The sequence below is a fragment of the Eggerthella timonensis genome, from assembly GCF_900184265.1.
GTDB classification, from domain to species: domain Bacteria; phylum Actinomycetota; class Coriobacteriia; order Coriobacteriales; family Eggerthellaceae; genus Eggerthella; species Eggerthella timonensis.
Genome location: NZ_FXXA01000002.1, coordinates 3,048,867 through 3,106,537, shown reverse-complemented (window position 1 = coordinate 3,106,537; position 57,671 = coordinate 3,048,867). Strand labels below are relative to the sequence as shown.

44 protein-coding genes, 3 tRNA genes, 3 rRNA genes and 1 riboswitch (2 of these 51 cut by a window edge) are annotated in these 57,671 nt (G+C 63.5%); of the genes, 37 read left to right on the top strand and 13 right to left on the bottom strand.

Annotated elements, in window-relative coordinates:
* The 14 genes from C1A15_RS13055 to thiD form a co-directional block, all read left to right on the top strand.
* Positions 1-392 carry the 3' portion of a thiamine diphosphokinase gene (locus C1A15_RS13055; RefSeq protein ID WP_101722971.1) on the top strand. Its footprint begins 274 nt before the window's first position, so only the last 392 of its 666 coding nucleotides appear in the window; its start codon lies beyond the left edge, outside the window; the stop codon is at positions 390-392.
* 281 nt (positions 393-673) lie between these two features.
* Positions 674-1,396, top strand: coding sequence for a precorrin-2 dehydrogenase/sirohydrochlorin ferrochelatase family protein (locus C1A15_RS13050; RefSeq protein ID WP_101722970.1), 723 nt, complete (start codon positions 674-676; stop codon positions 1,394-1,396).
* Positions 1,393-2,814: a glutamyl-tRNA reductase gene (hemA, locus tag C1A15_RS13045; protein WP_101722969.1), complete on the top strand. Its 1,422-nt coding sequence runs from the start codon at positions 1,393-1,395 to the stop codon at positions 2,812-2,814. Before C1A15_RS13050 ends, hemA begins: the two co-directional genes overlap by 4 nt.
* Entirely contained in the window at positions 2,802-3,785 is a 984-nt protein-coding gene (gene hemC, locus C1A15_RS13040) for a hydroxymethylbilane synthase (RefSeq protein WP_101722968.1), read from the top strand. The genes hemA and hemC overlap by 13 nt, the downstream gene beginning before the upstream one ends.
* On the top strand, positions 3,782-5,362 hold the full coding sequence (gene cobA / locus C1A15_RS13035; RefSeq protein WP_101722967.1) for a uroporphyrinogen-III C-methyltransferase: 1,581 nt from the start codon (positions 3,782-3,784) through the stop codon (positions 5,360-5,362). The genes hemC and cobA overlap by 4 nt, the downstream gene beginning before the upstream one ends.
* A 10-nt stretch (positions 5,363-5,372) precedes the next feature.
* Positions 5,373-6,572, top strand: a complete 1,200-nt coding sequence (gene ahbC / locus C1A15_RS13030) for a 12,18-didecarboxysiroheme deacetylase (protein ID WP_101722966.1) — start codon at positions 5,373-5,375, stop codon at positions 6,570-6,572.
* A gap of 24 nt (positions 6,573-6,596) precedes the next feature.
* Complete coding sequence (gene hemB / locus C1A15_RS13025) at positions 6,597-7,589, top strand: porphobilinogen synthase (RefSeq protein WP_101722965.1); 993 nt, start codon at positions 6,597-6,599, stop codon at positions 7,587-7,589.
* Complete coding sequence (gene ahbB / locus C1A15_RS13020; RefSeq protein ID WP_101722964.1) at positions 7,579-8,661, top strand: siroheme decarboxylase subunit beta; 1,083 nt, start codon at positions 7,579-7,581, stop codon at positions 8,659-8,661. The genes hemB and ahbB overlap by 11 nt, the downstream gene beginning before the upstream one ends.
* Positions 8,658-9,974 carry a glutamate-1-semialdehyde 2,1-aminomutase gene (hemL, locus tag C1A15_RS13015; RefSeq protein ID WP_425430949.1) on the top strand — a complete coding sequence of 439 codons (1,317 nt, stop codon included), beginning with the start codon at positions 8,658-8,660 and terminating at the stop codon, positions 9,972-9,974. The genes ahbB and hemL overlap by 4 nt, the downstream gene beginning before the upstream one ends.
* A 46-nt stretch (positions 9,975-10,020) precedes the next feature.
* Positions 10,021-10,096 (top strand) — tRNA-Glu (locus tag C1A15_RS13010).
* Positions 10,097-10,206: 110 nt separating this feature from the next.
* Positions 10,207-10,333: riboswitch (TPP riboswitch) on the top strand.
* Positions 10,322-11,620: a phosphomethylpyrimidine synthase ThiC gene (gene thiC / locus C1A15_RS13005; protein ID WP_101722963.1), complete on the top strand. Its 1,299-nt coding sequence runs from the start codon at positions 10,322-10,324 to the stop codon at positions 11,618-11,620. (Overlaps the previous riboswitch by 12 nt.)
* A gap of 3 nt (positions 11,621-11,623) precedes the next feature.
* Complete coding sequence (gene thiM, locus C1A15_RS13000; protein WP_101722962.1) at positions 11,624-12,460, top strand: hydroxyethylthiazole kinase; 837 nt, start codon at positions 11,624-11,626, stop codon at positions 12,458-12,460.
* A 24-nt stretch (positions 12,461-12,484) separates the two neighbouring features.
* Positions 12,485-13,135, top strand: coding sequence for a thiamine phosphate synthase (gene thiE / locus C1A15_RS12995; protein ID WP_101722961.1), 651 nt, complete (start codon positions 12,485-12,487; stop codon positions 13,133-13,135).
* Positions 13,136-13,166: 31 nt separating this feature from the next.
* The gene (thiD, locus tag C1A15_RS12990; protein WP_101722960.1) at positions 13,167-13,949 is read left to right on the top strand and encodes a bifunctional hydroxymethylpyrimidine kinase/phosphomethylpyrimidine kinase; all 783 of its coding nucleotides are present in this window, start codon (positions 13,167-13,169) and stop codon (positions 13,947-13,949) included.
* Between the two features lie 94 nt (positions 13,950-14,043).
* Here thiD and C1A15_RS12985 read toward each other — a convergent pair whose 3' ends face one another.
* From C1A15_RS12985 to C1A15_RS12960, 6 genes are all read right to left on the bottom strand, one after another.
* On the bottom strand, positions 14,044-15,684 hold the full coding sequence (locus tag C1A15_RS12985) for an amidohydrolase (protein ID WP_101723796.1): 1,641 nt from the start codon (positions 15,682-15,684) through the stop codon (positions 14,044-14,046).
* 28 nt (positions 15,685-15,712) lie between these two features.
* Positions 15,713-16,765, bottom strand: coding sequence for an MBL fold metallo-hydrolase (locus tag C1A15_RS12980; RefSeq protein WP_101722959.1), 1,053 nt, complete (start codon positions 16,763-16,765; stop codon positions 15,713-15,715).
* Between the two features lie 131 nt (positions 16,766-16,896).
* Positions 16,897-16,973 (bottom strand) — tRNA-Glu (locus C1A15_RS12975).
* Positions 16,974-17,004: 31 nt separating this feature from the next.
* Positions 17,005-17,078: transfer RNA gene (locus C1A15_RS12970), tRNA-Gln, on the bottom strand.
* 165 nt (positions 17,079-17,243) lie between these two features.
* On the bottom strand, positions 17,244-17,993 hold the full coding sequence (locus C1A15_RS12965; protein ID WP_101722958.1) for a CDGSH iron-sulfur domain-containing protein: 750 nt from the start codon (positions 17,991-17,993) through the stop codon (positions 17,244-17,246).
* Between the two features lie 112 nt (positions 17,994-18,105).
* Entirely contained in the window at positions 18,106-19,503 is a 1,398-nt protein-coding gene (locus C1A15_RS12960) for a CCA tRNA nucleotidyltransferase (RefSeq protein ID WP_101722957.1), read from the bottom strand.
* A gap of 546 nt (positions 19,504-20,049) precedes the next feature.
* Between C1A15_RS12960 and C1A15_RS12955 the strand changes: the two genes are divergently transcribed.
* From C1A15_RS12955 to rrf, 3 genes are all read left to right on the top strand, one after another.
* Positions 20,050-21,558: ribosomal RNA gene (locus C1A15_RS12955) — 16S ribosomal RNA — on the top strand.
* Positions 21,559-21,863: 305 nt separating this feature from the next.
* Positions 21,864-24,833 (top strand): 23S ribosomal RNA (locus C1A15_RS12950).
* 121 nt (positions 24,834-24,954) lie between these two features.
* Positions 24,955-25,069: ribosomal RNA gene (gene rrf / locus C1A15_RS12945) — 5S ribosomal RNA — on the top strand.
* The 16S, 23S and 5S rRNA genes sit together here, the layout of an rRNA operon.
* Positions 25,070-25,217: 148 nt before the next feature.
* Here rrf and C1A15_RS17285 read toward each other — a convergent pair.
* Positions 25,218-25,457, bottom strand: coding sequence for a helix-turn-helix domain-containing protein (locus C1A15_RS17285; RefSeq protein ID WP_245865028.1), 240 nt, complete (start codon positions 25,455-25,457; stop codon positions 25,218-25,220).
* 306 nt (positions 25,458-25,763) lie between these two features.
* Between C1A15_RS17285 and C1A15_RS12935 the strand changes: the two genes are divergently transcribed.
* Positions 25,764-28,067: an NlpC/P60 family protein gene (locus C1A15_RS12935; RefSeq protein WP_101722956.1), complete on the top strand. Its 2,304-nt coding sequence runs from the start codon at positions 25,764-25,766 to the stop codon at positions 28,065-28,067.
* Between the two features lie 62 nt (positions 28,068-28,129).
* On the opposite strand, the gene C1A15_RS12930 is transcribed toward C1A15_RS12935, so the two are convergent.
* Genes C1A15_RS12930 through C1A15_RS12920 form a run of 3 tightly spaced genes read right to left on the bottom strand, consistent with a single transcriptional unit; the run spans position 28,130 to position 30,470 of the window.
* Positions 28,130-29,344, bottom strand: a complete 1,215-nt coding sequence (locus C1A15_RS12930) for a glycosyltransferase family 4 protein (protein ID WP_101722955.1) — start codon at positions 29,342-29,344, stop codon at positions 28,130-28,132.
* A complete protein-coding gene (locus C1A15_RS12925) occupies positions 29,313-29,720 on the bottom strand; it encodes a DUF2304 domain-containing protein (RefSeq protein ID WP_101722954.1) in 408 nt (135 codons plus the stop codon). The genes C1A15_RS12930 and C1A15_RS12925 overlap by 32 nt, the downstream gene beginning before the upstream one ends.
* A 15-nt stretch (positions 29,721-29,735) precedes the next feature.
* The gene (locus tag C1A15_RS12920) at positions 29,736-30,470 is read right to left on the bottom strand and encodes a glycosyltransferase family 2 protein (protein WP_101722953.1); all 735 of its coding nucleotides are present in this window, start codon (positions 30,468-30,470) and stop codon (positions 29,736-29,738) included.
* Positions 30,471-30,752: 282 nt separating this feature from the next.
* Here C1A15_RS12920 and C1A15_RS12915 point away from each other — a divergent pair, with 282 nt between their 5' ends.
* The 8 genes from C1A15_RS12915 (at position 30,753) to C1A15_RS12880 (ending at position 42,614) form a co-directional block, all read left to right on the top strand.
* Entirely contained in the window at positions 30,753-32,360 is a 1,608-nt protein-coding gene (locus C1A15_RS12915) for a DUF6020 family protein (RefSeq protein ID WP_101723795.1), read from the top strand.
* A gap of 277 nt (positions 32,361-32,637) precedes the next feature.
* The gene (locus C1A15_RS12910; RefSeq protein WP_245865027.1) at positions 32,638-34,170 is read left to right on the top strand and encodes a DUF2142 domain-containing protein; all 1,533 of its coding nucleotides are present in this window, start codon (positions 32,638-32,640) and stop codon (positions 34,168-34,170) included.
* A 221-nt stretch (positions 34,171-34,391) separates the two neighbouring features.
* On the top strand, positions 34,392-36,656 hold the full coding sequence (locus tag C1A15_RS12905) for a glycosyltransferase family 2 protein (RefSeq protein ID WP_180953099.1): 2,265 nt from the start codon (positions 34,392-34,394) through the stop codon (positions 36,654-36,656).
* Between the two features lie 126 nt (positions 36,657-36,782).
* On the top strand, positions 36,783-37,685 hold the full coding sequence (rfbA, locus tag C1A15_RS12900) for a glucose-1-phosphate thymidylyltransferase RfbA (protein ID WP_101722950.1): 903 nt from the start codon (positions 36,783-36,785) through the stop codon (positions 37,683-37,685).
* A gap of 2 nt (positions 37,686-37,687) precedes the next feature.
* A complete protein-coding gene (gene rfbD, locus C1A15_RS12895) occupies positions 37,688-38,590 on the top strand; it encodes a dTDP-4-dehydrorhamnose reductase (protein ID WP_101722949.1) in 903 nt (300 codons plus the stop codon).
* 4 nt (positions 38,591-38,594) lie between these two features.
* Complete coding sequence (rfbB, locus tag C1A15_RS12890; protein WP_101722948.1) at positions 38,595-39,614, top strand: dTDP-glucose 4,6-dehydratase; 1,020 nt, start codon at positions 38,595-38,597, stop codon at positions 39,612-39,614.
* 9 nt (positions 39,615-39,623) lie between these two features.
* Positions 39,624-40,196 (top strand): dTDP-4-dehydrorhamnose 3,5-epimerase, encoded by a 573-nt coding sequence (rfbC, locus tag C1A15_RS12885; RefSeq protein WP_101722947.1) that lies wholly within the window; start codon positions 39,624-39,626, stop codon positions 40,194-40,196.
* Positions 40,197-40,202: 6 nt separating this feature from the next.
* Positions 40,203-42,614 (top strand): glycosyltransferase family 2 protein, encoded by a 2,412-nt coding sequence (locus C1A15_RS12880; protein ID WP_101722946.1) that lies wholly within the window; start codon positions 40,203-40,205, stop codon positions 42,612-42,614.
* On the opposite strand, the gene C1A15_RS12875 is transcribed toward C1A15_RS12880, so the two are convergent.
* From C1A15_RS12875 to C1A15_RS12865, 3 genes are read right to left on the bottom strand one after another with little or no spacing between them, the layout of a single operon-like run.
* On the bottom strand, positions 42,611-43,735 hold the full coding sequence (locus tag C1A15_RS12875; RefSeq protein WP_101722945.1) for a glycosyltransferase: 1,125 nt from the start codon (positions 43,733-43,735) through the stop codon (positions 42,611-42,613). The two genes, C1A15_RS12880 and C1A15_RS12875, sit on opposite strands and share 4 nt — an antisense overlap.
* Positions 43,732-45,579 carry an ABC transporter ATP-binding protein gene (locus C1A15_RS12870; RefSeq protein ID WP_101722944.1) on the bottom strand — a complete coding sequence of 616 codons (1,848 nt, stop codon included), beginning with the start codon at positions 45,577-45,579 and terminating at the stop codon, positions 43,732-43,734. The genes C1A15_RS12875 and C1A15_RS12870 overlap by 4 nt, the downstream gene beginning before the upstream one ends.
* Positions 45,580-45,594: 15 nt before the next feature.
* A complete protein-coding gene (locus C1A15_RS12865) occupies positions 45,595-46,371 on the bottom strand; it encodes an ABC transporter permease (RefSeq protein ID WP_101722943.1) in 777 nt (258 codons plus the stop codon).
* A 134-nt stretch (positions 46,372-46,505) separates the two neighbouring features.
* On the opposite strand from C1A15_RS12865, the gene C1A15_RS12860 reads away from it, so the two are divergent.
* The 11 genes from C1A15_RS12860 to C1A15_RS12810 all read left to right on the top strand — a co-directional run.
* Complete coding sequence (locus C1A15_RS12860) at positions 46,506-48,638, top strand: DUF6541 family protein (protein WP_245865026.1); 2,133 nt, start codon at positions 46,506-46,508, stop codon at positions 48,636-48,638.
* A gap of 37 nt (positions 48,639-48,675) precedes the next feature.
* The gene (locus tag C1A15_RS12855; protein ID WP_101722942.1) at positions 48,676-49,656 is read left to right on the top strand and encodes a glycosyltransferase; all 981 of its coding nucleotides are present in this window, start codon (positions 48,676-48,678) and stop codon (positions 49,654-49,656) included.
* A 9-nt stretch (positions 49,657-49,665) separates the two neighbouring features.
* Positions 49,666-50,775: a glycosyltransferase family 2 protein gene (locus C1A15_RS12850; RefSeq protein WP_101722941.1), complete on the top strand. Its 1,110-nt coding sequence runs from the start codon at positions 49,666-49,668 to the stop codon at positions 50,773-50,775.
* 96 nt (positions 50,776-50,871) lie between these two features.
* The gene (locus C1A15_RS12845; RefSeq protein ID WP_101722940.1) at positions 50,872-51,993 is read left to right on the top strand and encodes a glycosyltransferase family 4 protein; all 1,122 of its coding nucleotides are present in this window, start codon (positions 50,872-50,874) and stop codon (positions 51,991-51,993) included.
* Positions 51,994-52,005: 12 nt separating this feature from the next.
* Positions 52,006-52,995: an LCP family protein gene (locus tag C1A15_RS12840; RefSeq protein WP_101722939.1), complete on the top strand. Its 990-nt coding sequence runs from the start codon at positions 52,006-52,008 to the stop codon at positions 52,993-52,995.
* A gap of 78 nt (positions 52,996-53,073) precedes the next feature.
* Positions 53,074-53,895 (top strand): ABC transporter permease, encoded by an 822-nt coding sequence (locus tag C1A15_RS12835; RefSeq protein WP_245865025.1) that lies wholly within the window; start codon positions 53,074-53,076, stop codon positions 53,893-53,895.
* Positions 53,885-54,682 (top strand): ABC transporter ATP-binding protein, encoded by a 798-nt coding sequence (locus C1A15_RS12830; RefSeq protein WP_101722938.1) that lies wholly within the window; start codon positions 53,885-53,887, stop codon positions 54,680-54,682. The genes C1A15_RS12835 and C1A15_RS12830 overlap by 11 nt, the downstream gene beginning before the upstream one ends.
* 1 nt (position 54,683) lies before the next feature.
* The gene (locus C1A15_RS12825) at positions 54,684-55,412 is read left to right on the top strand and encodes an IspD/TarI family cytidylyltransferase (RefSeq protein WP_101722937.1); all 729 of its coding nucleotides are present in this window, start codon (positions 54,684-54,686) and stop codon (positions 55,410-55,412) included.
* Between the two features lie 3 nt (positions 55,413-55,415).
* The gene (locus tag C1A15_RS12820) at positions 55,416-56,438 is read left to right on the top strand and encodes an alcohol dehydrogenase catalytic domain-containing protein (RefSeq protein WP_101722936.1); all 1,023 of its coding nucleotides are present in this window, start codon (positions 55,416-55,418) and stop codon (positions 56,436-56,438) included.
* Positions 56,439-56,445: 7 nt separating this feature from the next.
* Positions 56,446-57,621: a CDP-glycerol glycerophosphotransferase family protein gene (locus C1A15_RS12815; protein ID WP_180953098.1), complete on the top strand. Its 1,176-nt coding sequence runs from the start codon at positions 56,446-56,448 to the stop codon at positions 57,619-57,621.
* A 4-nt stretch (positions 57,622-57,625) separates the two neighbouring features.
* On the top strand, positions 57,626-57,671 hold the start of the coding sequence (locus C1A15_RS12810) for a CDP-glycerol glycerophosphotransferase family protein (protein ID WP_180953097.1). It continues 1,127 nt past the right edge of the window; only the first 46 of its 1,173 coding nucleotides appear in the window; it begins with the start codon at positions 57,626-57,628; the stop codon falls past the right edge of the window.

Here is a 57,671-nt window from a genome sequence, read left to right as displayed (position 1 = left end):
AGCTCGTCGTGTACGGCGCGCTGGGGGGGAGGCTCGACCACACGCTGGCGAACCTGCAGTTGTTCGCGCGGTTCTCGGAGCGGGACGCGTACGTGACGGCCGTCGCCGACACCTACGCCGTGCGCCTGCTCACGGGCCCCGACGTGTTCGAGCTGCCGCCGCTGTCCGAGGGCACCGTATCGGTGTTCTCGGCCAACGACACGGCGCGCGGCGTCATCGAGCGCGGCTTGGCGTACTCGCTCGACGACGAGCCGCTGTCGAACCGCACCTCGCGCGGCCTGTCGAACGAGCTGACCGGCGAGGAGGCCACGGTGGCCGTCGAGGAGGGTACGCTGTACGTGTTCTATCCGCTCGCGCACGCCGCCGAACCTGCGGGGACCGAGCAAAGCTAAGCATTTCGATAGGGGATTTTCCCTAGCATCATCGGATTATCCAAAAACGCCGTTGACGGCGACGCTACGTCATACCATATCCTCAGAGACGGTCGGGATGAGACCGACCGCAGACGAGAGGCGCTCGCGCGAAGACGCGAGACGATACAACGAATCCGACATAGTTCAAAACGCGGTCCGCACGGGCCGAAGGACCGGCATGCCCGGCTTGGATACCCGTGTGCCCGCATGCCCCGCGAGGCTGTTCGGGGACGGACGAGCTGCGATGCAAAGGAGGTCGTATGACGGATGCGGTGCACGAGGCGGTTGTCGATCGGCGGGAAGGGGGCGCGCCCTACTACCCGGTGTTCCTCGACGTGCGCGGGCGCGCGGCGCTCGTCGTGGGAGGGGGGAGCGTTGCCGAGCGCAAGGTGTCCGGGCTCGTGCGATCCGGCGCGCGCGTGCTGGTCGTGGCGCTGGCGGCGACCGAGCGCTTGGAGGCGTGGGCGCGCGAGGGATGCATCGCTCTCGAGCGGCGCGCGTTTCGCCCGAGCGATCTGGAAGGCGCGTTCATCGTGTACGCCGCTACCGACGACGCGGCGGTGAACGAGGCCGTCTACGCCGAAGCCGAAGCGCGCGGCGTGCTGGCGAACGTCGTGGACGATCCCGCGCACTGCAGCTTCATCGTGCCGTCGGTGGTGCGTCGCGGCTCGTTGCAGGTGGCCGTGTCCACTGGCGGAGCCGCGCCGGCGCTCGCGAAACGGCTGAGGCGCGAGCTGGAAGAGCGCTATCCCGAGGACTGGGAGGCGTACGTGGAGCTGCTCGCCGAGGTGCGTGCGCTCGTGCGCTCGCGCGTCTCGGGCGGCGAGGCCGACCGCGCTCGCGTGCTCGAGGCGGCCTGCGATCTGGATTTGCTCGAGCGCCGGCGCGCGGGCGAGCGCCTCGACGCCGAAGCCGTCTACGCCGAGGCCGTAGCGGTGGCCGCTGCCCGCGCCGAGGGCGCCGAAGGGGGCGATCCCCGATGACGCTTCTGGCCGTGGGCGTGAGCCACAAGACCGCTTCCGTCGAGCTGCGCGGCAAGCTGGCCGTTCCTGCCGAACGCCTGGGCGCCGAGCTGGCCGCGCTGCTCGCGGACGACGCGGTGTCCGAAGCCGTGATGCTCTCCACGTGCAACCGCACCGAGGTGTACGCATCCGCCGTCACCGCGCCCGATGGCGTGCGCGCCGTCGTCGAGAGGCTCCGCGCGCTGCCGGGCATGGGTCCGGACGATGCGGAGCCGCTCGGCCGGGCGCTCGTCGTAAAGCAGGGGCCGGGCGCGGTGGAGCACCTCTTCCGCGTCGTATCCTCGCTCGACTCGCTCGTGTTGGGAGAAGCCCAGATCATCGGACAGGTGCGCCGCGCGTTCGCGGCTGCCGAGGAGGCCGGCGCGGTGGGAGAGGTCGTGCGTCGGCTGTTCCGCTGCGCGCTCGAGACGGGCAAGCTCGTGCGCGACCGCACGGCCATCGGCGAGCGCTCCGTGTCGGTGTCCACCGCGGCGGTGCAGCTGGCCGAGCGTGCGCTGGGAACGCTCGAAGGGCGGGGCGCCCTCGTGGTGGGCGCCGGCGAGATGGGGCTGCTCGCGCTGTCGTACCTCGCCGAGCGCGGGGTGGGCCGCGTCGTGGTGGCGAACCGCACGTTCGCGCGCGCCGAGGATGCCGCGGCGCGCGTGGGAGGGATTCCGGCGACGCTCGACGAGCTGGAGGATCGCCTCGCCGAAGCCGACATCGTGGTGGCGTGCGCGGGTGGCGACGAGGTGCTGGTCACGCGCGACGCGCTCGCCCGGGCCGTGGGAAAGCGCGACGACGACGCGCCTCCCCTCGTGGTGGTGGACGTGGGGATGCCGCGCACAGTAGAACCCGCTTGCGCCGAGATCGCGGGGGCGGCGTGTTTCGACCTCGATGACCTCGACGCGGCCATGGCCGACAACGCGCGCTCGCGCGCGGCCGAGTCGGTGCGGGCCGAAGCGCTCGTGGCCGAGCAGGCCGACGCGTTCCTCTCGTGGCTCCAGGAGCGCGAGGTGGCCCCCACGGTGAAGCAGATGCACGGCAAGGCCCGCAGCGTGTGCGAGGCCGAGGCCGCCCGCGCGGCGAAGGCGCTCGCGGCGCTTCACGGCGGCGCGCCGTCTGAGGAGGAGCGGGCCGTGCTCGACGCGCTGGCGAACGCCGTGGCGAAGAAGCTGCTGCACGGACCGACGGCGCGGCTGCGCAAGCAGGCGGGCGACCCGGACGCGTACCGCTACACCGAGGCCGCGCGCTACCTGTTCGGCCTCGACGCCTACCCGCAGGGGTTCTCGTGCCGCAGTGACGAGGGGCGCGCGTGCCGCCTCGCCGCCGGAACCGCGTGCGCTCGCGCACGCGGCGGCGCCTGCCCCCACAACCGAGAGGAGCGCTCGTGCGTTGCCTGAAGATTGGGACCCGCGGAAGCAAGCTGGCGCTGTGGCAGGCGCATCATGTGGCCGACGGCCTGCGCGCCGCCCTTCCTGGAACCGAGGTGGACGTCGAGGTGATCAAGACGAAGGGCGACAAGATCCTCGACGTCGCGCTGTCCAAGATCGGCGACAAGGGCCTGTTCACGAAGGAGCTCGAACAAGCGTTGTTCGACGGTCGCGTGGACGTGTGCGTGCATTCGATGAAGGACGTGCCCACGGCGCTGCCGGACGGCCTCATGCTGGCGGGCTGCCTGCCGCGCGCCGACGCGCGCGACGTGCTCGTGGCCCCGCCCAGCACGACGTTCGCGAACCTGCCGGCCGGCGCGCGCGTGGGCACCGGCGCGCTGCGGCGCCTCTCCCAGCTGCGCGCGGTGCGCGACGACCTCGACTACGTCGAGGTGCGCGGCAACCTGGACACGCGCATCGCGAAGGTGCACGACGGCGCGCTCGACGCCATCGTGCTGGCCGCCGCCGGCATCGAGCGCATGGGCTGGGGCGGCCAGGTGGCCGAGGCGTTCCCGACGGACGTCGTCGTGCCGGCCGTGGGGCAGGGGGCCATCGGGCTCGAGATCCGCGCAGACGACGAGCGCACGGCGCAGGCCTGCGCGCTCGTGCGCGATGCGGCAACCGATGCGTGCGTGGCGGCCGAGCGCCACGTCATGCGCGCGCTCGACGGCGGCTGCCAGGTTCCCATCGGCGCGTACGCGCGCTTCGAGGAGGGCATGCTCGCGCTCGACGCGTTCGTGGGCAAGCTCGACGGGTCGCTCGTGCTGCGAAGCCGCCAGGAGGCGCCGCTCACGCGCCCGAAAAGCCTCGAAGCCGTGGAGGCCGCTGTGCGCGAAGCCTGCGCGCTCGCCCAGCGTGCCGTGGAGGATCTGGAGGCTCGCGGAGCGCGCGCCGTGCTCGACGAGGTGCGCGCCACGGGCGACGAGAGGAGGCTCGTATGAGGGCGGCCGACGCGAGAACCGACGTGGAGGTGCTGCTCGTGGGCGCGGGCCCGGGCGACCCGAGCCTGCTGACGCTGGCGGGGGCTGCGGCGCTTGGGCGCGCCGACGTGGTGGTGTACGACTACCTGGCGAACCCGGCGCTGCTGGCGCACGCTCCCGCGGGCGCCGAGCGGGTGTACGTGGGCAAGAAGGGCTTTTCCGAGCACGTGACGCAAGACCAGATCAACCGCTTGCTCGTGCGCAAGGCGCGCGAGCTCGGGGAGCGGGGCGGCGGGGTGCTCGTGCGCCTCAAGGGAGGCGACCCGTTCGTGTTCGGCCGCGGCGGCGAGGAGGCGCTCGCGCTCGGCGAGGCCGGCATCCGCTGCTCGGTCGTGCCCGGCGTGACGAGCGGTATCGCGGCGCCGGCCTATGCGGGCGTGCCGGTCACGCACCGCGGCCTGGCCTCGTCGGTGGCGTTCGTCACCGGCAACGAGGATCCGGCGAAGGACGAGTCGGCCATCGATTGGGAGGGCATCGCGCACGGCGCGGACACGCTGTGCTTCTACATGGGCGTGCGGAACCTGCCCGTCATCGCGCGGCGCCTCATGGAGGCGGGCAGGCCGGCCGACACCCCGGTCGCGCTCGTGCGGTGGGGCACGACGCCCGAGCAGGAGGTGCTCGCCGGCACGCTGGAGACCGTCGCCGCGCGCGCGGCCGCAGTCGGCTTCAAAGCACCCGCCATCATCGTCGTGGGCGCGGTGGCGGCGCTGCGCGATCGGCTGGCCTGGTTCGAGCCCGGGCCGCTTGCGGGATCGACCGTCGCCGTCACGCGCACGCGCGCGCAAGCAAGCGCGTTGTCCGCTCGGCTGCGCGCGCTCGGCGCCTCGGTGGTCGAGCTGCCCACCATCGACATCGTTCCGCCGCCCTCCTACGACGAGGCGGACGCGTGCATCGCGCGATTGGCAGGCTATCGCTTCATCGTCTTCACGAGCGCGAACGGCGTGGAGGCGTTCTTCCGGCGCCTTGCGCTCGCGGGGTTGGACAGCCGCGCGCTCGCCTGCGCGCGCATCGCGGCCATCGGACCGGCCACGACGGAGGAGCTGGCGGCGCACGGCGTTGCGGCCGACTTCGTGCCGGGCGAGTACCGCGCCGAGGCGGTTGCCGACGTCCTCATAGAGGCCGGGTTGGCGCGAGGCGATTGGGTGCTCGTGCCCCGCGCCCTCGAGGCGCGCGAGGCGCTCCCTCGGATGCTGCGGGCACGCGGCGCCCGGGTGGACGTCGCGCCCGTGTACCGCACGGTGCCGCCGCCGCGCGCCTCCGTCGAGCCCGCTTTGTCGCGCATGGCCGCCGGGGAGGTGGACGCCGTGACGTTCACCTCGTCGTCCACGGTGCGCAACTTCGTCGGGCTCGCGCGCGGCCTCGGCCCGGACGGCAAGGCGCTGCTCGAGAACCTGGACTTCTACTCCATCGGGCCCATCACCACCGCCACCGCCCGCGACGAGGGGCTGAGCGTCGCGGCCGAGGCCGAGGAGTATACGATCGTTGGATTGGTGCACGCCATCGTGGAACATCGCGCGACGCGCGCGAAGAGAAAGTGAAGGGACGCACATGATAGGGATTTCCAAGCTGTACTGCGGGGCCGTGGAGCCCGCCGACGTGCTGCGCTACAACCGCGACTCCGCCCGGCTGCCGAGCGAGCTTCTGCAGTTCTCGAAGGACAAGAAGCCCGTCGTCGTGTGGAACTGCACGCAGACGTGCAACCTGCGCTGCGTGCACTGCTATGCGGCGTCGGAGTGCAAGGGCTACGAGGGCGAGATGGACACGGCCGAGGCGAAGGCCATGATCGACGACCTGTCCGCGTTCGGCGCGCCGGTGCTGCTGTTCTCGGGCGGCGAGCCGTGCATGCGCCCCGACGTCGTGGAGCTCATGCAGTACGCGAAGAACCGCGGGATGCGCGTGGTGCTGTCGACGAACGGCACGCTCATCACGCCCGAGCTGGCCGCGCGCTTCGCCGAGGTGGGGCTGTCGTACGTGGGCGTGTCGCTCGACGGCGCGCAGAAGACCCACGACGAGTTCCGCGGCCTGCCCGGCAGCTTCGAGCGCGCCATCGAGGGCATCCGCAACGCGAACGCGGCGGGCATCAAGGTGGGCCTGCGCATGACCGTCAACAGGCGCAACTGGCGCGAGATAGCCGACGTGTTCGACATCATGGAGGCCGAGGGGGTGAAGCGCGCCTGCTTCTACCATCTCGTGTACACGGGCCGCGGCAGCGCGCTCATGGACGAGGACCTCGACCACGCCGAGACGCGCGCGGCGGTGCGGCTCATCATGGACCGCACGCGCGACTGGTTCGACCGCGGCGGCGCGCCCGAGATCCTCACGGTGGACAACCACGCCGACGGGCCCTTCGTCTACCTCGAGCTCTTGCGCGAGGACCCCGCGCGCGCCGAGGAGGTGCTGCAGCTCCTGCAGTGGAACCGCGGCAACTCCACCGGCGCGGGCATCGGGTGCGTGAGCTGGGACGGCGAGGTGTACGCCGACCAGTTCTGGCGCCACTTCCCGCTGGGCAACGTGCGCGAGCGGCCGTTCTCCGAGATCTGGACCGACACGAGCCGCGCCACCGAGCAGAGCGAGCTCATGTTCCGCCTGAAGGACAAGCGCCCGTTCGTGAAGGGGCGCTGCAAGCAGTGCCGCTGGCTCGACGTCTGCAACGGGAACTTCCGCGTGCGCAGCGAGGCGGCGACGGGCGACTTGTGGGGCCCCGATCCCGCATGCTATCTGACCGACGAGGAGATCGGCGTCGCGTAACCGCGCCGGAGAGGAGCTTCTACCATGGGATTTCCCGCCTACCGGCCGCGCCGCATGCGCGCGAACCCGACGGTGCGCGCGTTCGTGCGCGAGACCTCCGTCGAGCCGAGCGATTTCATCTACCCGCTGTTCGTGAAGCCGGGCACGGGCGTGCGCGACGAGGTGCCGTCCATGCCGGGCGTGTTCCAGCTGTCGGTCGACCAGCTGGCGGGCGAGGTGGACGAGCTGCGCCGCTGCCGCGTGGCCTCGGTCATGCTGTTCGGCCTGCCCGCGCACAAGGACGAGCGGGGCAGCGAGGCCTACGACGACGGCGGCATCGTGCAGGAGGCCGTGCGCGCGATCAAGCGCTGCGCGCCCGACTTCCACGTGATCACCGACGTGTGCCTGTGCGAGTACGCGAGCCACGGCCACTGCGGCGTGCTCGACGAGCGGGGCGACGTGGACAACGACGCGACGCTCGAGCTGCTGGCCGCCGAGGCCGTGAGCCACGCCCGCGCCGGCGCCGACATGGTGGCGCCCTCCGACATGATGGACGGGCGCGTGGCGGCCCTGCGCGCCGCGCTCGACGAGGCGGGCTTCTCGCGCGTGCCCATCATGGCGTACGCGGCGAAGTACGCGTCGGGCTACTACGGCCCGTTCCGCGACGCGGCCGACTCGGCCCCGGCGTTCGGCGACCGCTCGGCCTACCAGATGGATCCGGCGAACAGCGACGAGGCGCTGCGCGAGGTGCGGCTCGACATCGAAGAGGGCGCCGACCTCGTCATCGTGAAGCCGGCGCTGTCGTATCTCGACGTCGTGGGGCGCGTGAAGGACGCGTTCGCGTTCCCCACCGTGGCCTACAACGTGTCGGGCGAGTACGCGATGGTGAAGGCCGCCGCCGCGCAGGGATGGATCGACGAGCGGCGCGTGGTGCTGGAGACGCTGCTGTCCATGAAGCGCGCGGGCGCCGACGCCATCGTCACGTACCACGCGAAGGACGCGGCGCGCTGGATCATCGGAGGGCATCATGGCCGCTGAGGCGACGGCCGCCGCGGACCTGGACTCGCCGCTGGCGCGCGCGGTGCTCACGCGCGTGCAGCAGGAGCTTTCCGTGTGCGAGCGCCCCTACGTCGCGCTCGGCGCAGCGTGCGGCGCGACGGAGGGCGAGGCGTTCGCCGCGGTGGAGGCCGCGCGCGCGGCGGGCATCGTCCGGCGCATCGGCGCGAGCTTCGAGTCGTCGCGCATCGGCTACGCGTCGACGCTCGCGGCCCTCGCCGTCGCGCCCGACGACCTCGACCGGGTAGCCGCGCTCGTGGGCGCGCATCCGGGCATCACGCACAACTACGAGCGCGACGACCGGTACAACCTGTGGTTCACGCTCATCGCGCGCGGCAAGGTGGCGCGCGACGCCGAGCTCGCGCGCATCGTGGCCGAGACCGGATGCGACGACCTGCTCGTACTGCCGGCGGTGCGCCTGTTCAAGATCAAGGTGGCGTTCGATGTGCGGGACGACGCCGAGGCTGCCGCGGATTCCGTCGCCGCAGCCCCCGCGCCCGCGCTCGCCCGCGCGCCCCTCGAGCCGGCGCGCGTCGTGGCGGAGCCGCTCGACGAGGCCGACCGGGCGCTCGTGCGCGCGCTGCAAGACGACCTCGGCGGCACGTTGCGCCCCTTCGCGCTGGCCGCCGAGAGGGCCGGCGGGCACGCGGGGCGCGCGTTGAGGGAGGCGTGGGCCGTCGAGCGCACGCGCCAGCTGCTCGAGGCGGGCGCCATCCGCCGCTTCGGCGCGATGGTGCGCCACCGCCGCATGGGGTTCTCGAGCAACGCGATGGGGGTGTGGGACGTGCCCGACGAGCTGGCGCTCGAGGCCGGAGCGATCCTGTCCGCGCCGGCGGAGGTGAGCCACTGCTACGAACGGCCGCGCCGCGCCACCTGGCCGTACAACCTCTACACCATGATCCACGGCCGCGACCGCGCAAGCTGCGAGCGGGTGGCGGCGCGGCTGCACGCCGACCTGGCCGACGCGGGCATCGAGGTTGAGCCGCCGCGTCTGCTGCTGTCGGCCCGCGAGTTCAAGAAGACGTCCATGCGCTACTTCGAGGAGGACCTATGATGACTGCAACCCGTCGCCGCGACCGCTCGGCCGCGCTGTTCGCCGCCGCGTGCGAGCGCATCCCCGGGGGCGTGAACTCGCCCGTGCGCGCGTTCGCGAACGTGGGCATAACCCCGGCGTTCTACGAGCGCGCCCTCGGCAGCCATGTCGTCGACGTGGACGGTAACGAGTACGTCGACTTCATCGGCTCGTGGGGGCCGATGATCCTCGGCCACCGCCCGCCGGAAGTGCTCGACGCCGTGCGCGACCAGCTCGAGCGCGGGCTGTCGTTCGGCGCGCCGTGCGAGGCCGAGGTGCGCCTGGCGAGCAAGGTGTGCGAGCTCGTCCCCTGCGCCGAGATGGCGCGCATGGTGTCGTCGGGGACCGAGGCCACCATGAGCGCGGTGCGCCTCGCGCGCGGGTTCACGGGACGGCCGCTCGTCGTCAAGTTCGACGGCTGCTACCACGGGCACTCCGACGCGCTGCTGGCGAACGCGGGCAGCGGCGTGGCCACGCTCGGCATCCCCGGCACGCCGGGGGTCACCGAGGGGGCCGCGCGCGACACGCTCGTCGTGCCGTACAACGACCTCGACGCCGTCGAGCGCGTCTTGAACGCGCATGAGGGCGAGGTCGCCTGCGTCATCGTGGAGCCCATCGCGGGCAACATGGGCGTCGTGCCGCCCGAGCCGGGATTCCTCGAAGGGCTGCGCCGCCTGTGCGACGACGTGGGGTCGCTGCTCATATTCGACGAGGTGATCAGCGGGTTCCGTGCCGCGCTCGGCGGCGCGCAGGAGCGCTACGGCGTGCTGCCCGACCTGTGCACGCTCGGCAAGGTCATCGGCGGCGGGTTCCCCGTCGGCTGCTTCGCCGGCCGCGCCGACGTGATGCGCGCGCTCGCGCCGTGCGGCCCGGTGTACCAGGCGGGCACGCTTTCCGGCAACCCCGTGGCCATGGAGGCGGGCCTCGCGACGCTTGCCGTGCTCGAGCGCCCGGGGGCCTACGACGCGCTCGAGGCCAAGGGCGCGCGCCTCGAGGAAGGCGTGCGCCGCGCCATCGCCGCCGCGCACGCGCCCTGCACGGTCAACCGTGCGGGCTCGCTGGCAACGCTGTTCTTCTCGCCCGAGCCCGTGCGCGACTACGAGAGCGCGAAGGCGAGCGACGTCGATGCGTTCGCCCGCTACTTCGCGGGGATGCTCGACCGCGGCTTCCTCATCGCGCCGAGCCAGTTCGAGGGCCTGTTCCTCTCGCTCGCGCACACCGACGACGAGATCGACGCGTTCTCCCGCGCGGTGGAATCGTCGCTCGCCGAGGCCTTCGCCGGCCCCTCGTCCTGATGCTTCCGGAGGCCGCGGTATCGCGTGCGGCCTCCTTGCCTCATACGCCCCCATCGTCTAGCGGCCAAGGACGCCGGCTCCTCAAGCCGGAAACGGAGATTCGAATCCTCCTGGGGGCACCATCCTTTCCGCCCCGGGCAGCGCGCCCGGGGCTTTTTTCCGCGCGCTCGCTCCAACCTGCTGCCGTTCCCCTCCGCATCCGCTCGCGCGTCGGCTATACTGACCCTCGTACCTTTTCATACCGGGGAGCTTGCAGCCGCATCGCGGCCGGGCAGGCTGAGAGGAAGCGCCGATGCACGCTTCGACCCGAGGAACCTGACATGGGTAATGCCAACGAAGGGAGTTCTATGACGCAGATCGATGCGGCACGCGCGGGCACCGTCACCCGCGAAATGGCGCTGGTGGCCGAGAAGGAAGGCCGCGACCCCGAGTTCATCCGAGAGGGCGTGGCGGCAGGGCGCATCGCCATCCCCGCGAACATCCACCATACGAGCCTCTCTCCCGAGGGCGTGGGCGGCGGCTTGCGCACGAAGGTGAACGTGAACCTCGGCATCTCGGGCGACGTCGCCGACGAGGCCGAGGAGTGGAAGAAGGTCGACGTGGCCCTCGAGCTGGGCGCCGAGGCCATCATGGACCTGTCGAACACCGGCAAGACGCACGCGTTTCGCCGCGCGCTCATCGAGAAGTCGCCGGCGATGATCGGCACCGTGCCCATGTACGACGCGATCGGATACCTGGAGAAGCCGCTCGTCGCCATCACGGCAGAGGACTTCCTCGACGTGGTGCGCGCGCACGCCGAGGACGGCGTGGACTTCGTCACCATCCACGCCGGCATGAACCGGCGCACCATCGAGTCGTTCCGCGAAACGGGCCGCCTCACCAACATCGTGAGCCGCGGCGGGTCGCTCATCTTCGCGTGGATGGAGGCCACCGGCAACGAGAACCCCTTCTACGAGTTCTACGACGAGGTGCTGGCCATCCTGCACGAGCACGATGTGACCGTCAGCTTGGGCGACGCCATGCGCCCCGGCTCCACCTACGACGCGTCGGACGCAGGCCAGATCGCCGAGCTCATCGAGATCGGCAAGCTCACGAAGCGCGCATGGGATGCGGGCGTGCAGGTGATGGTGGAAGGGCCGGGGCACATGGCGCTCGACGAGATCGCCGCCAACATGAAGCTGGAGAAGCGCCTGTGCCACGACGCGCCCTTCTACGTGCTGGGTCCGCTCGTCTGCGATATCGCGCCGGGCTACGACCACATCACGGCCGCCATCGGGGGCGCGGTGGCCGCGGCTTCGGGTGCCGACTTCCTGTGCTACGTCACGCCGGCCGAGCACCTGCGCCTGCCCGATGCCGCCGACGTGCGCGAGGGTCTCGTGGCCACGAAGATCGCCGCGCACGCGGCCGACATCGCGCGCGGGCTGCCCGGCGCTCGCGACCGCGACAACCGCATGAGCGATGCGCGCCGCCGCGTGGATTGGGAGGGCATGTTCGCCGAGGCGCTCGACCCGGTCAAGGCGCGCCGTTACTTCGAGAGCGCTCCGCCCTCGACCGACGGCACCTGCACCATGTGCGGCGAGATGTGCGCCATGCGCACCGTGAACACCATCATGGACGGCCTGACGGTCGACCTCGGGAAGGAGTAACCTATGGAACCATTCGCCTTGCAGCGCGCGCTCGACAACGTGCGCGCCACGACGCCGCTCGTGCACAGCATCACGAACTACGTGACGGTGAACGACTGCGCGAACGCGCTTCTGGCCATCGGCGCGAGCCCCATCATGAGCGACGAGCCTGCCGATGTGGAGGACATCACGTCCATCTGCGGCGGCCTCACGCTCAACATCGGCACGTTGAACGAGCGCAGCATCGAGGGCATGTTCGCAGCCGGCGCGCGAGCGGGCGAACTGGGCCACCCCATCGTGCTCGACCCGGTGGGCGCGGGAGCGTCGGCATTGCGCACGCGCGTGGCGGGCGATTTGCTCGACAAGCTGTCCGTGTCCGTCATCCGCGGCAACATGTCGGAGGTGAAGGCGCTCGCCGGAGGCGCGGCGGCCACGCGCGGCGTGGACGTGTGCCCCGACGATGCGGTGCGCGAAGGCAACCTGGCGGCCGGCGCGGTGTTCGCGCGCGATTTCGCGGCGAAGACGGGCGCGATCGTGGCCATTACGGGTGCCATCGACATCGTGGCCGACGCCGAGCGCGCCTACGCCGTCCGCAACGGCCATCCCCTCATGGGCCGCATCACGGGCGCCGGCTGCATGCTGTCGTGCGTGTGCGCGGCGTTCGCGGTGGCGAACCCGGGCGCGACGCTCGACGCCATGGCGGCCGCCGTCGCCGGCATGGGTCTTGCGGGCCAGGTCGCCCAGAACCGCATGAGCGGCTACGACGGCAACGCAACGTTTCGCACCTACCTGCTCGACGCGCTGTACAACCTCGACGGCGCCGCGCTCGAAGCGGGTGCGCGGATCGAAGAGCTGGCGTAGCCGGCGGAAGCGAGAGGAGAGCCGATGTACCCACGGGAGAACCTGCGCCGCGCGATGGCGCTGTACGCGGTCACCGACCGCATGTGGCTGGGGGAGCGCACGCTGAGCGCCTGCGTCGAGGAGGCGCTGGCGGGCGGCGCGACGTTTTTGCAGCTGCGCGAGAAGGACGCGCCCCAGGCCGAGGTGGTGCTGCGGGCCCGCGCGCTGGCCCCGCTCGCGCGCGCGGCGGGCGTGCCGTTCGTCGTGAACGACGACGTGGAGGCCGCGGCGCGAGCGGGCGCCGACGGCGTGCACGTGGGCCAGGAGGACGCCGCGTGCGCCGACGCGCGCGCGAAGCTCGGGCCGGACGCCATCGTGGGCGTGTCGGTGCAGACCGTGGAGCAGGCGCTGGCCGCCCAGGCCGCCGGGGCCGACTACCTGGGCGTGGGCGCCGTGTTCGGCACGTCGACGAAGCCGGAAGCCGCCGACGTGGGAACGGACGGCCTCGCCGCCATCTGCGCGGCGGTCGACGTTCCCGTGGTGGCCATCGGCGGCCTGAACGAGCAGACCATCCCCGCGCTCGCGGGCACGGGCGCCGACGGGGCGGCCGTGGTGTCGGCCATCTTCGCGGCCGACGATATCGAAGCGACCACGCGCCGCCTGCGCGCGGCGGTGCAGGCGGCGCTCGGCGCGTAGCCGCGCCGTCGCTCGAGGAAAGGACAACGACATGGAAGCAGTGCTCAGCATCGCGGGGTCGGATTCCAGCGGGGGCGCAGGGATCCAGGCCGACATCAAGACCATCGCCGCGCATCGCCTGTTCGCCGAAACGGCCCTCACGGCCCTCACGGCGCAGAACACCCTCGGCGTGACCGGCGTGCTCGACGTCGACCCGGCCTTCGTGACCCAGCAGATCGACGCCGTGTTCGAGGACATCCGCCCCGCCGCCGTGAAGGTGGGCATGGTGTCGTCGGCCGCCATCATCGAGGCCGTTGCCGACGCGCTCGAGCGCCACGGGGCGACCAACATCGTGGTCGATCCCGTCATGGTGGCCACGAGCGGCGCGCGGCTCATCAGCGAGGACGCTGTCGAGGCGCTGAAGGCGCGCCTGCTGCCCCTCGCGGACGTGGTCACGCCGAACATGCCGGAGGCGGAGGTGCTGTGCGGGTTTTCGGTGGACGACGACGCGTCCATGGAGCGTGCAGCGCGCGAGCTGGCCGGACGGATACGGGGCGCCGCGCTCGTGAAGGGCGGGCACGGCGTCGAGCGCGCCGACGACGTGCTGGTGGCGAGCACGGACGCGCCGGCCTGCTGGCTGCGCGCCGCGCGCATCGACACGAAGAACACCCACGGCACGGGCTGCACGCTCTCATCGGCCATCGCCTGCGGCCTCGCGAAGGGCCTTCCGATGGAGGAAGCAGTGCGCGCTGCGAAGGACTACGTCCACGGCGCCCTCGCCTCGGGCCTCGACCTGGGACGGGGCAGCGGCCCGCTCGATCACATGTGGGAATGAGACAAAGGGACGGGGTATTCGTCTCATTCCGCGATGATCGCCCCGCGCCCTTTGTCTCTTTCGGTGAATGAGACGAATACCCCGTCCCTTTGTCTCATTCGAACACGCAGCGACCGCCCATGAAGGTGGCCAGCACCTTCGTCTTCTGGATGTCCTCGATCTCGCAGGTCAGCAGGTTGCGGTCGAGCACGGCGATGTCGGCCAGCTTGCCCACCTCGAGCGTTCCCAGCTCGCGTCGGCGACCCGCCGCCGCAGCGCTGCCCTGCGTGTAGGCGCGCAGGGCCTCCGCCATGCCGATGCGTTCGCCGGGCAGCCATCCGCCTGCGGGTTCGTGCGTGCCGGGATCTTGGCGGCTCACCGCGCTGTACAGCACGTCCATCGAGTTCACGTCCACCACGGGCGAGTCCGTTCCGAACGCGAGCACCGTGGAGCGGTCGAGCAGCGTGCGCAGCGGCCACATGTAGCGAGCGCGCTCGGGGCCGAGGTCGCGCTCGGGGCCGCCCGGGTCGAGCGTCATGTGCGGCGGCTGCACGGCGGCCACCACCTGCAATTCCGCCAAACGGTCGAGGTCTTCGGGCAGGAAGTTCTCGAGGTGCTCGAGGCAGTTGCGACGTCCCTCGGGCAGCGGGCCGAACTTCGCGCGCGCCTCCTCGAAGATGTCGAGCGCGGCATGGATGGCCGCGTCGCCGATCGTGTGGATGCGCACGGGATAGCCTTGCTCGGCGGCGGAAAGCACGTAGGAGCGCATGACGGCGGCGTCCACCGTGGGGCGGCCGCAGTCGCCTTCGACGCGCGCGTTCGCGTAGGGTTCGGTCACCCAGGCCGTGTGCTGGCTCGACACGCCGTCGAAGAACTGCTTGAAGCCGGGCGCCTGCAGGCACGGCCCCGTGTACCGTGCGCGCATCGTCTCGAAACGGCCCATGTCGCCCGTGAGCGTGGGGAAGAGGTGCACGCGCGCGGTCAGCTCGCCGCGCTCGAGCAGAGCGGCGTGCACGTCGTCGCGGATGAAGTCGAGTCCCGGATGCGCCATGAGCGACATGTCGCACACGCTCGTCACCCCGTTCTCGGCCAGGCGCGCGAAGAACCCGCGGTACGCGCTTGCCACCTCGTCGTCGGTGAACGATCCCATGATCTGCGGCATCAGCTCCATGGCGGCCGCCTCGCGCACGATGCCGGTCAGCTCGCCAGCCTCGTCTCGGTCGTACGTTCCGCCCGCGGGAGGGACGCTGTCGCGCGTGAGCCCCAGCTCGGCCAGCGCCGCGGAGTTGAGCCACAGCGTGTGGGCGTCGCCCGAATACAGCGCCACGGGACGGGTGGGGAAGGCCTCGTCGAGCGAGCGCTTCGAGGGCAGCACGGGCGGGTCCCAGCGGTACTCGCGCCACCCCTGCGCCAGCAGCCAGCCGCTCGGGCGCTGTTCGGCGAATGCCCGCATGCGCTCGACGCAGTCTGCCTCGTTCTCGCCGAGGAACATGGTTGCCAGCGGGGAGGCGTATACGGCCGAGTGAAAGAAGTGCAGGTGGGAGTCGTGGAAGCCGGGAACCACGAGCGCGTCGCCGAAGTCACGCACCTCGGGCGCGGGGCCGCCTCCGTTCGCTTCCAGCGCGAAGGCGCGCACGTCCTCGCGCGGCCCGACGGCGGCGATTCGGTCGCCGGCGATGGCGATGGCAGCGGGGCAGGCCGACCCGTCGGTCCCCGTGAACACGGCTCGGCTTTCGATGATCAGGTCGATGCGCATGATGCTCCCTTCCAACATGGATGCAGGCTTACGGCAGTTCGAAACGGTACTCGTCGCCGCAGATGGTTTGCTTGATCTTGCCCTCGCACACGAGGTGCACGAGGTGGGCCATCGTCTCGCCCATCGAGAAGAACTTTTGGTCGAGCGGCCATTCGTGCCAGTTCTCGTAGCGCCATTTCGCGTGCGACGATATGGACACGATGTCGTCGTGCCCGGCGGCCACGAGGTCGTAGAGCTCCTGCAGACGCTCCCCGTGGTGCGCGATGAGGAACATGACGCGCTCGCGCAGCTCGGTGTAGGGGGTCCCGTGCGCGGGAAGCACGAGCTCCACATCGTAGGAGTACATCTTCCCGAGGCTCTCCAGGAACTCCTCCAGGGCGTTGTAGGCGGGGAACCACGACGACACCGACGGCGTGATGCGCTCCAGCACGTGGTCGCCGATGATCATGAGCTTGCGGTCAGGCTCGTACAGGCAGATGTGCCACGGGTCGTGCCCCGGCGTCTCGATCACCTCGAAGGTGAAATCGCCGGCGCGCAGCACGTCGCCTTCGTGCAGGTAGATGAGGTCGGGCTTGCATGTCAGCGGCAGCAGTTCGGCGGACACGTGCAATCGGTGCTTGCCCTTGCGGAACACGAGCCCGCTCTGCTGGGGCGTCGCGGCCTTCCGCAGCAAGGGGCCGAACACGTTCGCCTGCATCTGCATGAGGTTCTCCACCTCCTTGAAGGAGTGGAGGTTCGCGTACACCCGCATGCCGTCGCGGTAGATGCGGTCGAGGTTGCCCGTGTGGTCGGGGTGCGAGTGCGTCAGCACGATCTCGACGCTGTCCCAGGTGCGTCCCAGCGCGTCGAGCGCCTTGTCGAGGGCTTCCTCGCATGCGGGATGGTTGAAGCCCACGTCGATGATCGTGGTCGTCTCCTCTCCCAGGACGATGTAGGAGTTGAGCGCCTGCAGGGGGTTGTGGGGGAGCGGCACGCGGACGCGATAGAGGCCCGGGCAGATAAGCAAGGGCTCGCCGAACGGCAGCTCGACGGACGCGTCGGCGGCCGGGGCGCGGGATGTGCGGTCTTGTTCGTTCTCCATGAGGTTCCTTTTCTCTTCGTTCGCCGCCATTGTACGACAGCGTGCTGCGCACAGGATAGGAGGGCTGCGGCGGAGGAGGGGGAAACACAAAGAAAAAGGCCAGCGGAGTGATCCGCTGGCCTGTCATTTCTTGGTAGCTCCGACCGGATTCGAACCGGCGACCTCCGCCTTGAGAGGGCGGCGTCCTAAACCGCTAGACGACGGAGCCACATAGTGCGCTGTGCAGTATACCGTAAAAATGGCTGGGGTGGAAGGAGTCGAACCCTCACATACGGTACCAGAAACCGCTGTCCTGCCATTAGACGACACCCCATCGGCTAACCGATGTGCTCCTGCTGCTTTTGCAACAGTCGCAAGCGCGAGTTGTTATATTACGGGGTACGCGTCGCTTCGTCAAGCCTTATCGGCAAATTTTTCTGGAAAAGTTGACGAATTTGATGGGCGGGTAGGGAGTCAACGTGCTTGTTTCCCTATCTCATCAGGCATTATCATCGCTGAGGCCATCTTCGAACCCCACGGTCACGTGCATGGCGTCGCAGAAAGGCTTGTTGCGTGACGCGCCGCAGCGGCAGAGCGCATAGCGGTTGCGCAGCTCGTACTCGACGCCGTCGACGCCGACGAGCGGGATGCCTCCGCGCACGTACAGAGGACCGCTCACGCCTTCTTCGGGATCTTCGAGCAGGGCGATGGAGGGCTCGAACCGAGGCTCGTAGATCGCGCCGGTCTCCGAATCGACGTGCACGAGCCTTCCGGCAGGGCAATCGGTGGACTCTTTGACCGCCTCGTGCTTCAGGCGCTCGTCGCCGGACAGCTCGGTGAGCGTCCATACGTCGCCGTCCTCGCGATGGCAGAACCGTGCGAACGCGCAGCGGTTGTCGTCGTACAGCGTCACGCCGGGGCCGGGCAGGATGTCGGCGCGCTCCTCGAACGAGGCGCGCGAGGCGGTTTCCGTGCCGTGGAAGTTGGCGGCGACGTGGGAGCCGTCGCAAAACGGCGGCGTGCTCGTCTGGCCGCAGCGGCACAGCGCGTAGGTTTCCTGCTGCGGGAAGGTTCGCGTCGTGCGGTACTCGCGATGACCGCCGACGGGCGTGATGACCTCCTGGGTGAGGGGGATGCCGCCGTGCACGAGGTACGGCCCGTTCAGGGAGATTGTGATGCTCATGCGCTCGTCGGGAGCGTCGACGGCGGTTTCCGGCTGCGGTTGGACGGTTGCTGAGGGTGGGGTCATGGGAGTGCCTCGCTTTCCTGAGGTGATCGTGATGCGCGCATCTCAGTATAGGAAGCGAGGGCTCGCTGCATCGATACGGGCGGAAAGCCGTCACCGGGCGGTGGTGCGGCCGTCACCGAGCGTCGCGCTCGAGGTGCTCGTCGCGCCAGCCTTCGACGAAGGCGCGCAGCGCATCGGGCTCGTTCGCGATGCGCTCGTCGATGACGGCGTCGAGGGCTTCGTTCAACGCGCGCCCGACAAGGGGGCCCTGCGGCACGCCGAGCGCGATGACGCCCCGCCCGTCGATCGCCAGCTTCTTGAGCGAAAACGCCTCGTCGGCCGCCAGCACGTCGGCCAGGATGCGTTCCAGCTCATCGGCGTCGGCCACGCGGCCGATGCAGCGGGGCGCCTGTCCGCGCGCGTCCCCGCGCTTGAGATCGCATAGGGCGGCGAACAGATCGGCGTCGCCTCCGAGGCGCGTGCACGCGCGCTTCACCGCCTTCGGCGTGAGGTCGATGATGTCGTCATGGCGCTCGACCAGCACGAGCACGCGCGTCATGAAGGCTGACGACAGCGCGAGGCGCTCCATGACGCCGCGCGCCAGCATGACGCTGATGGCGGCATGTCCGTAGAAGTGCCCCGTACCCTCCTCGTCGGTGAAGAACGCCGCCGGTTTGCCCATGTCATGGAACAGGGCGGCCCAGCGCACGAGGGGATAGGGCGGCACGCCGTCCAGCACGTGCGCGGTGTGCTCGAGGACATCGTGTATATGGTACGGCGTGCGCTGCTCGAAGCCCTTCATGGCCACGAGCTCGGGCAGCACGGCGGCCAGCACGTCGACGGTGGCGATGAGCGCGCTTCCCGCATGCGCCCCCAGCAGCAGACGCTGCAGCTCGCGGGTGATGCGCTCGGTGGAGATGCGGGGGAGCAGCCCCTTGTTCGCCAGCATGCCCTCGAAGGTGGCCGGGTCGATGGCGAAGCCGAGCTCCGCGGCGAACCGGCAGGCGCGCAGCATGCGCAGGGCGTCTTCCGAGAAGCGGCGGGCCGGGTCGCCCACGGCGCGGATCACGCGCGCTTCGAGGTCGGCGTGGCCGCCGTAGGGGTCGAACAGGCCGCGCGCGGGGTGGTAGGCCAAAGCGTTCATGGTGAAGTCGCGGCGTGCGAGGTCCTCGGCGATGGTGCGCACGAAGGACACCTGCTTCGGGTGCCGCGCGTCGGCGTAGGCCCCGTCGCTGCGAAACGTCGTGATCTCGAGCGCCTGCTCGTCCACGATCACCGTGAGCGTGCCGTGCGCCGTCCCCGTCTCGTGCGTGCGATGGCCCTGCGCTTCGAACACCCGCTGCACGTCCTGCCACGGCGCCTGCGTGGCGATGTCGATGTCGGCCGAAGGGCGGTCGAGCAGCGCGTCGCGCACGTAGCCGCCCACCACCCACGACTCGAAGCCGGCCTCCTCGAGCGCGTCGAGGGCCTCGAGGGCGTACGGCGGCAGGGCGATGGTGACGGTCGGGTCGAGGTCGGGCTCGTTTTGCATGGCGCATGCTCCTTTCGTTCGTTCCCTATACTAATATATGCACGCGTTCGCCATCCCCGCAAAACCACCCAGTCACGACATCGTCGGCTAAGCGGCATGCTCTTTCCATACCGGGCCTTCCCGCCCCCTCCCCCAAAATTTCCCGATTTTCCCGCGATCCCCCCTTGCGCCCGGGGCCCGGAGCCGGTAACATACTCGGGCTGCCTTCCCCCGGGAGAGGGAGGGGCGGCGCCGGAGCCCCCCGGCCCGCGGCGCGCGAGAGCGGCCGCGGCGGAAAAACTTTCGAGAAACTGGAAAAAAGTTCTTGACGGCGGGGTAACGGACGGGTAATATATCTCCTTGCGCTTCGGGTGGAACCGAAAGCGACGGGGCCCCGGGAGGGGCGCCGCAGAACCTTGAAAACCGGATACTGAGTAGCGAAAGAAGAACAAGCCAAGCAAACGATTCTTGCGAACGGAAACCCGGCCCGAGCGCGCATCCCGAAGACGGGGGGCGCACGAGGGCCGAAACCAAGATCGGACTTAGCGGGAAGCGATTCCCGCCTCTTAAACGGAGAGTTTGATCCTGGCTCAGGATGAACGCTGGCGGCGTGCCTAACACATGCAAGTCGAACGATTAAACCATCTTCGGATGGACATAGAGTGGCGAACGGGTGAGTAACACGTGACCAACCTGCCCCTTGCTCCGGGACAACCTTGGGAAACCGAGGCTAATACCGGATACTCCTTCCCCTCCGCCTGGAGGGGTCGGGAAAGCCCAGACGGCAAGGGATGGGGTCGCGGCCCATTAGGTAGTAGGCGGGGTAACGGCCCACCTAGCCCGCGATGGGTAGCCGGGTTGAGAGACCGACCGGCCACATTGGGACTGAGATACGGCCCAGACTCCTACGGGAGGCAGCAGTGGGGAATTTTGCGCAATGGGGGAAACCCTGACGCAGCAACGCCGCGTGCGGGACGACGGCCTTCGGGTTGTAAACCGCTTTCAGCAGGGAAGAACAACGACGGTACCTGCAGAAGAAGCTCCGGCTAACTACGTGCCAGCAGCCGCGGTAATACGTAGGGAGCGAGCGTTATCCGGATTCATTGGGCGTAAAGAGCGCGTAGGCGGCCTTTCAAGCGGGATCTCTAATCCGAGGGCTCAACCCCCGGCCGGATCCCGAACTGGGAGGCTCGAGTTCGGTAGAGGCAGGCGGAATTCCCGGTGTAGCGGTGGAATGCGCAGATATCGGGAAGAACACCGATGGCGAAGGCAGCCTGCTGGGCCGAAACTGACGCTGAGGCGCGAAAGCTAGGGGAGCGAACAGGATTAGATACCCTGGTAGTCCTAGCCGTAAACGATGGGCGCTAGGTGTGGGGGGCAACGCCCTCCGTGCCGCAGCCAACGCATTAAGCGCCCCGCCTGGGGAGTACGGCCGCAAGGCTAAAACTCAAAGGAATTGACGGGGGCCCGCACAAGCAGCGGAGCATGTGGCTTAATTCGAAGCAACGCGAAGAACCTTACCAGGGCTTGACATGCTGGTGAAGCCGGGGAAACCCGGTGGCCGAGAGGAGCCAGCGCAGGTGGTGCATGGCTGTCGTCAGCTCGTGTCGTGAGATGTTGGGTTAAGTCCCGCAACGAGCGCAACCCCTATCGCATGTTGCCAGCATTCAGTTGGGGACTCATGCGAGACTGCCGGCGTCAAGCCGGAGGAAGGTGGGGACGACGTCAAGTCATCATGCCCTTTATGCCCTGGGCTGCACACGTGCTACAATGGCCGGTACAACGGGCTGCGAACTCGCGAGAGTGAGCGAATCCCTCAAAGCCGGCCCCAGTTCGGATCGGAGGCTGCAACCCGCCTCCGTGAAGTCGGAGTTGCTAGTAATCGCGGATCAGCATGCCGCGGTGAATACGTTCCCGGGCCTTGTACACACCGCCCGTCACACCACCCGAGTCGTCTGCACCCGAAGCCGCCGGCCGAACCCGCAAGGGGCGGAGGCGTCGAAGGTGTGGAGGGTAAGGGGGGTGAAGTCGTAACAAGGTAGCCGTACCGGAAGGTGCGGCTGGATCACCTCCTTTCTAGGGAGACACTCACGTGTCCGACGAGGTCGAGCGCATGCGCTCCCTCGCCTGGAAGACAAACAGAAACCTCTTTTGGGTCCCGTCGCAAGGGCCGCGAGGCGCGTTCCGAAACCGCTCACTCAGCATCCGGCTTCCGGGGCTCTGCCCCCGAGGGGGCCTTTCCGGGCCTCCGCGCACCTTGACAGTTGCATAGCGTTTAGTGACAAATGATCTTTTACCCGGCGGCCCTCGGGCGGCCGGGGACATGCATCATCACGATCGCGAGAGCATCGAGTATTCGATGCCTGAGACCTGAGTTAAGAGAAGAAGATATTAAGGGCGCACGGCGGATGCCTTGGCACAGGAAGTCGATGAAGGACGCGGCAAGCTGCGATAAGCTTCGGGGAGGCGCAAACGGCCATCGATCCGAAGATCTCCGAATGGGGGAACCCGCATGGGGTCATGCCCATGCATCCCCGCCTGAATCAAATAGGGCGGGAGAAGGCAACCCGGGGAACTGAAACATCTAAGTACCCGGAGGAAGAGAAATCAACCGAGATTGCGGGAGTAGCGGCGAGCGAAACCGCACCAGCCCAAACCCATGCACGTGTAAGCGTAAGGGCGTTGCTGCATGAGGGGTTGTGGGACCGTCCATTCCATGGGCCTTAACACCATGGACGGAGTTACAAAGCTGCGCGGAAGCGGAACGGCCTGGGAAGGCCGGCCGGAGCGGGTGAGAGCCCCGTACGCGAATCCCCGCGGCCTCCGAGGACGGCGCCCGAGTAGCGCCGGGCACGTGAAACCCGGTGCGAAGCAGGGGGGACCACCCTCCAAGGCTGAACACTCTCCTGTGACCGATAGCGAACCAGTACCGTGAGGGAAAGGTGAAAAGCACCCCGAGAGGGGAGTGAAACAGTACCTGAAACCGTGCGCCTACAAGCAGTCGGAGCCCCTTTGCGGGGTGACGGCGTGCCTTTTGTAGAATGAGCCAGCGAGTTGCGGTATGCGGCGAGGTTAAGCTTTTAAGCGAGCCGCAGTGAAAGCGAGCCTTTAAGATGGCGTTTTAGTCGCATGCTGCAGACGCGAAGCCGGGTGAGCTATCCATGGGCAGGCTGAAGCGGGGGTAAGACCCCGTGGAGGGCCGAACCCACTTCGGTTGAAAACGGAGGGGATGACCCGTGGATAGGGGTGAAAGGCCAATCAAACCCGGAGATATCTCGTTCTCCCCGAAATAGCTTTAGGGCTAGCCTCGGCCGTTCTCCGACGGCGGTAGAGCACTGGATCGTCGAGGGGGCTTCACCGCCTACCGACACGAACCAAACTCCGAATGCCGTCGGATCAGAGGCCGGGAGTCAGAACATGTGGGCTAAGCTGTGTGTTCGAAAGGGAAACAGCCCAGACCGCCTGCTAAGGTCCCCAAATCCATGCTGAGTGGCAAAGGATGTGCGTTTGCCTAGACAACCAGGATGTTGGCTTAGAAGCAGCCATGCATTTAAAGAGTGCGTAACAGCTCACTGGTCAAGTGGACATGCGCCGACAATTCACGGGGCTAAGCATGGTACCGAAGCAGCGGACTAATTTATTAGTGGTAGGGGAGCTTTCCCCGCAGCGGAGAAGCCGAGAGGGCGACCCTCGGTGGAGCGCGGGGAAGTGAGAATGCTGGCATGAGTAACGAGAGCGGCGCGAGAAACGCCGCCGCCGTAAGCCTAAGGGTTCCTGGGCAAGGCTAATCCTCCCAGGGTCAGTCGGGAGCTAAGGCGAGGCCGAGAGGCGTAGCCGATGCACAACAGGCGGACATTCCTGTACCGCCGATGGACCGTTATACCGACGGGGTGACGGAGAAGGGTAGCCGAGCGGGGTTCTGGACGTCCCCGTGAAAGCGCGTAGGGCGCGGAGCATGGAAATCAGCTCCGCACGAAGCCTGAGACGCGAGACGAAAGCTTATGCTGAAGTCGGCGAGCCCATGCTTCCGAGAAAAACCTCTAGGAAGGGACATCGGCGCCCGTACCAAAACCGACACAGGTGGGCAGGTAGAGCATACCGAGGCGATCGGGAGAACCATGGTTAAGGAACTCGGCATACTGACTCCGTAACTTCGGGAGAAGGAGTGCCCCTGGCGGTGACGGGACTTGCTCCCCGAGCGGCCGGGGGTCGCAGCGAAACGGCCCAAGCGACTGTTTATCAAAAACACAGGACTCTGCTAAGCCGCAAGGCGACGTATAGGGTCTGACGCCTGCCCGGTGCTGGAAGGTTACGCGGATGGGTCAGCCTTAAAGGCGAAGCTCTGAAGCCAAGCCCCAGTAAACGGCGGCCGTAACTATAACGGTCCTAAGGTAGCGAAATTCCTTGTCGGGTAAGTTCCGACCTGCACGAATGGCGTAACGATTTGGGCGCTGTCTCAACCATGGACCCGGTGAAATTGTATTATTCGTGAAGATGCGAATTACCTGCGGAAGGACGGAAAGACCCCGTGAACCTTTACTGCAGCTTGACATTGATCGTTGGCTCGGCGCGTAGAGGATAGGCAGGAGGCTTCGAAGCCCGGGCGCCAGCTCGGGTGGAGCCGGCCTTGGAATACTGCCCTCGTCGCGTTGGCGATCTAACCCCCGGCCGTGATCCGGCGGGGGGACCGTGTCAGGCGGGTAGTTTGACTGGGGCGGTCGCCTCCCAAAATGTAACGGAGGCGCGCAAAGGTCCGCTCAGAACGGTTGGCAATCGTTCGCAGAGCGCAAGAGTACAAGCGGGCTTGACTGCGAGGCCCACAAGCCGAGCAGAGACGAAAGTCGGTTCTAGTGATCCGGCGGCACAGAGTGGAATGGCCGTCGCTCAACGGATAAAAGGTACTCCGGGGATAACAGGCTGATCTTGCCCAAGAGTCCACATCGACGGCAAGGTTTGGCACCTCGATGTCGGCTCATCGCATCCTGGGGCTGAAGTCGGTCCCAAGGGTATGGCTGTTCGCCATTTAAAGCGGTACGCGAGCTGGGTTCAGAACGTCGTGAGACAGTTCGGTCCCTATCCTCCGCAGGCGCAAGAGGATTGAGGAGGTCTGCCCCTAGTACGAGAGGACCGGGGTGGACGGACCTCTGGTGCAGCAGTTGTCGACCAACGGCACGGCTGCCTAGCTACGTCCGGCACGGATAACCGCTGAAAGCATCTAAGTGGGAAGCCGTCTCCAAGATGAGTCCTCTTTCCGGTAAGGGCCCTCGCAGACCACGAGGTCGATAGGCCGCAGCTGCAAGGCGCGCGAGCGCTTCAGGCGAGCGGTACTAATAGCCCGAGCTCTTCTTCACTGCAACATTCTCGGTCCCGCGGCCGAAAGTCACGAGCGCTGTGCAACCGCCAGGGTGGCGCGGGGGGATCCGCGGCCGCCGAGGCGGGGCCATATGAGGCCCGCGCGGGAACGCCCTGCGCGAGCGCGACCATGGAGGCAGGGATCACCCGGTCCCATTCCGAACCCGGCAGTTAAGCCTGCCATCGCCGAAAGTACTGCGGGGTCAGCCCGTGGGAGGATAGGGAGTCGCGCTCGCGGAGGGCGTTTCGTTTTCGCCGAGAGGCCCGAGGGGTCCCGGCCCGCCGAGGGCCGGGGCCTTTTTCTTTTTGCGTGGCAGCAGCTCGACCTGGGCAGGCTGGCGGCTTTCAGTAGGTCGGCAGGGGGCATCGCCCTGAAAGCTCGCTCACGGCCGCGGCCTTCTCGCGGTTCGAGAGTGCTTCTCCGCTTTCAGATTTTTGTTCTCGGCCTCGAGCTTCTGGATGCGCCGTTCGAGCTCCTGCTCGCGCGTCTCTGCCCTGGGCTCGGCCTTCGCGCCCTTCGGCCGCCCCTTGTGCTTCGGCCTCAGCGCTTCCGGGCCGTCATCCCGGTAGGCCTTCAGCCATTTCTTGAACGAGTTGGGCGAGACTATCCCGAACTCGGCCATGGCCTCGGGCTTGGCTGTTTTCTCACGGTTTCCTCGGGGATGCCGAGCAGGGACGCAACCGAGGCGCGACCGTATCCCTCCCCATACAGCTCGACGGCACGCATCCTCAACCTAACATCGTAAAAGGCGTTTCCAGCCATAAAAGAGCCTCCCATTTCTCGTGTCCAAGAAATGGGAGGAGGTTCACTCTCGGGGAGGCGAGGCCTTTGCGCGTTTGGGGGCGTGGGGCTCGTGTTAGGTACTCTTTCAGGTTGATATCTATGCTAAACTTCAAGAGCAGCTGCAAAATAAAGGAAGGCTGATGATATGACAGAGGATGCTTCTCATTTCTCTTCGGTTCGCATGTCGATAGTGCTCGCGTTGTTCGCGGCGGTGCTTCTATCGGGCATGATGGTGCCGAGCATTGCCTTTGGTGAAGAGGCGGGCGTTGGGCATGAGGCTAGAGCAGACGTTGACGGCACGCAGGCTTCGACGGAGGTCAACGGGGCTGATGATCAGGATGAAAATGATTCTGACTCCGGAAACCCACATGATCCCGACGCTCCTTCTGAGGAGGGTGCAGGTTCGGGAGGTGTGTCCCCTTCGCCTGCATACGTCCCTGGATGGAACACTGTCGACGGAAACCGCTACTTTGCCGACGAGCAAGGAAAGCTCAAGAGCGGATGGTTGCTTGATGGAGGGAAACGTTACTATCTGGATTCTGACAATGGCAATGCGATGGCGCGCGGCTTCGTCGCTATCGAAGGCAAGTCTTACTATCTCGATACCGATGGGGTTCTGTTCTCTTCGGGATGGCTGCTGATCGATCGCACCTGGTACTACGCAGCTGCGTCGGGCGAGTTAGAAACCGGCTGGCTGAAGCTGGGCGGCACCTGGTACTACCTCGATCCTTCGCGAGGCGGTGCCATGCTGACCGGCTCCTACCGTGTGGGATCGACACTGTACCATGCGCGTCCGAGTGGGGCGCTTGTTACCGGCAACGGTTGGGTGCGTACGGATGGCGCTTGGTACTATGCGAGTCCCTCGGGCGCTTTGCGCACCGGTTGGCTGAAACTGGGCGGCACCTGGTACTGGCTCGACCCGGAAACTGGCGTCATGGGAACGGGTTGGTATAAAGATGGGTCGACCTGGTACTATTCTGACGGAACCGGTGCAATGCTTGCCAATCGCTGGTTGAAGCAGGGAGGAACGTGGTACTACCTTAAGGCATCCGGTGCGATGGCTACCGGCTGGTTGAAGCAAGGTGGTATCTGGTACTGGCTTGATCGTTCTTCGGGAGCCATGGGAACGGGTTGGTATAAAGATGGGTCGACCTGGTACTATTCTGACGGATCCGGTGCAATGCTTGCCAATCGCTGGTTGAAGCAGGCTGGGACATGGTACTATTTGAATCCATCAGGTTCTATGCGCACGGGCTGGTTCAAGCAACGCGGAGTTTGGTACTGGCTTGATCCCGAAAGCGGCGCCATGGCTACTGGATGGGCGAGGGCGACTGATGGAAAGTGGTATTACTTCAACGGATCTGGCGCGATGCTTGCCGATCGATGGCTTAACCTGGGCGGCACGTGGTATACGCTCAGCGCATCAGGCGCCATGCGCACCGGTTGGCACCAAGAGAGATCGGCGCGATATTGGCTCGATCCCGAAACCGGAGCCATGGCTGTCGGTAGGCGCACGATCGAGGGACGCGAGTATGTGTTCTCTAGCAGCGGCGCTATGGTCAACAACGTATGGGTGTCGCTTGGGAACGGCTCCTGCGGCTTCATCGATGGCGCGGGAGAAACCGTGCTCGTTGCCTCGTATGATGCTCAGGGTAGAATCGTATGTGCCGATGGGAAGACGGGTTGGCGCACAGCTGCTGGAAAGACCTTTTATTTCGACCCGAAAGACGAAGGCGTGTTGCGTACGGGTACGTTCGACGTCGATGGAGTGCGTTACTACGCCGACGCTTCGGGCATCAGGCAAACGGGATGGGTCAAAGTCTCCGGAACGTGGTATTACCTGGATCCCTCGAGCGGGGTCATGCGCACCGGCTGGGTTTCCGTGGGCGGTTTTTGGTACTATCTCGATCCTTCGACGGGAGCTATGCAGACTGGCTGGCTGCAGGAGAGCGGTGATTGGTATTACCTGAGGAGCAGCGGCGCGATGGTGTCCAACGCAAGCGTGAAGGTGTCGGACGGCACCTACTGGTACATGAACGGGTCGGGACGCCATGACAAGCAGGCAGGTATCGATATCATCATGCGAACGGCGCGCTCGCTTCTTGGCGTGCCCTATGTGTGGCTTGGCGTGTACCCGCAGGACGGAGGCATGGATTGCGCTTCGTTTACTTGGTATCTGTATAAGCAGCTGGGGATCGATATCGGTTTCGAGACGTATGATCAGATGTACAGCGGCGTGAGAGTGTTCGGCGATCCCAAACCTGGCGATATCATCTTGATGTATTACGGTGCGTGGCCGAATTACAATCCTATGCTGCCAGAGCACGTGGTGCTGTATGCTGGCGGCGGAATGATTTACGAAGAGCCGACATTCGGCGGTCGCTGCCAGTACGTGTCGCTCGCCTCGAAGGGAGCATCTAGGACGACGGCGCAGAGGATTCTGTCTTAGAGCGGATCGTGGAGGGTCCAGAGGACTCTCCACATGTTTTCAGTTGGCTTTCTTGATGCAATTCACAAGATGGATTGGTTTCGCCGTTCCTGCGCCTCGGCGCAGGCGAGGGCAGTTAAACGAGCTGTTTCGCTCCAAGAGAATTTGTCGATAACCAGTTGATTGATGTTTTGACCCATGATGAGGCATCGTGTGCGATCGCTGTTGAGTTCGAGTATGGCGTTGGCTATCGTTTCGCCGTCTGCCGAGGGGAGTACGATGCCATATTCGTTGCTCGGCACCAGCTCTTGCACACCTCCTACGTTTGTGACGATGGGCGTTGCTTTGCATGCAGCTGCTTCCAGCAAGGAGGTCGAGAATCCTTCCGAGCGCGATGGAAGGCAGAACACGTTTGATTCTGCAAGCAGGGCGGAAACGTCCGGCGAGTTCAGACGGCCGAGAAACGATGCATTGGGAAGCGATGCCCGGAGAAGGCTGTCTTCTAATGGACCCTCTCCTGCGATAAGGAAATGTATCGATTTTTCATCGGCCAAGATGCGCATAGCTTCGATGAGGGCCGGTATTCCCTTTTCGGGTATCAGCCTTCCGGTGAAAGCCACGAGGAGCGTTTCGTCGGATAGGTCGAGTTCTTTCCTAAAGGATCGCCGAGATGATCCTTCAGCAAAAGCTCGAGCATCGATGGAGTTATTAAGCACGCCGCAGGCTTCGATGTCGAAATGCCGAAGCCATTCGGTTCCCGCGAGGGAAACCGCGTAGTAATCGGCGGAGTGGCGCTTCACCAGCTCGGTGACTGCGTGTTCGACAGCTGCCACGAAGGGGTCGACGAGCTTGCTTCCCATGGTCAAGTGAGCCGATCCGTGGTCGACGATGATAGGGCGAATGCCCTTGGTCTCCGCTAGCGCGATTCCTTCCAGCGTATGGCGGTAGAACCGGGTGTTAATGGCAACGTAGTCGATATTTTGGCTGCGAAGGTACGCCATGATCCGGTCGTATGCCTTATCGTGGCGCGTGACGGGGTATCTGTCGCCCAAAAGCTTATAGCAGGGGAGACGAACTATTTCGACTCCTTCTTCCAGGTCTTCCCTCTCGGCGAGATCGTAGACGTTCGATGTGACGATGATGACGCGATTACCCTGGTCGGCCAGTTGGCGCGCAAGGTTCTGGGTGTACTTTTCAACGCCTCCGATGTGAGGGAGGTAGTGGGCGGAAAATATGCAAAAGGTGTCGTTCTTGTTCGTCAACGTGTTACCGAACCTGATCTTGAACGGTTTCTGCATTGAAAAGCTCGCTTGGGTCAGAGTCGCTTGGGCTCCGATCGTCTTTTTCCAGCTTTTTCGCGAGCAGGGCCTGCTCTTGCACGAGGTTCTTGATCATGAGGGCTTGCTTGCTGGCGATTGAGCTGAGCGAAAGGGATATGGCCAGCAAGAAGAACAATCCGATGAAGAAGATGAAGTTCGAAGGGGTTTCGAACCCGAGGAAGGATGAGATGGAGTACAGGGGTTGAGGGAACAAGGCGCACAGCACGATGGCGACGGTGAGCGCCATCCACAGCAGCGAGTACTTGAGCAACAGTTGTTCTCGGGCGACCAGATAGACGACGTACGCGAAGAAAGCGACGCATAGGATGATTGCGACAATTTGAAGAACGAACACGAAACCCTCCGCTTCCTAGACTCGCTTGCGCTTGTGAGAAAAGCTGACGATCGAGATGGCCAGCGAAACTTTGATCATGTAGTACAGGCTGGAAAGCCCTCCAATGGACGATTTTCCGCCCTGGCGCTCGCGCATGGTTGCCGGAGCCTCGTTCACGGACAGACCCGACTTAATGGCGAGCATGATGGACTCGGGCTCTGGGTAGTCGGTCGGGTAGTTCCTTGCGAACAGCGCCATGGCCGTCTTGCTTGAAGCTCGAAAGCCGGACGTCGGGTCGGTGATGCGCTTGCCGGAGAATGCTTTTATCCAGAATGACAGCCAAACGATGCCAAGCCTTCTGAGGGCGGTCGATCGGAATCCGTCGGTGTCCTCCACGAAGCGGGAGCCGATGGCCAGATCCGATCCCGACTCAATCAGCTCGACGAGACTGGGAATGCAGCGGGCGTCGTGTTGGCCGTCGCCATCGAACTGGATGTCCACGTCGTAGCCGTGGAGAAGCGCGTACTTGTGACCCGCTTGGACGCAGCCGCCGATGCCGAGGTTCTGAGGCAGGTTCAGGACGTTGAACCCATGCGCTTTGCATATTGACAGGGTCTCATCCGTCGATCCGTCGTTGACGACGACGTAATCGTATCCTGCGGACGCTACGTCGTTGACGACGGAAACGATGCTTTCCTGCTCGTTGTAAGCGGGGATGACGACGAGGACGTTCAGTTGTTTGCTGTTGGGATATGCATTCGAAGTATCCATATGTCGAAGTATACCGTAGTTCGAACTCTCTTTTGCGCGTATGCTCCCTTAAAGCCGCATTAAGTCCCGCAATGGCTCGACGGGTCGATTCTCAAGTTGGGCCGAGCATCTTGCATCTTCTCCCTGCGCATCCCTCTTACTCCCTGTATCATACAATGTGGCATTTTGGGCTTTGTGCCGAGCTCACCAGCCGTAACCTTTGTTGCAGCAAAGGAGGGTTGGGCCGTTGCCCTAAAGCCGCATGTGAGAGTGATCGATTGGTTTTCGTTTGAGGAGTTTTTGATGGTTGGGAAGCTGATGAAAGACTGGGCGGGTAATTTGAAGCGCGGCGAGGTTTGCGCTTGCTTTGTTTTCGCCATCCTACTCGCTTGGGCCGTCTTGCTTCCTGTATGGGGACAATTCAATATCAGTCAGATCGTCCTGTTCTCGATTGGGCTATTGATCGTCTTAGTTTTCGTGCTTGTTGCGATTTGCAACCATATCAAGCAAACCGACTGGAAAGAAGGGGCCGCTTCTCGTAGGTCCCCGAAGCAGGTGAGGATCGCGTTCTTGCTCTGCTTTGCCGCCTTGGAGGTTTCGTTTCTTGCGGTGCTGCTATCGAACTGGCCAGGTTTTTGCTCTAACGACTCAAACGACATCGTCAACCAGGTTTTGGGGGTTTCCGAGTGGAGCACGTGGCATCGTTACGACGGGTTGGCGAACCACCATCCTATTTTCTACACCTTCCTTGTTTGGGCAGTCTTTCAGGCTACGACGTTCTTTGGCAGCGTCGATCTGTCGATAGGCATCTTCCTTTTTCTTCAGATGACCGCGGCCGCCCTTGTGCTCAGCTGGTGTTTCTCGGTGTTTGTCAGGCTTGGTTTCGGAAAAAGGTACATCCTGGCGGCTTTTGCCTTCATGCTGTTCAACCCGATTCTCGCAAACTACTCAGTGACCATGTGGAAGGACGTCTTGTTTAGCTGTTGCGCCCTGTTTCTGATCGTTCGCCTGTATTCGCTTTTGTTCCATGGCGAGAAGAAACGCATCGGAAGAACCCTGCTCGTCGCTTGTCTGCTGCTCACGTTTTTGAGAAGCAATGGGTTCATGGTCGTGGGAGCTACCTTACTTGTCTTGTTCGTGATCGAGCCCGATCTGAGAAAGAAGGTCGCGGCGGTGGGTGCCGTGGTGCTTTGCGCTTTCCTGGTCGTCCAAGGTCCCTTGCTCTCGATCATGGGAGTGCAGAAGGGGCATTTTTCAGAGTCCGTGGGCATTCCGCTTCAGCAAATCGCAGCGACCGTGCATAAAGGCGGACATATCAATGAGGTGCAAGAGGATTTCATCAACAGGGTTCTTCCTATGGAAGCCATGAGGGACTCTTACAATCCTCAAACTCCCAATCCGATCAAGTTCCACGAGTCTTTCGACGATGCCTTTCTGGAGGAGCACAAGATCGAGTTCTTGGTTACCTGGGCTTCGATGCTGCCTGACAACCTTGGAATATACGTCAAAGCCTGGATCGATGAAACGCAAGGATACTGGAATCCGGGCTTTCCGTCGTGGCTCGTGACGAACGCCACTCTTTACGAGCAGGCTCCGCATGATTACCTCGGATTCGATTGGAACCCTGGATTCATGGCGCAAAAGCTGATTGCGACGTTACCCGTTCCTTTCAGTTCCGGCTCGCTGATTTGGGCGGTGGCTGCGCTTGTCTTCGTTGGATGCGTCGGACTTGAGAAGAAGAAGCGGACAAGATGCTTGGTATGCGTGATGCCTCTTATTGCGCTACTCGCTACGTTGTTCGTTGCGGCTCCTGCAGTCGGGGACTATCGTTATATATTTGCTTTCAATCTGGCACTGCCGTTCGTTTTGCCGATTGCCGGTTTGGTGAAGGCGGGTCGACCGAAGGCTTAGCTTTTTCTGTTTCGTGCTGACGAATAACGGGATGAACATTTCGAATCCGTGAGAGCGGTTGTGAGCTGCAGCAGGTGCGCGCATTCTGTTTTGCTTTGGGAAAGTTTCATATCGAGGCTGGGAATGCCTTACACTTATACATTCTTGATACTCTGCAATGCGAGTGGTTTTGCTCGTCTGCGTTATGGTTCGATCGACAGGAGAGGTGCGGATCGCTTCCGCCAAACAAGTTATGCAAAAGGGATTTCTCGAGGTTTTGCACAGGCGCAGAGTCGATATGATCCTGATCGCCGTAATTGCGGTCATGACGATCCACGCCTTGTACTGCTACTCGTTCAGCGATTCGCGGCTCGCCCTTGCTTTTTCGTGCGTCTCCGTGATCGCCGTTGCATGTGCGTACCTGTTGATACGGGTGCTTGAATCGAGGGTGCGCCATCAGGTTGAAATGGCGTTCTTGGTGGGTTTGATAAGCTGTGGGCTTTTGTATTCTGTGGTTTTCGCGCCGGGGACCGTTCCAGACGAAACCTATCATTTCGAGGCGTCGTACAAGCTCGCGGACTATATCATGCTGCAAGAACCCACCGTGGATTCTCTGCCGGTGAGAGAAGACGATTCGGCCATGCTGGACGGCATGCTTCAATCATGGGCTCTTGGATACGACAAGTACCGTTCGGTCATAGACCAGTTCGCCTTTTTCGCGAACGACGCGTCCCGTGTTGCGGTCGAGCCCGTCTCCTCGTTCGACTGGACTGCGAACCCTCCGTACATTAAGCTTCCCTCTGCTTTGGGCATCGTGTTGGCCACGCTGCTCAATCTCGGAAGCTATCCGCTGTTCTACTTGGGAAGATTCTTCAATTTGTTGATGTTCTCGGTGTTGGCGTATTTTGCCGTTCGCATTACCCCTGTTGGCAAGAACGCCATGATGGTTGCAGGGCTTCTCCCCATGACGCTGCATCTGGCGTCTTCTTATTCGTACGATGCCGGGATCATGGGTTTGGCCTTTCTGTTGACGGGTATGTGCTTGCGAGCCGTGTACGGAGAGGGCCTTATAAGTCGAAGGGAAAAGGTGGGGCTCGTTGTCGTCGCGGTTCTGCTTGCTCCGTGCAAGGTGGTGTATACGGTCATCGTGCTTCTCGTCATCCTGATACCAAGAAAGCGGTTCTCCTCGACTGCTGCTTCTGCACGGTTCAAAGCCGTCGCGATCGGATGTGCTCTGCTTTCCGTGCTCGTGTTCCGGGCTGCGGGCTTGCTGCAAATGGCGGGAGTCTCACCTTCGTCGACCGCCGAGGGCTCGCGTGGCGACGAATACGGCACGTTTTACAGCCTATCCGGGCTCGTATCGGATCCCTTGAACGCGGCCTTGCTTTTTCTCAGAACGTTCGACGTGCAGGGCTCTTTCTACCTGGACACGCTTGTCGGCGGGTCCCTTGCTTGGTTCCAGGCCGATCTCAAGGCACCGCTCTACATCACGGTCGCTCTGCTGCTCATCGTGGTCTTATCGGCGCAACGCTCAGAAGGCGACAACGCCGTCATTCCCGGTGCGCACAGGGTTCTGTATGGAGGTTTGGCCTTGGTCGGAGGTTTGGGCGTGATCCTTTCGATGCTGATCGGATGGACGTTCACCAGCGAAAACGTCGTGCAGGGCGTGCAGGGGCGCTACTTCCTTCCGTTGCTTCCCATGGCCGCGTTGGCGATTCGAAGTAAACATATGAGTTTCGATATCCCTCTTGGCATGGGACTCGTCTATATCATGATCGCTGTCAACGCCATGTACCTTGCTCGCACCTTCTCCATTGCCGTGGGGGTGTAGCTACTGGTTGAGCAGCTCGGGCTCGACGGTTTTGTCCTAGTTTGCCGTTTTTTCAGGAAGGCATATACATGCAGGTTTCGTATTGCGGCTTGTGCCGCGGGCATGGAAAAATATTCGTCGCCTTGCGCGCTTCTTCAGTCGATGATGCTTGTGTCGTGCGGTTTCGTTCGGAGGGCGAGGCGGTCGGCCGATTGCCTTGCGACTCGTACGAGGGGAACGGGTTGCGTATCGCGGCGCTGCCCGTCGTCGACTTCGACCAAACGCTCGTCGTCGAGGAGGTTGATTCTTCAGGTGCCGTAAAGGACACGTTCAGAAAGAAGATCTCGACTCGGAGGGCGAAGTGGGAATCGCGGTTCCGCTACCGTTTAGACCGAGAGCTTGTCGACATCATCCGCAACTACGACGGCACGTTCCGCTTCTCCGAGAACCACCTGGAGTTCGTCGCGGCGGTCCCCGACGCCGATCGCTTCCTCGTTCGAGCGGCTCTGATCGTTTCAGGAGCCTCCTCTCCTGAGGATCTGTCGATAACCTGCATCGGCTCCGACGGCAGGAGCGTCGATGTCGGGATCGTGCGCTGCGGAGGATCGGTCGTGAAGCCCGTCAAGGGGTCCGGGTTCTCGTACGCCTGCATCCCGGTTTCCATCAGCGTTCCCAAGTCGCTTGAGAACTACTGCTTCGAGATCCGCGATGTGGGAGATCCTTCCGCAACGCGGTTCAGCGTCCTCGAGGCGTGGCTGCTCGGTTGCATGTTGGAAGATTTCGCCGCATTGACCAGGAACGCCCAGATCGATTCCAGCTACCCTGCGTGGTTCGAGAAGCATCGCGCCGACGAGGCCGTGCTTCGCGTGCAGCGCGAGACGGCGTTGAAGGACGCTCCCGTTTTCAGCATAGTGGTTCCCCTGTACAAGACCCCGCGCAGGTTCTTTGACGAGATGGTGCAGTCGGTTCGGGCGCAGACGTACGCCCGTTGGGAACTGATCCTGGTCAACGCCAGCCCCGAAGATGAAGAGCTTGCCGGAGCGGTTCGAGGGGCGAGCCGCTCAGATGAGCGGGTCAAGGTCGTTGCTCTTGAGGAGAACGGGGGGATATCGGCGAACTCGAACGCCGGCATCGCGGCCGCATCGGGCGATTTCGTTTGCTTCTTCGATCATGACGACCTCATAGAGCCCGATCTCCTCTACGAATACGCACTTGCAGTGCTTGAGCATCCCGATACTGACTTGCTCTACTGCGACGAGGACAAGAAGAGGGAGGACGGGCGGCACTTCGACCCGTTCTTCAAGCCCGATTTCAACCTCGATCTGCTGCGGAACAACAACTACATCTGCCATATGCTCACGGTGCGACGCAGCGTGTTCGACCAGGTTGGCCTGTTGGACTCGGCATGCGACGGGGCGCAAGATCATGACCTGACCTTGCGGGTGTGCGAATGCGCGCGGCGTGTTCATCACGTGTCGAAGATCCTGTACCACTGGCGGGTGAGCTCGGGGTCGACCGCGGGAGGCGTCGAAGGAAGCAAGCCGTACGCCACGCTCGCCGGCATTCGGGCTGTTGAGAACCATTTGATGCGTTTGGGGCTTTCCGCAACGGTCGATCAGGCGAACAGACCGGCCACGTATCGTGTTAAGTACTCTGTTCCGGAGGACAGGCCGCTCGTCTCGATCATTATCCCGAACAAGGACAACCTGACCGTTCTCAGGCAGTGCATCAACTCTGTTCTGGCCAAGTCGTCGTACGATGCCTACGAGGTGGTCATCGTCGAGAACAACAGCGTCGAGGAGGAGACGTTCGCCTATTACGAAGAGGCGGCAAAGAATCCGCGCGTGCGATGCGTGTTCTTCGACGGGCCTTTTAACTTCTCGAAGATCGTCAATCGGGGCGTCGAGGCGGCGAAGGGGGAGTACTGCATCCTTCTAAACAACGATACGGAGGTCATCACGCCCGATTGGATCGAGACGATGCTGGGATTGTGCGCTCGGCAGGACGTGGGTGCGGTCGGCGTGAAGCTGTATTATCCGGACGACACCATCCAGCATGCTGGCATCGGCATAGCCCCCACCGTCGCCGCTTGCCTGCACCAGTCGCTTCCACGAAGCGATGCGGGCTATTTCGCCCTCAACGACGCGCAGCAGGATATGAGCGCCGTCACCGCTGCGTGCATGATGACGAAGCGCAGCGCCTTCGAGCAGGTGGGCGGCATGACGGAGGATCTCGCTGTTGCATTCAACGATCTCGACTACTGCCTTAAGCTGCGGGAACGCGATTACCTGGTCGTGTACACCCCTGAGGTTGAGCTCTACCATTACGAATCCTTATCACGGGGGTCGGAGGACACGGTTGAGAAAGTGGCCCGCTTTCTCAGAGAGGTCGCTTATATGAACGATCGCTGGGCCGAATACTATGCCGCAGGCGACCCGTACCTAAACATCAATCTGAGTCGCAAGGAGCCGGGATCGTACTATTTCCGCCTACCCGACAAAGAGTAAGGCGCGGCGAGCGTTGCTCTTGAGCGATGGGGAGGGCGGCTTTCATGCTTTTCCTGGAACGAACTGGAAGCTTCGACGGGTTGCATTACAATAGGAGCATCTGCAGCAGCAAAGGAGAGGTATTACATGAAAGGCATCATACTCGCGGGCGGCAGCGGCACGCGCCTGTACCCGCTCACCACGGTGACGTCGAAGCAGCTGCTCCCGGTGTACGACAAGCCGATGATCTACTACCCGCTGTCGGTCCTCATGATGGCGGGCATCCGCGACATCCTGGTCATCTCGACGCCGACCGACCTGCCGAATTTCGAGCGCCTGCTCAAAGACGGCTCGGACTACGGCGTGAACCTGTCCTACGCCGAGCAGCCCAGCCCCGACGGGCTCGCGCAGGCGTTCATCATCGGCGAGGAGTTCGTCGACGGCGACTCGTGCGCGCTCGTGCTGGGCGACAACATCTTCTACGGCAACGGCCTGGGCCGCCATCTGCGCACCGCCGTGGAGCGCGCGGAGCGCGAGGGCGGCGCCACCGTGTTCGGCTACCATGTGGACGACCCCGAGCGCTTCGGCGTGGTGGAGTTCGACGAGGGCTTCAACGCGGTGTCCATCGAGGAGAAGCCCGAGCATCCCAAGAGCAACTACGCGGTGACCGGCCTGTACTTCTACGACAGCCGCGTGTGCGAGCTCGCCAAGCAGGTGAAGCCCAGCGCGCGCGGGGAGCTGGAGATAACCACCCTCAACCAGATGTATTTGGAGGACGGCTCGCTCAACGTGGTGACGCTCGGCCGCGGCTACGCGTGGCTCGATACGGGCACGATGGAGAGCCTGTTCGAGGCTTCCGAGTTCGTGCGCGCCGTGGAGCGCAGCCAGGGGCTGAGCGTGTCGGTGGTGGAGGAGATCGCCTACCAGAACGGCTGGATCGACCGCGAGCTGCTGCTCGCCGCCGCCGGCAAGTACGGCAAGTCGGTGTACGGCCAGCACCTGCGCAAGGTGGCCGAGGGCAAGATCGTCCCGCATAAGGAGGCCCTGTGAGCATGAAGATACTCGTAACCGGCGGCAACGGCCAGCTCGGCAACGAGCTCGTGCGCATTCTGCGCGAAGGACGCTCCGAGATCGGGTCGATCCCTGGCATCTATGCTGACGCGGAGGTCTTAGCCACCGACGTGGCCGAGCTCGACGTGACCGACGCCGACGCCGTCATGGCTTTCGTCGCGCAGGGCGGCTTCGACCTCGTCGTCAACGGCGCCGCCATGACGAACGTCGACGGCTGCGAGACGGCCGAGGACGCGGCGTTCCGTGTGAACGCCGAGGCTCCGGGCAACCTCGCGCGTGCCGCTGAAGCTGCCGGCGCCAAGTTCGTGCAGGTGTCGACCGATTACGTGTTCCCTGGCACCGAGCCCGAGCCGCGCGTCGAGAGCGACCCGACGGGCCCCGTGTCCGCGTACGGCCGCACGAAGCTGGCCGGCGAGGAGCGCTCGCTCGAAGCTTGCAGCCGCTGCTTCGTGGTGCGTACGGCGTGGCTGTACGGCTACGTGGGCAAGAACTTCGTCAAGACCATGATGCGCCTCGGGGCGGATCGCGACGAAGTGACCGTGGTCGGCGACCAGCTGGGCAACCCCACGTCGGCGAACGATCTGGCGCACGAGATCCTCGAGATCGCCGCCACCGATAACTACGGCGTGTACCATTGCACGAACGAGGGCACCTGCTCGTGGGCCGACTTCGCGCAGGCGATCATGGAGGGCGCGGGCCTCGACTGCGCGGTGGCTCGCTGCACCTCGGAGGAATACGCGGCCATGAACCCCGCTTCGGCGAAGCGCCCGTCGTATTCGTCGCTGCGCAACAAGCACCTCGAGGACACCGTGGGCGACAAGATGCGCCCCTGGCGCGAGGCGCTGGCCGAGTACCTGAAGAACCTACCCGAACTGGAAGGCTAGAGGAATGTCCGACATATTCGAACCGAAGCGGATCATCGTCACCGGCGGAGCCGGGTTCATCGGAAGCAACTTCGTCCACTGGGTGGTGGACAACCAGCCGGGGGTGCACGTCGTCGTGCTCGACGCGCTCACGTACGCCGGCAACCGCGAGAACCTCGCGGGCATCCCCGCCGACCGCATGACCTTCGTGCACGGCGACATCTGCGACGAGGCCCTGCTCGAGGAGATCGTCCCCGGCGTCGACGCCATCGTGCACTTCGCCGCCGAGTCGCACAACGACAACTCCATCGCCGATCCGGAGCCGTTCGTGCGCACCAACGTGCACGGCACGTTCCGCCTGCTCGAGGCGGCGCGCGCGCACGGCGTGCGCTTCCATCACATCTCCACCGACGAGGTGTACGGCGACCTGGCGCTCGACGATCCGGCGCGCTTCACGGAGGAGACGCCGTATTGCCCCTCGAGCCCGTACAGCTCCACGAAGGCGTCGTCGGACCTGCTCGTGCGCGCGTGGTTCCGCACCTACGGCGTGCGCGCCACGATCTCGAACTGCTCGAACAATTACGGCCCGCGCCAGCACATCGAGAAGTTCATCCCGCGCCAGATCACGAACATCCTCACCGGCATCCGCCCGAAGCTCTACGGCGACGGCCTGAACGTGCGCGACTGGATCCACACCGAGGACCACTCCTCGGCCGTGTGGGCGATCCTCACGAAGGGCCGCCTGGGCGAGACGTATTTGATCGGGGCCGACGGCGAGAAGAACAACATCGACGTGCTGCACGCCATCCTCGAGAACATGGGCAAGGACGCGGACGACTTCGACTGGGTCAAGGATCGCCCCGGCCACGACCGCCGCTACGCCATCGACTCCTCGAAGCTGCGGCGCGAGCTGGGCTGGGAGCCTAAGCATACCGACTTCGCCGAAGGGCTCAAGGCGACCATCGACTGGTACCGCGACAATCCCCAGTGGTGGCGGGATGCCAAGGAGGCCGTCGAGGCTAAGTACGCGAAGCAAGGTCAGTAGGGAGGCGTCATGGCGGCAGGAGACAGCGTCAAGCACGGGAACTTCACGTTCACCGAGACGTCCATCGAGGACGTGCTGATCGTGGACGTGACGGCCTACGGCGACGAGCGCGGCTACTTCGTCGAGACCTACAAGCGCCCCGACTTCGTCGCAGGCGGCATCGACGCGGAGTTCGTGCAGGACAACCAGTCGTCCTCGACCAAGGGCGTGCTGCGCGGGCTGCACTTCCAGATCGAGCATCCGCAGTCCAAGCTCGTGCGCGTCGTGAAAGGCGAGGTGTTCGACGTGGCCGTCGACCTGCGCCCGGGAAGCGCCACGTACGGCCAGTGGGAGGGCGTGGTGCTGTCGGCCGAGAACCGCCGCCAGTTCTTCGTGCCGCGCGGGTTCGCCCACGGGTTCCTCGTGCTGTCCGACGTGGCCGAGTTCTGCTACAAGTGCGACGACGTGTACCATCCGGGCGACGAGGGCGGCCTCATGTGGGACGATCCCGAGATCGGCATCGCGTGGCCCATCGCCGAGGGCATGGAGCTCGTGCTGAGCGAGAAGGACAAGAAGCACCCGCCGCTGAGCGAGCTTGCGTAACCCGCTATGAAGATAACGTGCCAGGGTTTGTGCCGCGGTGACGGCAAGGGGTATGCGCGTCTGACCGTAAAAGGCTCGGCTGGGAAGGCTATCGAGGTGGGCGCGACGCTCGAAGACGGCTTGCCGATCCCCTCGTTGTGGCTCGAAGACTCAGGTTCGGGCGCTGATCGCATCGGCACGCTGACGTTTCCCCTCCTCGACGAGGCGACGGTCGTCGTTCGTGCGGTAGGGGCGGACGGCGGGGAACCGTCGTGCCGTTTAAGCATTCCCGCTGCGAAGCTGAAATGGCTCTCGCGTTTGCACTACCGCCTCCGTCCGTCTCTGTGCGCCCGGCTGCGCGATGCCGACACGCGCGACGGGGGTAGGCTGCGTCTTTCGCTCGTTTGGTGCATGCCCGACGGAGACGAGTCGGTGTGGCGGATAGCCGCCGGCTCCCCGTCCCCCGATTCGCGCATTGCGTTTTCGGCATGGGACGGCGCCGGCAAAAAGATCGCCGTCGACCCCATCTTCTTCGAGGACCAGCGATTCACGGAGGAATCGGACGAGGGGTTCCGCCGGCGGGTCGTCGTTTCGCTTCGGATGCCGCGCGAGGCGGGCAGCCTGTTCGTCTTGGCCGAAGACGAAACGGGAAGCGCGAAGCCCGGGATGCTCGGGTTCGAGCGCGAGGCCTTTTCAGGGGCGCTGCATCATGCGCGCTTTCGCGTACGGACGGCCGCCGATAGGGAAGACTACCGGCGCTGGCGCGGCACGCACGAGGCGCGCGTGCAAGACGCCCGGTTCCTGGAGCCGATGGCGCATGGGCCGCTCGTCAGCATCGTGGTGCCCTGCTACCGGGTGAACGAAGCCTTCTTCGACGAGATGCTCGCTTCCGTCGTCTCTCAGACGTACGGCGCATGGGAGCTCGTCTTGGTGGACTCCGAGAGCGCGTCGTCGAGCGTCGCACGCCTGGCGGCGTATGTGAACGACGACCGTATCAGGATTGTCTCCCTGCCGGACAATCACGGCATCGTCGGCAATACGAACGTCGGCATCGAAGCGGCGACGGGCGAATACGTCGCATTCCTCGACTACGACGACGTGCTCGAGCCGACCGCGCTCGAAGAATACGTCCGCGCCATCGAAAAGCATCCCAGCGTCGGCCTCTTGTACTGCGACGAGGATTCGTTCCAGCGGTCCGGCGATTTCCGCGATCCGGTATTCAAGACCGATTTCAACCGCGACCTGCTGTACTCCCATAACTGCATCACGCATTGGCTCATGGTCAGCAGGGAAGCGCTCGAGGAGGTCGGCTTGTCCGACGACGACGTGAACGGCGCGCAGGATTACGACCTCGCGTTGCGCATTTCCGAAACCGGGCGCGAAATCGTGCACGTCCCGCATATGCTGTACCATTGGCGCGTGCACGAGGATTCGACGGCGGGCGACAACCTGGGCAGCAAACCGTATGCTCACGAGGCGGGCCGGATCGCTTTGAGCCGACATTTCACGCGCCGGGGGCTTTCTGCGCGCGTGGAGGACGGGGACGGCCCGTTCGTGTACCGCGTGCGCTATGCGCTGCCTGACCCGGCGCCGAGCGTGGACATCCTCATTCCCAGCAAGGACCATGTGGACGTGCTGGACCGATGCGTCAGCAGCATCCTCGAAAAATCGACGTATCCGAACTACCGTATCACCGTCATCGAGAACAACAGCGTCGAAGAAGAGACGCTCGCTTATTATCAGGAGCTCGAAACGCGCGACAGCCGCGTGCGGGTTCTCGAATGGTCGCATGAGTTCAACTACGCGAAGATCATGAACTTCGGCGCCGCACACGCTGAAGCTGATTTATTGCTGTTGCTCAACAACGATACCGAGGTCATCTCTCCCGACTTCATCGAAGAGATGGCAGGATACTTGGAGCGCGCGGAAGCGGGCGTCGTGGGGGCGAAGCTGCTCTATTACGATGGCCTTGTACAGCATGCCGGCATGCTGATAGGGCCGGATGGTACGGTGGTGCATGTGAATCAGAACGTGCCCGACTCGTGGGGGTGCTATTTGGGACGCTCCATTCGTCCGGGAAACTTTTCGAGCGTGACGGGGGCCTGCCAAATGGTTCGCCGGTCGGTATTCGAAGAGGTGGGGGGTTACTCCGAGGAATTCGCGGTCGGGTACAACGATGCGGATTTCTGCTGCAAGGTGCGCGCCGCGGGGTACTCGGTGGTGTTCACGCCGTACGCGAAGCTGTACCACAACGAGTTCGTGTCGCGCGGACGCGAGGAGGGCGACCCCGTCAAGATGGAGCGGTGGCGCCGCGAGCGCGCGCGCATGCAGGAGAAGTGGCCGTCCTATTTCGAAGAGGGCGACCCGTACTCGAACCCGAACCTCGACCGAAACAGCCTCTACTTCGCCCTGCCGTCCGCGGACGAGTCGAGGGGCTAGCGCCCGAGGATCGCCTTGAGCGGCTTGAGGACGGCGTTTCCGGCCCGGTAGGTCTTGGAAGCGAGGGTTTCCTCGACCTCCCGCCAGGCGCGCAACGCGTTGCTCTGCTCCTCTTCCGCGCGGCGGTTCGCCTCGCGGAGCATGAAGAAGAGGAAGTCGTCGGCATCGTCGTCGAGGAGGTGCCGCACCTGGACGTACGTGCGAGGGTTGCGGAATTCGTGCTCCTCCATCCCGTCCAAGCCGAGTGCGGCGCACCCGCGCGTCTGCATCTCCTGCCGAAGCTCTTCGAACGCCTCGCGCGATTTGAGGCTGGAGAGGTTGAAGAACACCGACTCGGCGACCCAGTTCCGGAATCCCTTTGCGACGGGCGCGAACCTGCCGTTGCGTTCGAGGGTCTCTTTGACGGCGAGGAACGAACGGTGGAAATCGAGCGGAGCCCGCTCGTTCGTGGCGATGTTGCTGTTCGGATTGTTCACGCGGTAATGGTAGAGCACCTCGTCCACCGTGGCGATGCGTTGCGCCTGGGCCAGTGCGCAGCACACGAAGTACAGATCGGCGCTGCGCTGGATCTCATGGAAGCGCAGGTCGAGCTCTCGGATGAAGTTGTGACGGAACAGCTTGTTCCATGTCCAGTTCTGGAAGGCGTAGAAGAGCTCGTCGGGGTTGTCGAGGGGCGACGACACGCGGTGGGGGAAGGCGTTGACGTCGAGCGACCAGGGCACGGGAAGGGTCTCGCCGGTCTCGTCGTTGTACGAGTCCACCCGGTACGCGACGATGTCGGCATCGGTGTCAACTGCGCGCGCGATCGCCCGCTCGAGCAACTGCGGCTCGGTGAAGTCGTCGGCGTCGAAGAATGAGAGGAAGCGTCCTTGGGCGACGGCGAGCCCCGTGTTGCGGGCGGCCCCTTCGCCTTTGTTCTCCTGATGGATGACGTGAAGACGCTTGTCGCGAGCGGCGATGTCTGCGAGGATGCGCGCGGTATCGTCGGTGGAGCCGTCGTCCACGCAGATGAGCTCGAAGTCTGCAAAGGTTTGGGCCAGCACGCTCTCGACGCATTGCCGTATATGGCGCGCACCGTTGTAGACGGGGACGATTACGGAAACGATGGGGGTGTCGCTCACTTGCGCCTCCTGGAGCGGTCTTCGGCTGCCGCGTGCGCGTCTTCCAGGGCTTCGACAAGCAGCTCACGGTCGAGACGCGCCACGCCGCTCTCCTTGCCGATGAAGACGAGCTCGTCGATGCGCGCGCCTCGCTCGGCCACGAAGTCGAGGCACTGGGCGATGTCATCGAGGTCGGTGGGGTTCTCGAGCAAAAGGGCGCTTCCCCGCTTCCCCGCATAGGCCCCGCACCCCAAGAGCTCGGGCCACTGGGAGAGCGAGAGCGAGGCCACGTGCAGCTCGTGCGCACATGCGTCGGCTTGCTCAAGCGCGCGAGCACACAGGGCTGCGCACGTTGCTTGCGAGGTGTCGAACGCGATGCGCTCTACGGTCATGCCGAACTGGCGCAGGTGTCCGTCGATCGCGGCGTCCGCGGCGTTGCCGACGATGAGAGCCTTGGTTTGGCCGCCGTTCGAAAGCGCGTCGGCGATGCGGTCGAGGGGCGCGGGCCCCCGCGTCGCGACGACCGGGCACCGGTTGGCGAAGGCAAGCGGTGCTGCCGCGAGCGATTCGGGATTGTCGTCGAAGTCGACGATCATCGTCTCGTCTCCCCATAGGCCGTGCGCGATGCCGTAACGGTACACATCGAGCGAGAGGTCGGTCACGTCGCCGTCGTTAACGAACGGTACGATAGCAGGGGACCACGGCAGCTCTTCGAGTGCGGCAAGGGGCTCCGGCGCGTGCTTTTCGCAGTCGAAGAAAAAAATGGTCGACGGCTTCGCTTCGCGTAGCAACGAGGCCACGGCATCGGGGATCCGATCGGGTTTCACGGGCAAGACGGGAGCGTCGATCGCTCCCGCAAGGCCGTTCGCCATGATCGCGTTAATGTGGGTCGCACCGCACACCATCACGGCGGTGTCGAAGCCGTTTTCCCAGCCGTGCGCGGCCATTTGCACTGCCGTGCCGTTGGCGTCATCGCCGGCTATCGTAGTGAAATCGCTTTCCTCGTGCTCACCGCCGTGCTGCAGCGCCTGGAATACGCGCTGCTCGGATTGCGCGCTTCCCGTGCGCCCGCCGAGCCCGCCGTACACGCGGCAAACTAACGAGGCGTCGCCCAGCATGCGTGTGTGGCCCTTCTCGATCCAGATGACCTTGTTGCACAGGCGCTCCACTTGGGCGTTGCTGTGGGACACGATGAGCACGGTCACGCCGTGCTTCTCGATGAGTTCGCTGATGCGGTCCTCGCACTTCTTCTGGAACATGAAGTCACCGACGGACAGCACCTCGTCCACCACGAGGATCTCGGGGACGATGACCGTGGCGATGGCGAACGCGATGCGGGCCACCATACCCGACGAATAGTTCTTCAGCGGCATGTCGAGAAACTTCTCGATTTCGGCGAACTCTACGATCTCATCGAAGTGCTCGTTGATGAACTCCTTCGAGTATCCGAGCAGAGCGCCGTTGAGGTAGATGTTCTCGCGCGCGGACAGCTCGGTGTCGAATCCTGCTCCCAGTTCGATGAGCGGGGCGATGTTGCCGTTGATCTCGCAGGTGCCCTTCGTCGGCTCCAGCACGCCGGCGATGATCTTGAGCATGGTGGACTTGCCCGAACCGTTCGTGCCGATGATGCCGAACACGTCGCCTTTCTTCACCTCGAACGATACGTCGTCGAGTGCGGTGAAACCCTCGAAAAACAGCTTGCGCCGCGCGATTTGGATGGCATACTCCTTCAAGCTGTTGAGCTGCTCGGATGCCATGTTGAAGATCATGGACACGTGGTCGACTTTGACCATGGTCGGGCGGATGTCGCCCCTGAGATCCTCGGCTACGTCGGCCAGCGCTGCGGTGTTGACTATTTCGGGCATAGCGAACCTTCGTCTCTAAACGTACAGGATGAATTTCTTCTGCTGCTTGCGGAACACGGCGAACCCGATCGCGAGAGCCCCGACGCCGCAGCCGAGGCAGATGAGGTTCGCTCCCAAGCTGGGTGTCACCCCGTTGAGAGCGATGTCGCGGAAGTACGTGACGTAGTAGTACATGGGGTTGAACTGCATGATGGCCCACATCCAGTCCGTGAGGATGCTCGTGGGATAAAACAGCGGCGTGGCGTACGTCCAGGCTGTCAGCACGACGCCCCATAGGTGGATGACGTCGCGGAAGAAGACGGCCAGCGACGACAGCAGCAGCCCGAGCCCGAGGCAGAACAGGAAGATGTAGAACAGCAGAAGCGGCAAAAGGAGCAGATTCCAGGTGAGCGGGATCTGGAAGAACGCGATGACTGCCGCGACGGCGACGAGCGAGATGGCGAAGTTCAGCAGGCTGAACACCACCTTCTCGAGCGGGAACAGCATCTTGTTGATGCGGATCTTCTTGATGAGGGGCGCCGAGTCGATGATGGAGCTCATAGCGCCGGAGGTGGCGTCGCTCATGAAGGTGAACAGCGTCTGCCCGAGGATGAGGTAGATGGGGAAGTTCGGGATGTCGAAGCGGAACACCATCGAGAACACGGCGGTGAGCACGATCATCATGAGCAGGGGGTTCAGCACAGACCACAGCACACCGAGCATGCTGCGGCGGTACTTGAGCTTGAAGTCCTTCGAAACGAGCGAGGTGAGGATGAACCAATCTCGTTTGAACTGTGTCTTAGCTGCACTCATAATGCGGATCGCTGCCTCTCCTGTGCGACGCGCGCCCCTGCGCGGTATGTTTTGCAATCTTCGCAAATTCGCATGATACCACGGATCGCCGCTTTTCTTTTTCAGGCGAGGCGAGTCCATCCTTTATGCGCTCTATGCTACCCTTGCAACTGACATGTTGTAGATGTCGTTTTCACGTCGGTTCTGCGATGGAGGGTATGGGAGTCCGCATGTGGGTCGATTTTTGCTTGGCCGCTCTGACAGGGATTGCGGTGCTGTATGGACCGGGTTTTTTTGCTTGGAGAACCCTTGGCATGAGGGGATTGGCTGCGCTGGCCTGTGCGCCTCTCTTTTCGATCTTGGCATATTCCATCTTGGGGGTTGTGTGCTTCTTCGTCGGCGTGCGGTCGACCGTTTTCTCAGTAGGGCTTCCCGTGGCGGTTCTGTCGATTGCAGCCTGCGGCCTTGCCCTGCTCGTCGCTCGCAGGAAAGGCGTCGCGCTCGGTTCGGGCGAGCGCGCGGGCCGGCGGTTCGATGCTGCTCTCGTCTCGGCGTACTTGGCTGTCGGCGTGGCCGTCGGGTTGTTCGCGTTCGTCCTTCCCTTGGACGGCCCGGCGTCGTCCGTTCAAACGTACGACAACGTGCATCACTTCGCCTCGGTGCGCAGCTTCTCGGATTCCGGCATGTGGTCTTCGTTGCATGTCTCGTCTTACTTGGACGTTTCCGATCCCGCAGCCAACCCTCTGCCGGGAACCGGGTACTATCCGTCGGGATGGCATATCGTATGCTCTATGGTAATAAGCGTTTTGGGCGTCGAGGTTGCGCTGGCCGTTAATGCTGTGAACTTTCTGTTCGCAGCTGTCGTTTTCCCCTTGAGCATGGCGTTTCTCATGAAGGTACTGTTCTCCGGCGATCGCGCTATCGCCTTGATCGGAGCGTTGGGCGCGGTCGCCGTCGGAGCGTTCCCTTGGATTCTCGCCGAGGTGTGGCCCCTATATCCGAACACGGCGGCGTTCGCGCTGGTGCCGGTTCTTGCCGGGTGTTTCGTGGCGCTTTGGGGTCGGGACGCCTCTGGGAGGGAGCGCATCGTATACGGTGCTGTGTTCGTTCTCGGGTGCTGCTGCATGGCCTTCATTCAACCGAACGCCGTGTTCTCGGCGGCAGTCTTCCTCATTCCGTTTTGCGTATATCGATCGGCGGTCGAGGCGGGCCGTCGATTCCAGGAGCCGAAACGTCGCGTGGCGGTCATGCTGGCGGCCGGGTCGGTCGCGCTCGCGTGCGTTGCCTTGCTGTGGATGGCTGCGCTTTCTCTGCCCTTCATGCAAGGAGCCGTCGCAGTGTACTGGCCTCCGATCCATTCAAGGGCGCAGGGTCTCATGAGCGTGCTCGGCATGGGATTCGCCGGATCCTCCGTGCAACCGATCGCGGCGTGCCTCGTCGTTGCGGGCGCGCTGTACACGCTGCGCAAGCGACGCTATCTTTGGCTGACGTGCTCGTATCTTTTGGCATGCTGCATCTATTACGTTTCGGCCGTGGAGGGAGATACCCTGCTCAAGCACGCGCTGTCGGGATTCTGGTACACCGACCCCTATCGCACTGCCGCGCTGGCTGGCATCTGCTCGCTTCCACTTTTGGCAATGGGGCTGCATGTGGCGTACAGGGTTTGCTGCAGAGCCCTTGCGGCCCTGCGCGCCCCTGGTGCCTGCAGGGTCGAAGCCCTTTCTGCGACAGTCGTTGCAGTGGCCTTCCTCGCGTTGAACTTCTTGCCAGTTCGAGGGATGCTCGGACTGGGTCAGGATGCGTTCCAGGGAATCGTCGCTACTGCAACGGCTCTCAATGATGGTTCGGCGGTGAACGCCTACGGCGAAGACAAGAGCCGGTTCGCGAGAAAAGCGAAAGAGGTCGTGCCGTCCGGGGCACTTATCGTCAACCAACCTTACGATGGGTCGCTGTTCGCGTACAGCCTCGATGATTTGAATTTGTACTATCGCGATATATCGGGTTATGGTGGAGAGGACGAGCGCTCGGAGAGCGCGATGATCCGCCGCCGGTTGGCTGCCAAGGCGTCCGATCTTTCGGTGCGAGACGCGGTTCGAACAGCCGGGGCTGAATACGTGCTGATCCTCGATCGGGACGTCGAGCGCATGGAGGAGCTGTTCTTCCTCTACAACCAGGATGATTGGGTGGGCATCGAGGCGGTGGGCGACGAAACCCCCGGGTTCGAAGCGGTTTTGAAGGATGGCGACATGCGCTTGTATCGAATAGCGAACGCCGATGCTTTACAATAGGAGAGATCAGCGCGTCCAAGAAAAGGCAGGTTCGTTTATGCAGGATGACCATCCCAGCGTCTCGGTGCTGGTTCCCATATACAACGTGGATCGCTACCTGCCGCAGTGTCTTGAGGCGCTGTGCGGGCAGACGCTGCGCGACCTGGAGATCGTGGCCGTCAACGACGGTTCGACCGACGGATCGCTGACGATTCTGAGGGAATGGGCGGCGAAGGACGAGCGGATCGTGATCGTCGACAAGCCGAACTCCGGGTACGGAGCTTCCATGAATCGGGGGCTCGAAGCTGCGCGCGGCACGTACATCGGCATCGTGGAACCCGACGACTTCCCGGAGCGCGGCATGTTCAAGCGTTTGCTCCGCATGGCGCAGCGCCATGATTGCGACCTCGTGAAATGCAACTTCTTCGAACACTACGAGGACCATGACGATCGCGTGGACAACTTTGCCGGCTTCCCCTGCGGCAAGCTTTTCGATCCTGTCGAGCAGCCGCGCGTCATCTGCACGATTCCCGCCATCTGGACGGGGCTCTATCGCAAGGCATGGCTCGACGATGAGGGCATCCGCTTCCGCGAGACTCCGGGCGCGTCGTTTCAAGATACATCATTCGTGATGAAGTCCTGGTTCGCTGCCCGTCGGTGCGCACTGGTGCGCAAGTCGCTTTTGCATTACCGGATGGACAACCCGGGTTCGTCGGTGAAAACGACGGACAAGGTGTTTGTCGTGTGCGACGAGTTGGAGGATTGCGAGCGGTTCTTGCGCGCGCGTGTCGATCGCCGCCGCGTGCTGCTTCCCTGGTTTTTCGTCGACAAGTGGAGCAAGTACCGGTGGAACTACGAGCGTATCGACGAGAGCGCGCACGAGGCGTTCGCTCAGCGCGTATTCGAAGAGTACGCCGCAGCGCGCGAGGCAGGCGAGCTCGATATGAGGTTGTTCGACCTCAGCAGCAGAGATGCTCTTGGCGAGCTGCTCGAGGCCGGCGCGGCGAGGTTCGCCGCCGATCATCCGAAAACGTACTGAGGGGCGCCCGTGGAAAGCAGCAGCAAGCAGCCCGCCGTCTCCATCATCGTTCCCACGTACAATGCGGGGGAGTTCATCGCGCAGTGCCTCGACAGCGTGCTGGCGCAGACTATGGGCGACTTCGAGCTCATTTGCGTGGACGACGGATCGACCGACGATACACGGTCGATCGTGGAGGAGCGCGCGCGGCGCGACGGGCGCGTAGTCGCGCTGCGCCAGGCGAACGCGGGGCCCGGCGCGGCTCGCAACGCGGGGCTGGACAGGGCGCGCGGACGCTACGTGTACTGCCTCGATGCCGACGATTACCTTGAGCGCGACATGCTCGCGCAGTGTGTGAAGGCGCTCGACGAGACGCAGGCGGACATGGCGCTCGTGGCGTTTCGCACGTACAACCAGCAGGTGGGGAGGGCGTATCCTGCCGAGTGGGGCATGCGGAACGAGGACGTGTTCCCGTCGTATCCGGGCGGCTCGTTCACGTGGGAGACTGCGCCCGACCTGTTCTTCGAGACGGTGCAGAACGTTCCCTGGAACAAGGTGGTGCGCCGCACGCTGCTCGAAGAGCGCGGAATCCGTTTCCAAGAACTGCGCCTGACGGAGGATTTGATGTACTCGCTGCCGGCGGCGGTGGGGGCGAAGGCGGTCGTGCGCATTCCGCAGCCGCTCGTGGTGCACCGCGAGTTCGCCGGCACGAACGCGATGGCCGACAAGGGCCGGCATCCGCTCGATTTCCTCGACGCGTTCGAGGCCCTCGGCGCGTGGCTGCGCGCCGAGGGTGTGTACGAGCCGTTGCGCTCGGCGTATAGGGAGTGGCTGCTTGACGCGGTGTACTACAACCTGCCGACGTACCGCGATTTCGACGGGTTCTCCGCGGCGTACGAGCGTCTGACCGCAAGGGGGCTTGAGGCTTACGACCTGGCGAGCGCCGATGCGGGCTCCGTTCGCGACCATCGTTGCCGCGCGCTGCTCGAAGCGCTTCGCCTGGGGTCGCGCGAGCGCTTCCTGCTAGCATGCGCCAACATCGAGGCCGCTGAGGTGCAGGAGCAGAAGTGCGGGTTCCAGGACGCACAGGGATCGATTAAGTGGCTCTGTCAGCGTTTGAGGGACCGTTTGCGCTCGTAGACCGAGAATCCGCCCATAATGGTTGCGAGCGGCCTAGTGCTGCTATAATGCTTTGGTTGAAGATGCGCGCTCGCATGGGGATCGACAAGGAACATCATGGAATGGTATCAGGCGGTAATCGTGTTCGCCGTGGCCTTTGCGGTCGCGTACTGCATGGTACCCGTTTCCAAGAAGATCGCGTTTCGGATCGGGGCGATCGACTATCCCGGGTATCGGCGCATGAACCGCGTGCCCATTCCGCGCTGCGGCGGCATCGCGCTGTACGTCGGGTTGATCGCCGCGTGCTTCACGATGTTCCTCGGCGTGCGCTTTTTCGATTGGTCGTTGCACGATCTGTACATTCTGCAAGACGTGAACTACATCATGCTGTTCGTCGGCGTTACGACGATGTTTACCGTGGGGCTGGTGGACGACATCACCCAGCTGTCGCCGGGCGTGAAACTTGTGGGGCAGATTGCCGCTGCGACGATCGTCACGCTTTCGGGCATCACGATCGGCGCCGTGCGCACGTTGGTCGTGGGCGACTATCTGTCGCTCGGCTGGATCGACTACCCTCTGACGGTGCTGTATCTCGTGGTGTTCGTGAACATCACGAACTTGATCGACGGGCTTGACGGGCTGGCGTCCGGCCTGGTGGCCATCGTCGCCGCTGGTCTGCTGTACCTCGTCTGGATGCGGGGGAGCTTCACGCTCGTGCTCGTCTGCCTCGCGCTGATCGCCGTCTGCCTGGCGTTTTTGCGCTACAACTTCTTTCCGGCCTCCGTGTTCATGGGGGATTCGGGATCGCTTTTGCTCGGGCTCGTCGTGGGGATCGTCTCGGTGGTGGGCGTCGTGCGGACGCAGAGCTTCGTGGTCATGCTCGTGCCGCTCGTCATCGCCGGCGTTCCCGTCCTCGACACGATCTCGGCCGTCATCAGGCGCAAGCGCGTGCATCAGCCGGTGAAGGACGCCGATTTGGGGCACATCCACCATCGTCTCATGCGCGCGGGGCTGAGCCAGAAACGCTCGGTCGCGGTGCTGTGGCTATGCTCCGCGGCGCTCGTGCTCGTGGGTTGCCTCATGGGAAGCTTCTCGGGGCCGGTGCGTTGGACGGTGTGCATCGTGCTCGCTGTGGTTTTGTTCTTCGTTATCTGGAAGTTCGGCTTGTTCAAGCCCGTTTTGAAGCATCATTACGACAACAGGGGCAAACGCGGCCCCCGCGTACCGCGTCACCGATAAGCTGTGGGAGCTATGGCCGAGATATCCGAAGCGCATAAGAAGCAATCCAGGAGGACGGCCGCTGCGGCGGTTGCCGTCGTTGCGGTGCTGTCGCTCGCGTTCATCGGGCTGGTGGAGTTCCTGGACGGCACGGCTCGTCAGGCGAAGGAAGGCAAAGTCTCCCTTGAGGAAGTTTCTTCGACCGAACCGTTCTACACGCTGCTTATCGGATCCGATTCGCGCAAGGGCACGGCGCTGTACACGGGGAAGAAAACCGACCATGCTCAGGTCGATCAGCATGCCGACGTCATGACGCTCATGCGCGTGGATCCCGCAACGTATACCATCACGCTGGTGAGCATTCCGCGCGACACGGTGCTGCGGGGAACGTCTTGGAAGGTGAACGACTCGCTGCTTGACGGCGACCCTGAGGAGACGGTCGCGACCGCCGAGCGCCTGACCGGGGTAGAAATCGATTATTACATGATGACGACGTTCACCTCGTTCGAGGCGTTGGTGAACGCGCTCGGGGGCGTCACCGTCGACGTGCCGAAGGACGTGAAGGTTCCCGATCCTATGACGGCGGACAACGTAGAGCTGCAAGCGGGCTCCGCACAGGAACTCGACGGTTCTGAGGCGCTCGTGCTCGCTCGCGCCCGCAAGGAATATGGCGAGCATCAGGAGGCGCTGCGGCAGATCAACGTCCGCAACATCGAGACGGCGATGATCCAGAAGGTGCTTTCGCTCGACAGCGAGAAGAGCGCGAACGCGGTGCTCCTCGATTTGGAGGAGTACACGACGACCAATCTCGACATGGCTTCCATCGGCTATCTCGTGGTGGACTTCGTCGCACATCGCGAAGAGGTGACGATCTACTCGACGACCGGCCCTTACGTGGGCGGCGAGAACGCAGAAGGGCTGTGGGTTGTGGAAGAGGATCCGCTCGCCTGGGCCGAGCTGATGGCCGTGGTCGACGCGGGGGAGGATCCGGAGGGAATCGTGAAGCTCCCCAACCACTCGTAGAATCGATGACGGATCGTTTTCAAACTGCGGCTATGCTATCATATCAGCTTGTCTATTCGAGACGTTGAATGGAGCATTGTGCTGCAGACACTGGCGACGATATTGAAGGACAACTGGGAGTGGCGCAAGCAGATCGGGCATCTTGCTATCTTCGAGTTGATGAAGCAGGCGCGTGGGGCTGTTTTCGGATGGGCGTGGCTTGCCGTTAAACCTATTGTGTTCATAGCAGTGTTTTGGTTCGCGCTTGAAATCGGTTTGCGGGCAGGCGAGTCTTCAAGTCCGGATTATCCGTATTTCGTATGGCTCGTGGCCGGAATGATTCCCTGGTTTTACATGTCGGATATGATAACCACCGGTACTGATGTGCTCCATCGGTATTCGTACCTTGTGAACAAAGTGAAGTTTCCTCTCAGCGGAATCTCAACGCTGTATTCGCTTTCCACGCTTTTGATCAATGCTGCCTTGTTCGTTCTTTTGTTCATCATCTATGCTGCGTACGGCATGCCATGGGATATCTACTTGATCCAGGTTCCCATACTCATGATTTTGATGTTCGTGTACTGGGACATGGTGTCTATTCTGATCTCGCAGCTTTCGGGCATCAGCAAAGACGTCGGACAGTTGATGAAAGCGCTCAGCCAGCCAGCTTTTTGGCTCTCGGGTATCCTGTTCAATATGCAAGTTCTCGCTCCTGCCGGGTTCGGTTGGGCCGCTGATGTCATGCTGTTCAATCCCATCACGTTTTTCGTTACGGCGTTTCGTGATGCCCTGTGCGATAAAGTGTGGTTTTGGGAGGATCCGGTGTTCATCGGTGCGTTCGCCGCCGTATTTATCGTGACGCTCGTTCTCATGGTCGTCGTATACAAGCATTTTAACGAGGAGGTGTCCGATGCCCTTTGAGGATAGCGAAGCGAGTTTGTTGGAGTCGTTGGGCCCTCGTTCTGCGATTAGCGACGAGACGGCGGTGAAGTTCGATCACGTAACGAAGACCTACAAGCTTTACAAAAACGATAGGAGCCGTTTCCTCGGGCTTTTCAGCCGAAGCGGAAAAGAGCTGGTGGGGATCGTCAATGCCAACGATGACCTTTCCTTCGAAGTTAAGAAGGGCGAGGCGGTGGCGCTTATCGGAAGGAACGGTGCAGGAAAGTCAACTGCTTTGAAGATGGTTACCGGCGTAAGCTATCCGACGAAAGGCGAGGTGACGGTCAACGGGCGCGTGAGCGCCCTTCTGGAGCTCAATGCCGGCTTCGACGGTCAGCTGACTGGACGCGAGAATCTCAATATGCGCAGCCAGGTGTTGGGCATGAGCAAAGCCGAGTATCGTGATCTGGAGGATCAGATCATTGATTTTGCCGAGTTGGGCATCTATATAGATCAGCCTATGAAGTCCTATTCGAGCGGCATGAAGGCGCGTCTCGGATTCGCGTTCGCTGCTTCCATCGATCCCGATATCCTCGTAGTGGACGAAGCTTTGTCGGTTGGCGACAAGCAGTTCAAGCAGAAATGCGTTGCGCGTATGCGTGAAATCATGTCGAACGAGAACGTGACGGTGCTGTTCGTTACGCATGAATCTGCTGCTGCCCAAGAATTTTGCACGCGCGGCATCGTGCTGGAGTCGGGCAAGAGCGTGTTCGACGGCAGCATCGATGATGCCGTCGCTTTTTACGATGAGAGCTGCAAGGGGTAGCATGGACGGGAAAAAGGTCAAATCAAACGCATTCGCCGCAATCCTTGCGGGCGGTAGCGGCACGCGCATGGGCAATCCTGACAAGCCCAAGCAGTTCCTCATGTTGGGATCGAAGCCGATCCTCGTGCATACCGTCGAGAAGTTCTGCGTTACGGGGGCCTTCGATGCGGTGCTCGTGCTGTGCCCGGAAACGTGGGCGCAGCAGACGAAGGATCTGTTAGCCAAGTACAGCCCGAGCTTCGCTCAGGACGTGACGGTGATCGCTGGCGGCGCCACGCGCAACGATACGGTGACGAACGCAGTGGGCTACATCGAGGGCGCCTTCGATGTCGACGACGATACCGTCCTGGTGACGCACGATGCGGTAAGGCCTTTCGTGTCGCATCGCATCATCGCGGACAACCTGGAGGCCGCTCGGCTGCATGGGGCGTGCGATACGGTGATTCCCGCCACGGACACCATCGTGGAGAGCCTCGATGCGACGACGATATCCTCCATCCCCAACAGGCGCGATCTGTACCAAGGCCAAACGCCCCAATCCTTCAACCTCCGAAAGCTCAAGCGGCTGATGGAGAGCTTGACGGAGGAGGAGAAGGAGATCCTCACCGACGCGTGCAAGGTGTTCGTGCTGCGCGGCGAGGCGGTCTCGCTTGTGATGGGGGAGCCGGCGAACATGAAGATCACCTACCCTCAGGACATGAGGCTGGCCTCCGCCTTGGTCGGTGTGTAGGCTATGCTCAGCTGTGCATACAGGCTGATTGCCCCCCGCTCGTTTGAGCCGGTTGAGGTGGAAGTGCCCGAAGGGGCCCTTACTATCGTACGGCCCACGCACTTGTCTATCTGCAACGCCGACATGCGTTACTACCAGGGCAAGCGCAGCGCCGAGGCGATGGCGAAAAAGCTGCCCATGGCTCTCATCCATGAGGGCATCGGCATTGTGGTGTGCGATGCGACCGGCACGTTCGAACGCGGAGCGAGCGTGGTCATGCTGCCCAACAACCCCCATGAAGAAGATCCTTTTATCGCGGAGAACTACCTGCGCAGCAGTGAGTTCTGCGGCAGCGGTTTCGACGGGTTCATGCAGGAGTACGTGGCGTTGCCACCGAGCAGGCTGGTCGCGCTGCCCGAAGGCGTCGACGAGACGGTGGCCGCCTTCACGGAACTGGTCAGCGTGGCCGTTCATGCGGTGAATCGCTTCGACGGCATAGCTCATGGTGGTCGCGGTACCGTGGGCGTGTGGGGCGACGGGAACCTCGGCTTCATTGTCAGCCTGGTGCTGCGCATGAGGTATCCGTCCATGCGCATTGTCGTGTTAGGGCGTAACGGGTACAAGCTCGACGATTTCACGTTCGTCGACGAGACGCATATGACGTACGAGGCGGGTCCTGATCTGGCTGTGGACCACGCGTTCGAGTGCTGCGGCGGGGACGGCTCGGCATCGGCTATCGACCAGATCATCGATATCGTCAAGCCCGAAGGAACGGTGTCTTTGCTGGGCGTGTCTGAGAACCTCGTGCCCGTCAACACCCGCATGGTGCTTGAGAAGGGCCTGCGCCTGTTCGGCAGCAGCCGAAGCGGACGGCAGGATTTTCTCGATACGGTCGCTTTGTACGAGGCCCATCCGGAAATGCTAGGGTACCTTTCTGCGTTGGTAGGCAACGTCATGGAGGTGGGATCGATCACCCAGATCGTGCAAGCGTTCGAAACCGATGCGCGCAAGAGCATGGGCAAAACCGTGATGAAGTGGAATATGTAGGAGCACCTTGAGCGATATCGTAAATACGACCAAATGGAAAATCAAAGATATCGTGCTAGGCGCATGGTTGCCGCGCGTCTATGAAAAGGCTTGTGCCGCCCCGATCGAAAAAGGCAAGATCCTGTTCGTCGAGGCGAAAGAAGATCGGCTGCCCGACAGTTTCAAAGTGCTGTACGAGCGCCTCGATAATGCTCTCGGATATGAGGTGGAGTTCGTCTCGCTGCATCAAAAACGAGATTCGTACGCTCGATACTGTCTCAACTGCGCGGACATGCTCAGGAAGGCGGCGACTGCGAAGGTGGTTTTCCTGAACGATGCGTCCGATGTGCTCAGCTGTATCGCATTGCGAAACGAGACGAAGGTCGTGCAGCTATGGCATGCTTGCGGTGCTTTCAAGAAATGGGGTATGAGCACGGCTGATTTGAAGTTCGGCGGCTCGGGCGACCAGAAGCGCAGGCATCCGTTCTATGAAAACCTCGCTCTTGTGACGGTGAGCAGCCCGGAGGTTGTTTGGGCGTATGCGGAGGCGATGGATCTCGAGGATCGGAAGGACATCATCAAGCCGCTCGGGGTAAGCAGGACGGACGTGTTCTTCGACGATGATTTTCTTTCCACGGCTCGGGCCCGTGTCGAACGAGTCGTTCCGGCGGTTGCGGAAAAAAAGGTTCTTCTGTATGCTCCTACGTTCAGGGGCAGGGTGAACAGCGCGAAAGGGCCGGATGCATTGGACATCGCGCGCTTCCAAAGGGCGCTCGAAGGCGAATACGTGCTGCTGATCAAACATCATCCGTTCGTGAAAAACAGGCCGGTCGTGCCGGAAGAAAGCCGCAGGTTCGCTTTCGATGTTTCCGACGAGCTTCCCATCGACGCCTTGTTGAGCGTTGCCGACATCTGTATTTCCGACTACTCTTCGCTCGTGTTCGAATACTCCCTCTTCGAGCGCCCTATCGTTTTCTTCGCGTTCGATAAAGACGAATACGACGATTGGCGCGGCTTCTATTACGACTTCGATGAGCTGACGCCTGGTCCTGTTTTCGATAACAATGACAACATGGTCGAATATATCTCCTCGATCGAGGATCGATTCGACAAATCGGCGGTAGCCGCTTTCAGAGACCGGTTCATGAGCGCCTGCGACGGCCATGCCACCGAGCGCATCATCGAAGCGGTTCTGGGGGAGTGAGGCTGTGAAAGGCGCATTCGCTTCCCTCGCTCGCTGGATTTTCAAGGCTT

What these genes read in the sequence shown, in the direction of transcription:
- C1A15_RS13050 (WP_101722970.1), top strand. Translation starts at nt 674, where the DNA reads ATGACGGATGCGGTGCACGAGGCGGTTGTCGATCGGCGGGAAGGGGGC.
- hemA (WP_101722969.1), top strand. Translation starts at nt 1,393, where the DNA reads ATGACGCTTCTGGCCGTGGGCGTGAGCCACAAGACCGCTTCCGTCGAG.
- cobA (WP_101722967.1), top strand. Translation starts at nt 3,782, where the DNA reads ATGAGGGCGGCCGACGCGAGAACCGACGTGGAGGTGCTGCTCGTGGGC.
- ahbC (WP_101722966.1), top strand. Translation starts at nt 5,373, where the DNA reads ATGATAGGGATTTCCAAGCTGTACTGCGGGGCCGTGGAGCCCGCCGAC.
- hemB (WP_101722965.1), top strand. Translation starts at nt 6,597, where the DNA reads ATGGGATTTCCCGCCTACCGGCCGCGCCGCATGCGCGCGAACCCGACG.
- ahbB (WP_101722964.1), top strand. Translation starts at nt 7,579, where the DNA reads ATGGCCGCTGAGGCGACGGCCGCCGCGGACCTGGACTCGCCGCTGGCG.
- hemL (WP_425430949.1), top strand. Translation starts at nt 8,658, where the DNA reads ATGATGACTGCAACCCGTCGCCGCGACCGCTCGGCCGCGCTGTTCGCC.
- thiC (WP_101722963.1), top strand. Translation starts at nt 10,322, where the DNA reads ATGACGCAGATCGATGCGGCACGCGCGGGCACCGTCACCCGCGAAATG.
- thiM (WP_101722962.1), top strand. Translation starts at nt 11,624, where the DNA reads ATGGAACCATTCGCCTTGCAGCGCGCGCTCGACAACGTGCGCGCCACG.
- thiE (WP_101722961.1), top strand. Translation starts at nt 12,485, where the DNA reads ATGTACCCACGGGAGAACCTGCGCCGCGCGATGGCGCTGTACGCGGTC.
- thiD (WP_101722960.1), top strand. Translation starts at nt 13,167, where the DNA reads ATGGAAGCAGTGCTCAGCATCGCGGGGTCGGATTCCAGCGGGGGCGCA.
- C1A15_RS12985 (WP_101723796.1), bottom strand. Translation starts at nt 15,684, where the DNA reads ATGCGCATCGACCTGATCATCGAAAGCCGAGCCGTGTTCACGGGGACC.
- C1A15_RS12980 (WP_101722959.1), bottom strand. Translation starts at nt 16,765, where the DNA reads ATGGAGAACGAACAAGACCGCACATCCCGCGCCCCGGCCGCCGACGCG.
- C1A15_RS12965 (WP_101722958.1), bottom strand. Translation starts at nt 17,993, where the DNA reads ATGACCCCACCCTCAGCAACCGTCCAACCGCAGCCGGAAACCGCCGTC.
- C1A15_RS12960 (WP_101722957.1), bottom strand. Translation starts at nt 19,503, where the DNA reads ATGCAAAACGAGCCCGACCTCGACCCGACCGTCACCATCGCCCTGCCG.
- C1A15_RS17285 (WP_245865028.1), bottom strand. Translation starts at nt 25,457, where the DNA reads ATGGCCGAGTTCGGGATAGTCTCGCCCAACTCGTTCAAGAAATGGCTG.
- C1A15_RS12935 (WP_101722956.1), top strand. Translation starts at nt 25,764, where the DNA reads ATGACAGAGGATGCTTCTCATTTCTCTTCGGTTCGCATGTCGATAGTG.
- C1A15_RS12930 (WP_101722955.1), bottom strand. Translation starts at nt 29,344, where the DNA reads ATGCAGAAACCGTTCAAGATCAGGTTCGGTAACACGTTGACGAACAAG.
- C1A15_RS12920 (WP_101722953.1), bottom strand. Translation starts at nt 30,470, where the DNA reads ATGGATACTTCGAATGCATATCCCAACAGCAAACAACTGAACGTCCTC.
- C1A15_RS12915 (WP_101723795.1), top strand. Translation starts at nt 30,753, where the DNA reads ATGGTTGGGAAGCTGATGAAAGACTGGGCGGGTAATTTGAAGCGCGGC.
- C1A15_RS12910 (WP_245865027.1), top strand. Translation starts at nt 32,638, where the DNA reads ATGATCCTGATCGCCGTAATTGCGGTCATGACGATCCACGCCTTGTAC.
- rfbA (WP_101722950.1), top strand. Translation starts at nt 36,783, where the DNA reads ATGAAAGGCATCATACTCGCGGGCGGCAGCGGCACGCGCCTGTACCCG.
- rfbD (WP_101722949.1), top strand. Translation starts at nt 37,688, where the DNA reads ATGAAGATACTCGTAACCGGCGGCAACGGCCAGCTCGGCAACGAGCTC.
- rfbB (WP_101722948.1), top strand. Translation starts at nt 38,595, where the DNA reads ATGTCCGACATATTCGAACCGAAGCGGATCATCGTCACCGGCGGAGCC.
- rfbC (WP_101722947.1), top strand. Translation starts at nt 39,624, where the DNA reads ATGGCGGCAGGAGACAGCGTCAAGCACGGGAACTTCACGTTCACCGAG.
- C1A15_RS12880 (WP_101722946.1), top strand. Translation starts at nt 40,203, where the DNA reads ATGAAGATAACGTGCCAGGGTTTGTGCCGCGGTGACGGCAAGGGGTAT.
- C1A15_RS12870 (WP_101722944.1), bottom strand. Translation starts at nt 45,579, where the DNA reads ATGCCCGAAATAGTCAACACCGCAGCGCTGGCCGACGTAGCCGAGGAT.
- C1A15_RS12865 (WP_101722943.1), bottom strand. Translation starts at nt 46,371, where the DNA reads ATGAGTGCAGCTAAGACACAGTTCAAACGAGATTGGTTCATCCTCACC.
- C1A15_RS12860 (WP_245865026.1), top strand. Translation starts at nt 46,506, where the DNA reads ATGCTACCCTTGCAACTGACATGTTGTAGATGTCGTTTTCACGTCGGT.
- C1A15_RS12855 (WP_101722942.1), top strand. Translation starts at nt 48,676, where the DNA reads ATGCAGGATGACCATCCCAGCGTCTCGGTGCTGGTTCCCATATACAAC.
- C1A15_RS12845 (WP_101722940.1), top strand. Translation starts at nt 50,872, where the DNA reads ATGGAATGGTATCAGGCGGTAATCGTGTTCGCCGTGGCCTTTGCGGTC.
- C1A15_RS12840 (WP_101722939.1), top strand. Translation starts at nt 52,006, where the DNA reads ATGGCCGAGATATCCGAAGCGCATAAGAAGCAATCCAGGAGGACGGCC.
- C1A15_RS12830 (WP_101722938.1), top strand. Translation starts at nt 53,885, where the DNA reads ATGCCCTTTGAGGATAGCGAAGCGAGTTTGTTGGAGTCGTTGGGCCCT.
- C1A15_RS12825 (WP_101722937.1), top strand. Translation starts at nt 54,684, where the DNA reads ATGGACGGGAAAAAGGTCAAATCAAACGCATTCGCCGCAATCCTTGCG.
- C1A15_RS12820 (WP_101722936.1), top strand. Translation starts at nt 55,416, where the DNA reads ATGCTCAGCTGTGCATACAGGCTGATTGCCCCCCGCTCGTTTGAGCCG.